The sequence below is a fragment of the Thalassotalea sp. ND16A genome, from assembly GCF_000764205.1.
In the GTDB taxonomy this organism is placed as follows: domain Bacteria; phylum Pseudomonadota; class Gammaproteobacteria; order Enterobacterales; family Alteromonadaceae; genus Thalassotalea_A.
In genome coordinates this window covers 1-57,671 of sequence record NZ_JQDZ01000085.1, presented here as the reverse complement: position 1 = coordinate 57,671, position 57,671 = coordinate 1, and the positions used below count along the sequence as shown (strand labels likewise).

Genomic DNA, 57,671 nt, shown 5'->3' with positions numbered 1-57,671 from the left:
CAAACAACACCTGTCGATTTTAACGGTAATAGGCCATAGCCATCACGCCCTTGGTGATTTAGATGGTGCAATTGCAACGTTTATGCAAGCGCAACAACTAGCCAGTGCTAATAACTTAAAGCAAGAGGAAGCCGATGCTTATAAGTTAATCGGCGTGTTTAACTATTTTAAAGGTGACTTTCCGCAAGCATTGAGGGCTTATCGTGCCTCCTTAAATTACTACCAAAACACTGACCAATACCTTAAGCAGGCACATCTTTATAACAATATTGGCCTGGCGCAAAATAATATGGGGGATATGGAACATGCGTTAACCACTTTTAAAAAAGCGGAACATATCTATCAGCAATACGGTGATGAAGATGATAAAGTGGATATCCGTTTTAATATATCAGGCTTGTATTTAACGTTAAAAATGTATGATAAAGCCATTGAAATACTGCCGCAGATTATCGCAAAAAGAATTGCATTAAATGATCAAGATGGTTTAGCCCAGGCAAAGAGTTACCTGGCAATTGCCTATAAAAATTCAGGCAAGTATCAATTAGCCGAGCAATATAACTTAGAAGTATTAAATTACTATAAACGCAGTGAGCAACCTTATCACCTGGCGTCAGAATTAAATAATATGGCCGGTTTGTACAGCCAGATGGGGCTTATAGAGAGTGCGATTGATTATTCGAGAAAATGTATTGCCTTGAGCGAACAACAAAAGCATCAGGGGGCTTTGGCCAACTGTTTGTACGAACTGGCTAAGGGACTGTTTCATCAGGGGGAAATTGAGCAAGCATTTGACTATGCCAAGCAGTCGAATGAATTGGCTATACGAACCAATTACAAAGCCTTGATGTTAGAAAATTTATCATTACTTGCCTTAATTCATGCCGCCAGACAAGAGCCAAAGCAAGCCATCGACATAAGCAAAGCATTTAGAAAAGAGGTTGATGATGGCTATAACAATAATTTTAATTTAAAGCTGGTTAAATTTGAATCGGATCAATTAGCACATCAGGTTAAAACATTACAACAAGACAAAGCCTTTCAGCAAATACAGAGCGAACAAACCGAGCAAAGTCGAAATTTTATGCTGGTGGCGCTAATATTTGTATCGATCATCGTCTTCTTAATTTACCGCCGTAAAAAAGAGCTAAGCACCCAATTGCGCTTGGCCAGCCAAGTAAAAGAAAGAACCCATGAGTTAGAGCAGAGAACTGAACAGTTAAAACAAGCCAATAACATAAAAAGCCAATTTCTGGCCAATATGAGTCATGAAATTCGAACCCCGCTTACCGCCATTATTGGTCAGTCAGAAGCGGTAATTAACGGTGAAGTCAGCAAGCAGGATGTTGCCGCAGAAGTTAACGTAATTCATGCTAATGGCATGCATTTATTGCAGTTGGTGAATGATATTCTCGATATCAGTAAAATTGAAGCGGATAAGCTTGAATTAGATATCCGTGGCCAAAATCTCGATGTGATGATGCAAGATCTTGCCAACATGTTTAGCGAGCAGGCAAAATCAAAACAGTTAGAGTTTGTCATCAAAAATACCCTGCCAGCAGCATTTACCTTTAATGCTGACGGTTTACGTTTAAGTCAAATATTAATCAACCTTTGCTCCAATGCGATCAAGTTTACCAATAACGGCAGGGTGAGCTTAACCATTTCAGAAGAACACAATCATTTAGTCTTTATTGTCAACGATACCGGCATTGGCATGAGTAAAGAGCAGCAAAAAAGCGTGTTTAACAGCTTTTCACAAGCTGATAGCAGTATCAGCAGACGTTTTGGCGGTACCGGCTTAGGGTTGTTTTTGTCAATGCAACTGGCCAAAATGATGGGCGGTGAAATCAACTTAAACAGTACCCTTAATGTGGGTAGCACCTTTACCTTTAGTTTTCCTTATATAAAAGCAAATGCTTTGATTGCAGCAAAGCAGCGAAAGACTGAACTGAACCTGCTTACTGAGAAAATAACTGGCACCATACTGCTGGCCGAAGATCATGACGACAATAGACGGTTAATTGCCCGCTTTCTTAGCCGTTTAGGCCTGGACGTGGTTAGCGCAAAAAATGGTAAGCAAGCGATAGAGCTCTACTTAAAACATGATCCGCAAGTATTGTTACTCGATATTCAAATGCCAGAAATGGATGGCATAGAAGCGTTAGTAAAGTTAAGAGAGTTAGGCTGCGCGAAACCTATAATCGCGTTAACCGCCAACGCCATGTCGCATGAAGTAAAACATTACCTGTCTTTAGGATTTAATGGTCACCTAAAAAAGCCAATTGAAAGAAGTGAATTTGTGACCACGCTATTTGAGCATTTTAGTAAAGCCAATCTGCAATTAAGCATTGATGATGCCTTTAAAGGTATCGATATATCAGATTTGGTAGAAAATTATAAAGCCGATTTAACCCTTGATAAGCAACATTTACTTAACTTTAGCACTAGCCAGGATTGGGCTGCATTGCAACAACAGGTGCACCGGCTTGCGGGGTCTGCCGCGATGTTCGGTTTTCCAAAGTTATCTGATATTGCAATCAAGCTGGAAGTGAATTTCAAAACGTCTCAACCATTACCCTCAAAAACATTGAGCAATGAATTGATCGCAGAATTGCTTGAAGAAATTGACCATATTCAGCAATCATAGTGGCAAAGCAGGATACAGGGTACGGGGTACAAGGTACAGGCAGTCACCGTAAGCGAATAGAACGTTTAGATTTAACAGATATGTTGCGGGCATCGGGCTACTGGCTGCGGGCAGATAGTGTAAATGGAAGGTACAGGGTACGGGCTACAAGGTACAGGCAGTCACCGTAAGCGAATAGAACGTTTAGATTTAACAGATAAGCTACGGGCTACTGGCTTTGGGCAGATAGTGTGAATGAAAGGTACAGGGTACGGGGTACAAGGTACAGGCAGTCACCGCAAGCGGATAGAGCGTTTAGATTTAACAGGTAAGCTGCGGGCTTCGGGCTACTGGCTTCGGGCCGCTTGCGTGAGCGATAAGTGAAGTTACTTTTTGAACATAGGTTTCAAATTAGGCTTAGTTATATTTGCAAACGATCAGCATCAACTAGGCTGCCTGTACCCTGTACCCTGTACCTCGTTGCATTAAGAAAAAAGCCAGCGTTAGCTGGCTTTTTGATTAAGGATAGTGAATGACTTACTTGCCGTTAGACACTAAACCACGACGCTCAAGTAAATGTTGTGGGTTTGGCTCTTTACCACGGAAGCGTTTGTACATGGTCATTGGATCTTCGGTACCACCACTTTGCAGCACGTTTACCCGATAGCCGTTAGCAGCGTCTTGATCGAAAATTCCTTTTTCTTTAAAGACTTCCCAGGTATCAGCATCAAAAATATTTGACCAGATGTAGCCGTAGTAACCTGAAGAGTAACCACCGGCAAAGATATGCGAGAAGTAGGTTGAACGATAGCGTGGCGCGATTTCGTTAATTAAACCTAATTCCGCCAGGGTATCGGCTTCAAACTTGTCAGCGTCTTGCAATTCAGCCGTCTCAAGGGTGTGCCATTTTAAATCAAGTAAAGCGGCAGCCATATACTCAGTAGTCGCAAAGCCCTGGTTAAATTTACCTGAAGCCTGAATTTTCTCTACCAGTTCGGCCGGGATCACTTCGCCGGTTTTGTAGTGCTTGGCAAAGTTGTTTAACACTTGTGGCTCGGTCATCCAGTTTTCCATCACTTGTGATGGGTATTCTACGTAATCACGTGGCAGAGATGTACCCGTTAACGAACGGTAGTGACCGTCAGATAATAAGCCCTGAATCGCGTGACCAAATTCGTGGAATAAAGTAGATGCTTGATCAAACGTCAATAATACCGGCTCACCGTTTACTGGCGCAGGGTAGTTTAAAACGTTATAAATAATTGGCTGAACGTCCTCACCGTACATTTTAAATTGCTTACGGAATGAGCTCATCCAGGCGCCGCCACGTTTCGATTCACGAACATAAAAATCTGTCATGTAAATACCGATTGAAGAGCCATCTTTATCAAACACTTCATAGGTAGTAACATCCGGGTGATACTTAGGTAGGTCATCACGTTGTTTAAACTCAACACCCCATAACTGGTTGGCGGTATAGAATACGCCTTGCATGGTGTTGTTTAATTCAAAGTACGGTTTAGTGATTGACTCGTCTAAAGCATATTTCATCTTTTTCACTTTTTCCGAGTAGTGCCACCAATCCCATGCTTCCAGCTTGAAGTCGGCGCCTTGCGACTCGGCAAACTCTTGCATATCAGCAACTTCTTGCTTCGCCCGTTTTAATGATGCCGGCCAAACTTTGTTTAATAAGCCGTAAGCGTTTTCAGGTGTTTTTGCCATGTTGTTTTCAAGTACGTAATGGGCGTGAGTTTTATAACCCAGTACTTGTGCACGCTGGTAACGAAGTGATGCCATTTCTGCAGCGATCGCTTTGTTATCGTTCGCGTTGTCGTTATCCCCTCGGTGAGTGTAAGCATAGAATAACTGCTCACGTAACTTACGGTTGGTTGAGTAAGTTACGAATGGGTAGAAACTTGGACGGTGAGTGGTGAATACCCACTTACCGTCATGGCCACGCGCCGTTGCGGTAGCTGCGGCTGCGGCAACAATGCTTTCAGGTAAACCGTCGAGTTGTTTTTCATTATCAATAACTAATTCAAAATCATTGGTTTCATTTAATAAATTTTCACCAAACTGAATGCTTAATGCAGAAATTTTCTGGTTTAAACCACGTAAGGTTTCTTTATCGGCTGCGTTTAAGTTAGCACCGGCACGAACAAAGCCTTTATAAGTTTTTTCTAATAAGGTTTTTTGTTCGGTGTTAAGAGTTAGTGACTCTTTTTGATCAAATACGGTTTTAACGCGTTGGAATAATTTGTCGTTTAAATTAATGTCATCGCTCATAGCAGAGAACTTAGGCGACATTTCTTTTGAAATCGCCTGCATCTCAGGCGTCGACATTGAGCCAATTAAGCCATAAAAGGTGTTCGTTACTTTATCCAGTAAATCGCCGCCTTTTTCCATTGCTTCAATGGTGTTCTCAAATGTAGGTGCTGCCGGGTTATCGGTAATTGCGGCTATTTCGGCTTTTATTTCGCCGATGCCCTTTTCCATTGCTGGCTGATAATGGCCAATGTTGATTTTTTCAAATGGTGGAATGCCAAACGGAGTATCATATTCCTGGTAAAATGGGTTGCTAGCTTCAACGTTGACTGTTTGTTGAGCGACTGTAGCGCTAGCGGCAGTTTCCGTTGTTGCTGAATTACAACCAGCAAGAGCAATTGCTAAGGCAATTGGCGTTAAAATACGTGCTTTCATTTCATTTCCTGTAGTAATGTTATTACTGTCTCATTATCTTTTTCAGTAAAAGTATCTATGCTGAGACTAAAAATTATTATTCGACAACGTTTTTATAACAAAGTTGGCGAGTTGTAAAATTTTTAGTTATATCGATAGTACTTAATTTGTAAGCAAATAAGTCAAAGTTGTTACGAAATGATTACAGCTGGAGTCGTGTCTAGTTGTTATTGCATGACAAAACCATTGGATATCGAGATCAGGACATGCCATTTAAACTTAGACCGAACGTTAAAATTAACCGTTAATGGCACGTATCCCAAGGCAGCTGGCTATTTATCGATAGTGCTTATGGTTTTTTGCTACGTTCAAAGGCTCTTTGTCAGCGATGAGCACTTTGCCTTGAGCTACCCTCAAGGTTGCCGCTATCCGAGTTAATGGCACATCGGAAGTTTTATCTAATGTTTGCGATTGTGACCAAACGGGGTAAGTACGGGGGGCACTTTGTGCAGATTCGGTTAGGGTAAACGCACTGAGGATGTCTAGCGGTGCACCTTTCATCTGTTCTATTAATTGTTGATCGGCGAGTACCAGCAATCCTAAACCATTATCAACGGCGCTAGCTAACCATTGCTGTTGTAGAGAGTTCATTGATAATAAACTTGCGCCATTAACAATGAGCAAATCTTGCTTTGCCAGCAGCTCAGGACTAAAAGATATATCGGCGTTAGCGTCAATATTATATCGTTGCGATAAATATTTATCTTTACTGATCTGGGTATGTACGATCACTTTTGCCCGCTGCTGACTAACCCAATTGGCCAATGCGCACGTCACAATAGCTGGCGCCAATTGATTTGGCGGCATTTAAAGCAATATCTGCCATTTTTTCTTGTAAGCAATGTCCATCGGGGTATCGAGCATTTCGGCTGCCGATACTATATTCCCGGTCATTGGTAAGGCAATAGCGCCCATGCCAATACCAGAAAATTTAATAAAATTACGTCTATCCACCTTCCAATCTATATCTGTTAAATATTAATAACGGCTCAATGACATATTTATCTATGTCATTGAGCAGAGGTAAGTTTTTTAATTTTAGTAAAATATAATTATCTGATTTAGTTAAGCGTTACTCGGGATAATGAGTGCTTGATCTTACTGTTAAATCGTTTATACCAATTTGGTATAAGTTAATTATTTTTATAGTACGAAGTTAGCACAGCAACTGACACAGATAAAAGTTGAAACGTAACAATTTGTGTATTGTGAATAGACAAATAGAACAGTGGTTCAAACATGACCGTTAAGAAAGAGCCATAAGCAGCTATACACTTTTCCAAACTTCAGGTGAACAGGGAAGTAACAGAAACAATTAACCACGTCATTGCGGCGAAGGCCGCAACCTCCATTCGGTTATAACGTGCTTATAAACAATACCTTATATGCTCTGTTTCTGTTCAGGAGGTCCCTGATGTCGCTTATGCTCCTCAGGGATGACGGCGCTCTTTTTAGCTGTTATGTCTGCATATCAGCTTTAATAATTTGAACAGTCACAATACATGATGTTATTGTAAAAACACAAGTTTTTGGTGATTTCCGGGGACTGCTAGCCGTTAAGGCCTTCTTCGAACGATCACTTTTCAACACAAAAAAAAGACACTGTTAAGCGCAAGTTAACAGGCATGGCGTTAAATGAACGTTGATTTAAAACATGCAATTTTGATATTAAAGGAATGAAATATGAAAAACGTATTTTTTATTGGATTGCTGGCGTTAACCGGCTGTTCGCAACCGTCTGACTCTGTTGTCGACAATAAGTATCAGGCGACTATCACTTACACTGAGTTTGGTATCCCTCATATTAGCGCGAAAGATTTTGCCAGCTTAGGCTACGGTGAAGGCTATGCCGCCGCCAAAGATCAAATATGCAACATTTCATGGTCGATGATCACAGCCCGTGGGGAAAAAGCCAAGTACCTTGGTGCTGGCAAAAGTAATCAATACGTGATGGAGGACACTGTGGTAAAAGCGTTAAAATTACCGCAAAGAACTGAATCCAACTACCCGAAATTGAGTGCTAATGTCAAAGATATGCTCACCGGGTATGCTGCCGGCTTTAACCGCTTTTTAACGGAAAACCCAAACTTTGAGTCTTGGTGCTCGGGTAGCAACTGGGTCAAGCCTATTTCGGCACAAGACATCTATTTACGTTCGTATCATGTCAGTCAAACCCTACCGAGAATAGCGGCAGCTATCTACTCGGCAACACCACCAGGCACAAACCATAGTGCCGCGGTTGATTTTATTTCGGATGAATTATTAGCCCAATCTGAATCACACACAAGCCTGGCGGGTATGGGCTCAAACGCCTGGGCGATAGGGAAGCAATTGTCGGCAACGGGCAAAGGCATGTTGATAGGTAACCCCCATTATCCTTGGTTTGGTACCAACCGCTTTTGGGAAAAGCATCTAACGATACCGGGACAATTTGATATTTATGGGGTGAGTATTACCGGCATCCCCAATGTATTGATAGGTTTCAATGACAATATTGCCTGGTCTCATACCGTTTCTAATAGCCAGCGCATAGCACTATACAAGTTACAACTCAAAGCAGGCAATGCCACTTCATATTTGTACGAAGGGCAATATAAAGCGCTTAGCAGTGACACCGTTACGGTTGAAGTTATTGATAAACAAAGCGGCGAAATAGAGTCTGTAGTTAAAGACGTTTGGTTTAGTCATCATGGCCCCATTGTGCAATTTCCGGGGTTAAAGTGGAGCGAAAACACCGCGTTTGCGGTAAGAGATGCCAACTTGGAAAATAGTGTGCTCATTGAGCAATGGTTCGCGATGGGCAAGGCGAACTCAATGCAGGAGTTTAAATATGCACATCAACAATACAATGCCATGCCTTGGGTGAATACCATTGCCACCAGTAAAGAAGGTGATGCCGTATATCTAGACAACTCTTCGGTTGGCCACTTATCTATTGAGGCAATCAAGAGCTGGCAACAAAGCTATGATAACAATGCAATGGTAAAAACCTTATATGATGATAGGAGGTTAACCCTATTAGATGGCAGCCGCGCTTTGTTTGACTGGGTGCAAGATGACTCGGTACCCGTACCCGCGACGGTTCCTTTTGCTCAGCGACCGCAAATAACGCGAGCAGATTATGTGTTTAATTCAAACGATAGTTACTGGCTAAGTAACCCGAATCAACCATTAAGCAATTATTCGCCATTATACGGTGCCGTAGATACTCCTCGCAGTTTACGTACCAGAATGAATATTGAACATTTAGAATCAGCCGCAGCAAAGGGCAGCGATGGTAAATTCTCACTGCAAGAATTACAGCAGAGCATTTTATCGAATCAGGCATTAAGTGCGCAGTTGTTACTGCCAGAATTGATTGCTGCATGTGCACAACCAATGGGCAGCAGTAGAGCATGTCAGGTGATAAAAACATTTAACGGACACTTTGATAAAGCGAGTAAAGGCGCACTGTTATTTAGAGAGTGGCTACAAGCCTATAAAACGCTAACCAAGTCGAATAAAAAGTCTCTATTTGCCCATAAGTTTGACCCACAAAACCCAGTAAAAACCCCCTATGGCTTAAGTGATAAGCCATTGGCGTTACAAGCACTCAAGCAAGCGGCGCAACTATTAGAGCGAGCCGGCTATACACTGGATGCGACGTTAGGAGATGCGCAAATTGCCTACCGGGGAGAGACACAAGTGCCGATACATGGCGGCTTTGGTGCTGAAGGCGTTGCTAACTTGCTCGCCATGGGCTGGAAAGATACCGAAGTACCAGTGGTGCAGGGTAAAGCTCTGAGTGACTGGTCGAAATTAACCGACAAAGGCTACCCTATTACTTATGGCACAAGCTTTATCTATTCTTTAGCTTACACCGAACGAGGCCCGCAAGCTCAGGCATTCTTAACCTATGGGCAAAAAGAAAATCCAAATAGTGCAGAGTACGCGAATCAGACACAACGCTTTGCCGATAAAAACTGGCGAGACATCTATTTTAAAGCAGAAGATGTAAAAGCGAATGCCAGACAAACGCTTGTCATCGCTGGGGAGTGATGTTTAAATCGCGGTAAATGCCCACCATGATTTCATTGTGGTGTAACTCTGGGGTGTTATCGGAGACCGAGTTAACGGTATTATTCATACCATTAACTCGGTCAAGCCAGAATTGAGTGCTTATTCGTAACGCAATGCGCTAATTGGGTTGGCTCTAGCCACCTTAAATGCGTGTAAAGCGATAACAACCCAGGCTAAGCCAACGGCGACGATCCCTGACATTAAAATGATCGGTATTTGCAAGTCGATGCGCTCGGCAAAAAATTGCAAATACATGTTTGAGGCAAAGTAGGCCAAAGGCAAGGCAAAGATAATCGCCCACATCACCGGTTTGGAGAACTGCCATAATAACAGTCGAACAATTTGTGGCAATGATGCGCCCATGACTTTGCGAATGCCTATCTCTTTAGTGCGTGAGCGCGCCATAAATGCCGCCAGGCCAAACAAACCGATCAGTGCCAGTAATAAGGCGATGCCCGCAAACCCGGCTAATACCCCATTCATGGTTTTATAAATTTGATAGAGTCGATTAAACAAACCATCCAAATATTTATGTTGGATCGGGTAGTCGGGTAATACTCGTTTCCACGCCTCTTCAATTTCTGCAATAATGTTTGCCGATGCGCCTTGTTTAATGCGGATGGCACCATAACGGTGTGGGTATGGGTTATTGATAAAAATCCAGGGTTTTATTTTATTATGCAGGCCTAACAGGTTTTGATCTTCCATTACGCCAACAATGTCGTATTGAAACGCTTCTTGCTCGCCGGCTTCCCCCCAAAACGTTTGACCAACGGCATCTGCCGGCGTGGCAAAACCGAGTTTATGAGTAAGTAACACGTTCACTATCACGTTGGCGCGGCGGTTTTCCAGATCGCGTCTTTCATCACCGAGCACCTCTCTTGAAAAGTCTCTGCCAGCGACTAAGGGGACATCGAAGGTTATTAAATAATCGTGATCGACTTCATTCAAATTCGCTTGCACATCGCTGTTTTCATCACCTTTTATCCGACTCACTTCACGCATGCTGTTGCTTTGCTCAAATGGCACTTGCGCGGTAAAGGTAACACTGCGAACATCGGAGAGTTGCAGTAACTCATTGCGTAGCGTATTTTCTCTTTTACGAATCGATTCTACCGCCATTTTCTCCAGCACTAACACTTCATCTTTTGGATATATGTCACTGCTTTGTTGTACTTTTTCATTTTGATAAAACACTATCATCACGATGGCGAGCATAAAGATAGACAGCATAAATTGAGTACCAATCATTAACGAACGGAAAAAGCTGCCTTTGGCGCCTTTGCCATTGGTATCTCTTAAGGCATCGATTGGCGTGGTTTTGGTGATCAAAAAACTGGGATATGCACCGGCGATGAGCCCGACAATCACCGTAGTGGTGAGTAGCCAGGGCATTAGGCCAACATAATCGAGCAGTACAACCTTATCGGTTGCCTGATTAAATTGTGGTACTGCCAATTCTAAAAATACGATTGCCAAGAGCATCGCAATAAAGGCAATGGTCATACTTTCGGTTAAAAACTGGGTCATTAACTGACCTCGACCAGCCCCCAGAGTTTTACGTAACCCCACTTCTTTGGCCCGGCCAATACTTTGCGCCGTAGCCAGGTTGGTGTAATTGACAATGGCAATAATCAGGACTAGCACGCCGAGAATTTGAATGCTTTCAATAACGGGCATGCCAACCATCTGCCAGAACGCGGCGTTGGTGTCTTTCAGGTGGTGCGCGTTTAATGAGGCCATGAATTTTTCTTTCATTTCCGGCTCAACGTGACGATCAAAAATCGCATTTAGCTTATTATTAAGCTCTTCAAGAGGCATCACCTCCTTGGTCATTACGTACACTTGGTTACCACCACTGATGTTATTCCAGTTACCAGCCAAATCCCAGTCATCGATACGGTTTAGCGCTGCTAATGGTGCAAACATGGTGACACCCGCACTAATGAATGAAGAATTGAAATGAGAGTTTTGCGCGATTTCTTCAATCACCGCAGTGACGTGTAAATCGAATTCATGGTTAAGTAACACGGTTTCACCAATCACATCAAGGCGACCAAAAAATTTCATTGCCGTATCCGCGGTTAGCACCAAGCCATTTGGGTCGGCCAGGGCGCTAGCGTTGCCTGCTATGTAGTTAAAATCGAAAATATCCAATAACTCTTTATCGGCAAACTTTACCGTTTCATGAAAATGGTTATCGCCTATGGTTAACAAGTAGCCGCGCCTTATGGTGCGGGCAAAGGCTTGCAGTTCTTCCAGTTCGGCACCAATCAATGGCCCCATTGCGGAATACGTATTGTCGAGTTGCTTAACCCCAATGTTGGCGGTAGGCGCCATAATGGAACCAACGGTGTAGATACGCTGATGGTTTTTATACATGGTGTCATGGTTTTTCTCATACTCGGCAATGATGCCACCGAATAAGTACACGGTAAGGCCAATGGCCAGGCCGATCACGTTGATCGCGGCATAGAGTTTATTTTTTGCCAATGCCCGTAGCGCTATTTTTATATAATTTTGAAACATGCTAGTTCCTTTAATCTATCTGTACTTATTTAAATGCTATTTATTATTCGTAATGTAATGCGTTAATTGGATTTGAACGGGCAACCTTGGCCGCATTACCACCAACCGTTAACCAGGCGATTAATAACGCGCCGCCGCCGGCAACCAGGCAAATAGGTAATAACCAAAAGGTATCGATTCGATAAGGAAACGCTTCTAACCATTGCAACATCAAGTACACTGACACTGGCCACGCCACCAGCATGGCGATGATCACCGGCTTGGAGAATTGCCAAATTAACAGCGACACTATGTCTCTCACCCTTGCGCCCATGACTTTACGGATGCCGATTTCTTTGGTTCTATGCTCTGCCGTAAAGGCGGCAAGGCCATATAAGCCAAGACAAGCAACAACAATAGCCAGTAACGAAAATGCGGCAAATAATCGTGCTTGCGCTAATTCCTGGGCATATTGCGCTTTCATCATTTCGCTTAAAAACTGCAGGTTAATTGGCTGCATTGGTACATTGGTTTTCCAGATGCTCTCAATTTTTGGCAACAACGAAGAGACATCGTTGGTTTTGAAGACTAAACTTGCCACGCGAAAACGTTCAGGGTTTAACAAATACACACTTGGGCGAACGCCAAACTTGATCGAACGAAAATATACGTCTGGCACCACAGCTATGATGGTTAACAGAAATTTCTGATCGCGAAACACTTCCGACTCCAGTGTTTGGCCAAGCGCTTGTTCCGGGCTGGTAAAACCGAATTTTTTAAGAGCAGACTGGTTTACTATGACGTTAGCATTACCCATGCTGTCATCACCTTCCGGCAAGCGGTTTATTTGGTCGGTGCCAAAAGATTCATTAAATAACCTGCCGGCAATTGGCGCAATGTCGTACGCTTCGAAGAAACCATAGCCCATGACATGATGATTTAATAATTCGCCACGATTGTTGCTACTGTCGTCTTGTTTGCCGACAAGCTTGTAGTAATTATTGTTTTCATTGTCTTGGGTCGGCGATTCCGAAGAAAAGACCACGTCTTCAATTTCGGTTAAGTTTAATAATTGTTGTTTTAAACTCTCCAGGTTATTACCGGCTCTTCTGATGTTTAACACCAGCTTGTTTTCGCTGACATAACCCACGTCGATAGAGTTGGCGAATATGGTCTGTCCGTAAACCACGGCGGTACTAATGACTAACGAAATTGACATGGTAAATTGAAATATCACCAACACACTGCGCAGTTTAGAGGAACTACTCGATTCTGCGCCTTTGCTTGATTGTAAAATATGGGCCGGTAAAAAACGCGATAAAAACATCGACGGATACAATCCCGCACCGATTCCAACGAATAGCGAAATCGCAATTAATGATAAAAATAAATCCGCATCGTCAAATAAGCGTAATTCAAGCTCTCGTCCCAACACAGAGTTATAAAGCGGCAAGGCAGCCTCTACCGCAACTAGGGCAAACAATAATGAAATCAGCACCAGGGCAATGGCTTCCCCTAAAAATTGAATTGCTACCTGACCACGACTCGCCCCCATCACTTTGCGCATTGCCACTTCACGCGCTCTCTGGCTGGCTCTGGCGGTTGCCAGATTCATGAAATTAATACAGGCAATCAGCAAAATTAAACCGGCGACAATGATAAAGATATAAATCATCTTTAAGTCACCCATCGGCGTTAAATCACCGATGTTACCGGCATGCTCTTTTGCCTTTAAATGCAAGTCGGCTACTAACATTGCGCGATGTTTTAAAATGTCAGTGAGTTGCACGCCGTCCGACATTTCCCCCATGCTTTCTTTAAACATTTTCGGGAAAGGGCTTTCATTGTTTACCCAATAATTGATGCGCTGCTGCAATTGAGCAACTGTCACGCCTTGACGCATTTTGAAATAGGTATAAACATTCACACTGGTCCAGGTTTCTAACGCACTCGGATCATCATCGAATAACGATGGCTGCAAATAGACAATCATGCCTGGGTCGAAATGCGAAGCACCAGGAAAGTTTTCAATAACCCCGGTGATCGGTAACGTTGTCGGCTCGTCAGCTACACAACAAATGGTCATGGTTTGGCCGATAACGTCGGTTTTGCCAAAATATTTTAGCGCCAGCTCCGCGGATATGACTAAATCGAACGGTTTTTTGAAGGACGATTCTTTGCTGCCGTGTTTAAAAGGCAAATCAAAAATATTGAAAAAACTGCCATCGACTAAGGTGAGTTGCTCGCGAAAGGCATCATTATTTTGCCTTACCGTGGTGCCGAAATTAAGCATACGAACGCCATCTTCAATTTCATTGCTGGCGTAATCACGCAATGCTGCCATCATCCTGCCTGCCGATCTGACCGTTAAAAATTCTGGCCGGTCGGGGATCATGTAAGCGGTGTGCAACCTAACTAAACGATCGCTATCTTTTAGCCATTGGTCAAAGCCGGTTTCTTCACGCACAAACAGCATGATCAAAATACAGCTCATTAAGCCGATGGCCAAACCAAAGATGTTAATGAAAGAAAACATGCCGTTTTTGACAATGTTGCGCCACGCTGTAATTAGGTAATTACGAAACATGATGATGTCCTTGTTTTACAATTTTATGTTAAGGCTGTTGTTACTGGTATAAGTACGGGGATTAGTACAATTAAGCCGCACGTACATTTTCAGTCACCACATGACCATCAAATAAATTGATAGTACGACGGGCATAATCCGCATGCGCCGGGCTATGCGTTACCATGACAATGGTGGTGCCTTCCTGGTTTAACTGTTGCAGCATTTCCATGACTTCCTGACCATGGGCGCTGTCTAAATTACCGGTTGGTTCATCGGCAAGGATCATCGCTTGATCGCCAACCACGGCTCGGGCAACCGCTACCCGTTGTTGTTGGCCACCTGACAATTGGCTGGGCATATGTTTCGCTCTATGGGCGATGCCGACTTTGTCCATCACTTTGGCGACACGCTCTTTGCGCTCACCCGCTGGAATGTTGTGATAAAGCAAAGCCAGTTCAATGTTCTCTTGCACTGAAAGCTCTTCAATCAAATTGAAGTTTTGAAAAATAAAACCGATGTTATGTTTACGAATCGCGGCAAGCTGAGCTTCACTGTAATCAGAAATATCTTCATCCATAAACAAGTATTGGCCATCGGACGGGTTATCCAACATGCCGACAATATTTAATAAGGTCGATTTGCCACAGCCGGAAGGGCCCATGATGGCAACAAACTCACCCTGTTCAATTTCAATGTTGACACTGTTTAATGCGGCGGTTTCAACTTCGTCGGTTTGGTATACTCTTGAAAGGTTGTGTAGCTTTAACATAATTAATTTTCCTGTTTATCGAACTGTTATTTAAATGTTGCTGTTTTTAATACTTTTATTAATGCATTTATTAATACGTTTTCATGACTGTTTTCGTTGTTGCTAAGCAAATTAGTGAAATTAATTCCCCAAATTCAATCGTTCCATATCCTGATAACTGCTGTATGGGCTGGTTACCACTTGCTCGCCTTGTTCTAAACCGTCGAGCACTTCAATAAATCGACTGTTTCTGCGTCCTAAGCGTACCGTACGCTTAACCGCCTGGCTTTTATCGCTTGTCACTACGAAAATCCAGTTACCGCCGGTATCTTGAAAAAATGCACCATTAGGAATTAACAGCGCTTTGGTTTCATCGCCCAGGGTAAGTTTGGTTTGAATGGTTTGGCCGCGACGAATGCCGGAAGGCTGTTCACCGACAAATTTAAAGTCGACTTCAAATTGGCCATTTTGAACTTGTGGATATATCTTTGAAATCACCAATTGGTAATCATCAAATTGCGCTTTCTGGCCAAGCGTGACCCGGCCCAGATAAAATTCATCAATATTGGCGGTAAGTTTGTAATCATTGGGGGTGTCAATTTGGCCAAGGCGTTCGCCGCGGCCAATACTTTGGCCCACCTCGACATTAAAGCCTGATAACTTGCCATTAACCGGTGCGCGCACGTTCATGTTTTCCAGGTTTTTACGGGAGATCGCTAAGTTACCTTCAAGCCGTTCGCTGGTATCTTTTAAAAAGCTTAACTGCTCGGTTTGCATGCGAGTATCCGATGCCTGACTTTCTAGCGTTAGGGTTAAACGATTTTTATACCAATCGAGGGTGTCGCGGGTATCTTCAAATTTGGTTTGCGCAACCGAACCAGAGCTTACCAGTTGTTGTTCACGTGCTAATTGACGGGTAAGCATTTTAATTTGGTAATTAATGTCGACCAAATTACGTTTGTGCTGCAAACGGTTTTGCTCAAGCGATAACTCAATGGAGCGCATATTATTTAATTGCTCGGCAACCCTGGCTTCGTTGCCTAGTACATTCAGTTGCAGTGATGCGTTCGATAACTCAACAATTAAGTCACCACGGCTTAAGTCGCTGCCATCTTCCACCAGGATGCGTTCCACCCGGCCACCTTCAATGGCATCCAAATACACGGTTTTTGCCGGCGTTACCCGGCCACGTACCGGGATAAAGTCTTCAAAAGTACCGAGAGTTACCGTTGAAACTACAATACGATTCTGATCGACGGTTAACGATCTGCCAGCCGTAGCTTCGATCATTTGATTGCCAAAATAACCAATAACCAAGACTAAAGCGGTGATGCCGGACCATTTCATTAATGGCTTTTGCTGGCGTGTGACTTTGCGGTCCATGCCCGCGCCTGATACCGCTTTCGAGGAATTGCTTGCTTTTTTGGCTGGCATTTTGATCTCTTTCTTGGCTTTCGTTGTTTGTTCCATTGGTGTAATTGTACCCATAACTTAATTGTCCTCTTTAAGCGAAACTGCTTTGCTTGAACGTCAACTTTAACGCTTATATAAACAAACTCGCTTTACTGTAAGTATGATGTGCAAATACTGTGCCACCACATAAATCTATGTTTTATTTGGTTATTTTTATTTGGTGTTCGATATCGAACATTCGTTACTGTACGCATGCGAACAGTTGGTGTACGATAATGAACAGTTGATGTTGTTTAACATTTTAGGGTTAATGTTGCGGAGTGATAGGGTGAAACAAGAGGGCGTAATTCTCATTGTTGATGACGATGAAGATATATTAGTAGCAGGTAAGTTGTTGTTAAAAAGGCACTTTTCCAGTGTGCAAATATGCAACCAGCCGGAGAGCATTCCGCGTTTGCTGAGTGAACAAAAGTTTGATGCGATTCTATTGGATATGAATTTTGGCCCCGGTGAAAGCAGTGGCGCGCAAGGTTACTTATGGCTTGAAAAGATCCTCGAGATTGACCCGCAAGCCGTGGTTATTATGATCACCGCCCATGGTGGTGTTGATGTCGCGGTCGATGCAATGAAATTGGGGGCGACCGATTTTATTGCCAAGCCCTGGCAAAATGAAAAAGTGGTGGCAACCTTGTCTTCCGCGGTGCAGCTGGGCCGAACCAGAACGGAGGCGAAAGACTTAAGAAATACCAATAAAGTACTGGCAGAGGTTAGCGGCGCTAAATCGGGACAAACCTTACTGGGCAATTCCGCGGCGATGAAGGTGGTATTTTCATTAATCGAACGCACCGCACCAACCGATGCTAATGTGTTGATACTGGGTGAAAATGGCACCGGTAAAGAGCTTATTGCAAGAGAAATTCACGCCCAAAGTTTGCGCTCGAATAAAGTGTTTATGTCGGTTGATTTAGGCGCATTGTCTGAAACCTTATTTGAAAGCGAATTGTTTGGCCATAAAAAGGGTGCCTTTACCGGCGCCAAAGAAGACCGGGTAGGGCGATTGCAAGCGGCCAATGGCGGCACCTTGTTTTTGGATGAAATAGGTAACGTGCCGTTGCACTTACAAGCGAAATTATTAACCGTACTTGAACAACGAATGGTGACACCTATTGGCGCGAACTTAGCCGTGCCGATAGATGTGAGAGTGATCACGGCAACCAACGTCAGCAAACAAGACTTGTCATTAGAGACAAAATTCAGACAGGATTTATTGTTTCGCTTAAACACCGTAGAAATTGAGCTGCCGCCGCTGAGAAAGCGTAGCGAAGACATCGAAGTCATCGCTGCTCATTACATTAACCTTTATGCGCGAAAATACGATAAAGCAGACAAAACCTTAGCTGCGAGTGCATTAGTCGCATTAGAGCATTACCCCTGGCCGGGCAATGTAAGAGCACTCAGACACGCGATTGAAAGAGCGATTATTTTATCGCAAGGGCCAGAACTTGAAGTGCTCGATTTTCAATTAGATGCACAACCTAATCAGGCTGGCGATATTGTTGCGCCGCCAACGTCAACATCGGCAAATACGGCTATTAGCGAAAGCGACGATCTGAACCTGGACAGATTAGAAAAAGCGGCAATTAAACAAGCGCTGCAAAAGCACCGTTATAACATTAGCCATGCCGCCAAAGAGTTGGGCTTAACCAGAGCAGCATTGTATAGAAGGATGGAAAAACATGGGTTTTAAAAAATTCTCATTAATGATTGCTGTGCGTACTGTGCTGGTGATGATGACGCTTATTTTGCTGACCTTTTTGATCACCACTCCCGGTTATCATGCGGCATCGTTATTAACGTCACTTTTTTTAGTGGTGCAGTGCATCCTGGTGTTTCGTTTTATTACCAAAACCAATGCCGAACTGGCCCGGTTTCTCGACGCCGCCCGTTATGCCGATTTTTCACAACGGTTTGAACTGAAAAGCCTGGGTGCTGGCTTTGGTGAACTGGGCAATGCCTTTACCGACATTTTAAAACGCTTTCAGGCGGTACGTACTAGCCAGGAAGAAGAGCTAAGGCATTTAAAAGCGATGATTGAGCATGTGCCGGTACCATTAATGAGTGTGCATAGTGATGGCATGTTAACGCTATGGAATAACAGTGCGCGCCGGTTATTTGGCTCAAACCATGTGACTAAGGTTGAAGATTTGGCGCAGTTTGGTGATGAATTTTCCAGCCATATCCAATCCGCTCGTGCTGGCGAACGGCGCTTGGTGACTTTTGCCGTGGATGGCATGGAGCTGCAACTGACTATTTTATCGACACAAATCATTACTGCCGGTAAACAAGAAAAACTGCTCAGTATGCAAGACATTCAGAGTGAGTTGGATGTGGTGCAACTGCAAGCCTGGCAAGACCTGGTACGGGTATTAACGCATGAAATCATGAACAGCATCACGCCGGTAGCCTCGTTGTCAAAAACTGCTGTCGATTTACTCGATGATGCGAAAAGTAAAATTACCGAACATCCAGAACTGGTTGAGGCCTTAGACGATGTGTCTGCTGCGGTGCACACCGTTGCCCGCAGGAGCGATGGTTTAACCAAATTTGTCGGCAGTTATCGCCGCTTAACTCGATTGCCACCACCGAATAAGAAAATGATAAAACTCAATGAGCTGTTTTCTCAGGTGAGCACCTTAGCCACCCAACAGTGGGGCGAAAAAGGCATCAGTTTTAGCTCCAGCATTGAACCTTCCGGTTTAGACATCAATGTCGATAAAGATATGATCGAACAATTGCTGATAAACCTGTTACAAAATGCAGAGCAAGCGCTAGCAACAATCACCAAGCCAATGGTTACCATGAATGCATGTTTAAATAAACGCGGCCATGTGGTGATTGATATCAGCGATAATGGCGTAGGTGTGGCGGATGATATTGCCAAGAAAATATTTGTGCCATTTTTTACTACCAAAAAACAGGGCTCTGGCGTTGGCTTAGCGCTAACCAGACAAGTCATGGTGGCTCATGGTGGTAATGTGAAACTTGAGAAAAGTGCTTTCGGCGGGGCGCTGTTTCGATTAACGTTCTAAATAAAATCTGATTGGCATCTAACTCAAACCGGATACCTGAGTCATATAAGGTTTAACATCCAGGTTGATGTCATAACATAACTATAAACCGGCGAAACAATGGGATACGTGATGGCAGCTTCCTTCGCTTAGAAAATCTATTGGAGCCGAAATTTTAACGCTCACTTTTGCCACTAAACGGACGGAGTTAAAGCACGCCGACACCCTAAAGTTTACACCCGTGGCGTTGGCGGGGTAATGTCTATAGAGCGATTAAGAGACCTCCACGATATAAGAAAAAAACACACCGTCATCCTGTGCGAGTTTAAGCGAGACACGGGACCTCCTTACGCATGCTGTGGTTTTAAAATTAAATAAAATCAAATTTTTACAAGCACACTATTACTGGAGGAGGTCCCCGATGTCGCTTGAGCTCCTCGAGGATGACGGCGTACTTTCTCTACTTCTGCAAGTGGCATTGAGCCGAGCCACGACGCGACACTCAAAAGAGTGGCAATCCCACTCTTTTTTCATATCGAGGACCGACGGCAAAGTCGCAAAAGTTGCCCTCATGCTAAAGCAGGCTTTTCTGTATTTGAATGGCTTCATTAAGTTTTTTTAAATCAGCTCGACACTTCTGTTTTTGTTTTTTTGACCCGGTATCGCAGGCAGGTGTTGTACTCTTGTTGGCACTGTCAAATTCATACTCAACGCCATAATAGACACAAGACGACAACAGAAAGGCACAGACCAAACAACAGATAATTTTCATAATGTTCTCCGGAACAGAAATTCGTAAATTGTTTCAACTAGGGAGTCGAACTCAGGCAAATTTAAACAATTAACCTGTCGACGACTCGATATAAAGTTAGCAGACGAAAAATTGATATAATCGCCTGCTATTTTAACCAGAGCTACGGTTAGTAAAGCTCGTTAGCGATCACCTTTTCAATCAAACTCTCCATAGTGTTCTCACAAACAGGTTTCGAACTACAGTTAATAAACGCGGTAATACTTAAGTCTTTTTCTTTGAAATAGATATTTTGCGTGTGATAACCATAGTCGAGCCCAGAATGACCATATAGTGTATTTTCACCAATAGTATCTACACGAAATAAAGCATCGTTACTTGAATGCACAGAGCCAAAAAAATCATCCCTTATATTGGCGTTGATAAAGCTCTGATCGGTAACTGCGCTTTTTAAGAATAATGCCATATCTTCAACACTTGACACCACCGGCGAACTTGCTTCACTAACATTTTCCAGGTACGACTTAGTCTCGTAGGTTGTGTCGTGGTCATCAAATTGATGATAGCCGGAAATAAAATCACCTTGATCTTTTTCTATACCAATATAATAAGTTGCATCCATGCCAAGAGGAACCAAGATGCGCTCTCTTAATGCGATTGAATGATGCATGCCTAGTACTTGATCCATAATTAAACCAGCCAAAAGGTAACCGGTGTTTGAATATTTACTACCTTCACCCGGTTTGAAATAAGCGGGTTGATTCAATGCAAAAACTAAGAAATCAATGTCGGTTTTAACTTTGTCCGGCTCGGCAATCAACAAATCAAGTACACCATAATTATCAGTGTAATTATAAATTCCACTGCTGTGATTTAACAATTGTCGTAAAGTCATTTCAGCACTATTGGGTATTTGATTAAGAATGTCATCGGACAACCAGGTACCAATCGTATCATCCAGGTTTAGCAAGTTATCATCTGCCAGCATCGCAGCGAGTAAGCCTATCATCGGTTTGCCAGCACTTGCCGTTGGCATGGTGTGATAGACCTGCATCGGATTTTGTGTTGCTATATTTTCAACCCCAGCACTACCGAGAAATTGTTGTTCCGGGGTTTCTACTAACAGCACGATGCCAGGAATGGTATCGGAAACCGTTTCATCAATTAGTTTTTGATAGTCTATCCTTGTCTCTTGCGGCGCTTCAGGGTCTGAATCACTGCCACAGGCGGTTAACAATAACACCATAGAGCTACATAATAGTGTCGATTTTAGGCGGGAGAGCGGGTGCATGTTTATTCCTTCAGTTTGTTATTAGAAATAAACTATAAGCAATAATGTCGTTGCAAGACGTATCAAGATCTATCAGCTGTAACAAAGTGTATCAACTGCTGACACACTTACTCACAGGATGAGTTAGCGGTTAAAGGTCAAACAGAATTCGGCACCGCCGATTTCAACCGAGTCGGTAATATCTAAGGTGGCATCGAGTAATTGCGCGACTCTTGCGACAATGGCCAGACCCATGCCGTAACCCGGCTTTTCATCGGTCTGCTCACCGCGCATAAATGGTTTTAACAATTCACTGCGTTTTTCTATTGCTATGCCGGGACCATCGTCGCTAATGATAAATTTTACCCTTGAACTGGTCTGTTCAACTCTTAGTTGGATCTCACTACGGGCATATTGTTGGGCATTGTTGAGCAGATTATTAATTAACATGCTCAGGTAATTTGCATCGCCGTTGATCAGCGCAACGCCATCCGCGTGCCAGTGAATGACCTTGTCGTCGTCAGTTACCGCTTCAACGCACTGACTGACCAGCGCATTAAGGTCGATATTTTGCTGTTCGACCGCAATCATCGATTGCTCTAGCCGTGCATAATTCAGCAATACCTTAACAAGTCGTTCCATTTCATCAATATCACGACACAGATGGCGTTGATACTTCTCCCTTTTTTGCGGATCTTCCGTTTCCTGCAACACCTCAATGCCAAAGCGTAATCTGGCCAAAGGAGTGCGTAAATCATGAGAAACGGCATCACTAAGCAGCTTATTATCACTGACTAGCGTTTCTATCCGCTGCGCCATGCGGTTAAATTCATTTTCAATATCGGCAATGTAAGAGGTTGAACTGCGGTTAATTCGCTGTTGTAGCTGGCCCTCGCCAAAGGCTTTTGTGGTGCGCCGCAATTGTCTCAGTTGTTTTATCAAAGGATAAAGCCAAATCAGTACCACCAGTAAAATGCCAAGATAAAAAACGCTGGTTAACAGCAATTGTAACGAGCTATTGCTATTTTTATTAACCACAGGCGGGATGATAAAAGTCAGGACTTTTTGCTGTGCTGGCAAAATAAAATGCATCGATATGTTGTCGTCGGTTTCTAATATCAATGGCTCTTTGGCATAAAACGATTGTTGTAACGACTGCGGTAACAGCAAATTATCTAATTGAGTTAAAGTAACCGAAAGTTCATGCAGTTGCGGCCAACCTGTAAGCCATTGTTGCGGGTTTTGTTGTGCATCTAAGGTGGAAGCCAGCGACTTACCCAATTGACGATACGGAGATAATTCATCGGATTCCGTGATTGGCTGCGCCTGATATTGGTTAAATAAGTTATCGAGTACCGCACCAATTCCTACAACGGCAACTACTATCACCAATAACAGCGACAAGGTTAGTTTCGGCATCGGTTACTCCCAGGCGTCTTTAACAAATAAATAGCCTTTACCCCACACGGTTTTAATCCGATACGGGTTGCTGGCATCATCGCCAAGTTTTTTCCGAATTCTTGAAATAAGAATATCGATTGACCGATCAAAGCCATCGTAATCAATGCCTCGGCGCTGGATCACCAGCTCTTTGCGGCTAACCAGGGTATCTGCCGCCTGGGCGAGTTGCCACAATACATCAAACTCGTTCGAAGAGATCGCCACTTTAGCGCCCGCCAGGGTGGTCGTTCGGGAATTGGCATCGATGCAGAGCTTACCAAAGCTTAGTTTATTTTTATTGGTTTCAGGCGCATCTTCCGGCGAAGACACTCGACGAAAAAGCGCTTTAATACGTGACAATAATACCCTGGGTTTGACCGGCTTAACCACATAATCATCGGCGCCTAACTCTAAGCCCAACACCTCGTCTGTTTCATGATCTCGTGCCGTCATCATTAAAATGGGCCCATGATAAAACGGGCGAATGGCCTGGCATACTTCAAAGCCATCTTTTACCGGTAACATGATGTCTAATATCACCAGATCAGGCCGGTCTGATCCAATCAGCTCAATGGCAACATCTCCGCGGTTAGCCAGCGTCACCAGGTACCCCTGTTCCGCAAGATAATCGCTAAACCATTCGGCCAGCGACATATCGTCTTCTACTAACATAATATGCTTGCCAGCTATGGTTTCGGACAAAGTGGTTTCGGACAAAGTGGTTTCCGTCAAAAGAGTCTCCAGGTTGATTTTGCCCGTTTAGACGATTTGTACACCCAGGCCACCGGTATTCGGGTGCGGGCTAAATTTATTGCTGAGTCCTTTTTACGTACAGCAAAGTCATTGCTTAACGTCGATTGAAAATCGATGTTAAGCTCACCTTTCGCCTGTTTTTGCCAGCACTTCATTATTGTGTTTGTGGTGATATTTACCAGACAATAATCGCCAACCTGCGCATGCGACCAGCTAAAGGTCACCTCAAGATAGCATTTTTGCCCTTTACGTAAGGCGACACAAGGCTTAGGGGTGACTTCCAGTTGTGCTAATTGGCTGGTATTACTTGGCGCGGTATTACTTTGTGTTGCCCCAGCATTCGCCGAGCCAGAGATAAACCAGCCGGCAATGCACAGGCAAATAAGTATGATCTGGTTAGACATTTTATTGGTTGTTATTGTTGTTTTTAAATTAGGCATCTTAATAATTCCACCTAAAATACGTAGCTAATGCTAGTGCGCAATGAGGTTAACACCGACTTTTTGTAGCCATAATAAGGGCTGTCGGAAATTTCATCGGGTACAGTGACGGCCCGGGCTGTCGCCCGAAAAACCCAGTCTTCTGAAATAGGGTAAGTCACGCCAAATTCGCTACTAAAGCCCACGCTGGCATCCGCTTCATAAGCATCGATGCGAGTCTCTGCCGATACTCTGGCATAATAGTCGTTTAGCGCTGCCGCATCCTCTGCCGATACTCCGACATAATAGTCGTTTAGCTTAGCGGAGACATATTCGGCACCGACGATGCCATGAAAATTCCAGTTTCTGTATTGCCAGCTTCGTCCGATCAATGCCGAAGCCGTAGTGCCGTTGTGATCGCCGGTCGCATCCTGGTTAAGTGCAAACTGCACAATATAATCACCGATATAGCCGGACAAGCGGCCGCCTGCCATTAACTTATCTTCATCAAAAAAATATCGACCGTCATGTTCGAAGCTAACTTCGCCCCAGTCTGTGGTTACCATAAAATCGAGTGACCACCGCTCATTATCAAAGGCGTTATAGCCAACGACCAGCCCATGACCACTTTCACTATAGGATTCAATAAATAAATTATTCCAGTTATAACTACCATTAACAATCAGGCTAGTGTTGGTATAACTGCCACCTTTACCGAGAAAAGTCGGCTCATCGCGCATTAAGTGCATAAGCCCTATTTCGAGGTAGTCTTCGGAGCTTCCTGCTTGTTGGGTACCACTCCTGACATTATGGCTAATATCGCTGGCAAAACTGCCACCAGAAACGCTCGCGCCAGCAAAAATCATGGCTGCCAGGGATAAGTGTGGGATACGTGATTTGTGTAAGTTTTTATTATTCATCGGTTTTTATCTGCTCTGTTGAAATCCACTTCATTATGTCGGCATACGAAGGGTATTGACGTAACAAGATCCATCACCTGTAACAAAATGTAGCAATTGATGTTATACCAAATCCGACAATTTATTGGTCAATTTAGAGCTTTGAAACTACAGCAGATATATTCCTTATTTTGATGCGGTAAGTATGTAATCAACAGCCATCCAAGGCCGTTAACACCGTTACAACGATATGTTTTATCGATTAATATATTGTTAATATAAAGGGCGGCTATTGAACCTTATTTGGTTTAAATTAGCAAGTAGCTTACCGCGCCATGCACAGCAACTGTTTAACCTTAATAATCGGTATTTTTGGGAGGGATTTAAATCATTTTGAACTAATTATTCCGCTGTCACAAAACTGTCATATAACTGTCTTATAATTGCCACAATCAAAATTAATAGTCGTTATTAAAAGGTTGTAAAGTGACATTTTCTGCAAAAACTTTTGATCCTCGGGATATAAAAAATACGCTGGCGAAATGGCTGATATCTGCCGGTGGTGTCAGTGTGTTATTTACCCTGGTATTGATATTTGCTTACCTGGTGTGGGTAGTTAAGCCGGTATTTGATTCTGCCAGTGTTGAGCCATCGGCTAAGCTTTCCATTCAAACTGCGAACAACTTAGCGGTAGGGGTAGATGAACTTCGTGAAATCTCGTTTACTATCGATAATCATGGTGTGATCAATTTTTATCAAATTGAGCCAACCGACGAGCGCCAAGCGGGTGAATTATTATTATCTAAACGGTTAATCGCTGATGATGAAATGCTGCAAAGCGTTTATGCGACTAACGTCAATCAATATGTACTAGTCTCTACAACCGGTAGCGTGTATTTAGTGCAACCGAGTTTTAAAGCGGAATTCATTGCCGATTTGCGCATACTGCATCCCGGTGTATATTTTCCGTTAGGTGAAGATGCTTTGGTTATCGATGAGGAGCAAGCGGTTATTAGCAAGCTTGCTTTTGCGATGACCGAAGAGAAAGCGATGTTTGTCGCCTTAACCGACGATAAACGTTTGCTTAAAACCTCATTAATTGCCGAAGACGATTTTAATTATGACTCTGAGTTTTCAGCCGAGTATCAATTGATCAAAGATGATATTGATAACATCGACCATTTAGCGGTTACCCCGGATTTAACCATGGCGGTTGCCGTGGTTGCAGACGAAGTAAGCATTTATGATCTCGAAGATGACTGGGATGTGCCGGTAAAAGCCGAATTTCAACCACTTGCCAACAGTACCGATAGCATAACCGCGATGACGTTGTTATCAGGTAGCAGTTCGATTTTATTTGGTACCAGTGCCGGTGAAGTGCTGCAGTACTTTGAAGTTGCTAAAGCAAACTCTCGTGAATTTCAGCAGATCCGTAAATTTAAGGTGAGTGATAATCTGGCCGTTAGTCAGATTTACCCTGAGCAATATCGCAAAAGCTTTTATACGGTGAGCCCTAATGGTGAGGTTGGTATTTTTTATACCACCAGTGAAGCCATGCTTTGGCAAGGTAAACTATTAACCAATGATCAACAATTATTCGCCATCGCTCCTCGTGCCAATGCCGTGGTGATTGGTGATAACAAAAATATTGAATTAGTCACCATTCACAATGAGCATCCGGAAGTCACCTGGTCTGCTCTTTGGCAGGAAGTCTGGTACGAAGGTTATCCTGAGCCGGCATACATCTGGCAGTCAACCTCTGGCTCGGATGATTTTGAATCGAAATTCTCTTTAATGCCAATCTCCTTCGGTACGATGAAAGCGGCACTATATGCCATGCTGTTTGCCGTGCCAATTGCCCTTGCCGCCGCGGTTTATACCGCCTACTTTATGCCACCTGCGCTGCGTAAAACAGTGAAGCCGACCATTGAGTTAATGGAAGCTTTGCCAACCGTTATTCTCGGTTTTCTGGCGGGTTTGTGGTTAGCACCATTAATTGAAGAGTATCTACCGGCAGTATTCCTGCTGTTGATATTGCTACCGCTTGCTACATTCGTTACCGCTTATGGTTGGCACAAGACGCCAAAAAACATCAAGTTACTGGTACCAGAAGCGTTTGCACCGATCATTTTAATCCCGTTTTTATTGCTGGCCGGCTACTTATCGTTTGAATTATCGCCATTACTCGAAGACAGCTTTTTTGGTGGTGACATGCGCCAGTTTATTACCAATGACTTAGGCATCAATTTTGACCAGCGTAATGCCTTAGTGGTAGGTATTGCCATGGGCTTTGCCGTTATCCCGACCATTTTCTCGATGGCGGAAGATGCCATATTCAGTGTGCCGAAACAATTAACCAGTGGTTCATTAGCCTTGGGCGCTACTCCTTGGCAAACGCTGATCAAAGTGGTGATTTTAACCGCCAGCCCCGGCATATTCTCAGCCGTGATGATGGGCTTAGGTCGTGCCGTTGGTGAAACCATGATCGTATTAATGGCCACCGGTAACACCCCGGTAATGGACTGGAGTATCTTCCAGGGTATGCGTACCTTGTCGGCCAATATTGCGGTGGAGATGCCAGAGTCCGAAGTGGGCAGCTCGCATTACCGAATTTTATTCTTAGCAGCCTTTGTGTTGTTTGTATTTACCTTTATTTTTAACACGTTAGCTGAGTTTATACGTCAGCGTTTACGTGAAAAATATAGTTCGCTGTAGGAAAATTAGCACAATGAATAATTGGTTTAAATCAGGATCTCCGTGGGTATGGCTAAGTGCTGCCGGGGTATCTATCAGTTTAATTTCGGTGGTGGGGCTATTATGGTTAATCGCATCCCGTGGTTTGTCATTTTTTTGGCCGGCGCAAATTCATCAGTTTGAGTTGGTTGACCCTAACGGCATCAAATCAACGGTTATTGGGGAAATTTACGATGTTGAAACCATTCCGGCTGCGCAGTTGTCACATACCGGTATTGATACTAAAGGTGCTGAAACCGTTGAACGTTACTTAATTAAAACCGGTAACCGTGAGTTGGTAAGTCTCGATTTTCGCTGGATTGTTGCACCGTTAATTGTTAATCGCTCAACGCCAAGTAAGGTTGCGGTTATCGAACGTCGTACCAATGGTAATTTTTACGGCTTCATTGAAGACGTTTATATGGATGGCAAAGCGGTAACTGTCGAGCAGTTGGATACATTTATTGATAGGGTAAACGATTTACAAGATGACATTATCGACTTGCAAAAAACCGATATTGGGGCGATTAACTATGAGCTCGAGCGCATTCGCCTGGCTCAGCGTAAAGCGGAACTGGATGGCAACTTAACAGCCGCGTTAAAAGCCGATTTCGCGAGTGAAGTAACAGCGTTGAACGCGAAGTATTTACTGCTTGAGCAGCGCTTAAACGACTTACGCCAGCAGGTCAGCCGCGATAAAATTACCGTCAAAGCGATGGGCGGAGAGCTGGTTGATATTAATCTTGAGCAAGTGATCAACATTCATTTTAACAATCAACTCACTGTGATTGAAAAAACCGGCATGTTTTTCAGCCAAATTGGCAGTTTTATCTACCAGGACCCACGCGAAGCCAATACTGAAGGCGGCGTGTTTCCGGCAATTTTCGGTACCGTATTAATGGTATTGTTGATGACAGTTATTGTTGCACCTTTAGGCGTGGTTGCCGCGGTATACTTGCATGAATATGCCGGCAATAACGGCTTTACCAAGCTGTTGCGCATCGCGGTGATTAACTTAGCCGGTGTGCCATCGATTGTTTACGGGGTATTTGGCTTGGGGTTCTTTGTTTACATGGTGGGTGGTTCACTCGATCAAATCTTCTACCCGGAATCATTGCCGAATCCAACGTTCGGCTCGCCTGGTGTGCTTTGGTCTGCGCTTACCTTGGCCATACTTACCTTGCCGGTAGTCATCGTTTCTACCGAAGAAGGCTTATCACGGATTCCGGCAAGCATGCGTCACGGCTCATTAGCGCTAGGGGCAACCAAAGCCGAAACGCTATGGCGTATCATTATTCCTTTGGCCAGTCCGGCAATTATGACCGGTATTATTTTGGCCATTGCCCGTGCCGCGGGTGAGGTAGCGCCGTTAATGCTGGTTGGTGTGGTGAAAATGGCGCCAACATTACCAATTGATGGTAACTTCCCGTTTTTGCATTTAGAACGCAAGTTTATGCATTTGGGTTTCCACATTTACGATGTTGGTTTCCAAAGTCCAAACGTAGAAGCGGCAAGACCATTGGTGTACGCCACCGCGCTATTACTAGTAACCATCATCGTGTCATTAAATATGACCGCGGTGTCGATACGTAACCGATTACGCGAAAAATATCGTTCATTAGAGCACTAATAGTTAAGTACTCGGGTTAACCGCTGGTTGCCCGAACTTAATAACGATATAACGAATAGAATTTAAAACTTAATGAGTTTGACAGTATGATTGATATAAAACCTGAAATATTTATGCCGAGCGAAGAAATTATTGATATTAATAATTTAACCAATGAGCAAGTGGCGCTGGAAATTAACAACTTAAACTTACACTACGGCAATAAACAAGCATTGAATAATATCTCAATGAAGATCCCGAAAGGGCAGGTAACGGCGTTTATCGGCCCAAGTGGTTGTGGTAAATCGACCTTGTTACGTTGTATCAACCGGATGAATGACCTTATCGATAACTGTAATATCGATGGTGAGATCAATCTGCACGGTGAGAATATCTATAACAAGCATATCAATGTTGCCCAATTAAGACGTAAAGTGGGTATGGTATTTCAGCGTCCGAACCCATTTCCAAAATCGATTTATGAAAATGTGGTTTATGGGTTGCGTTTAATTGGCCAAAAAAATCGCCGAATATTAGATGAAGCTTGCGAGCGAGCCTTAAAAGCCGCGGCGTTATGGGATGAAGTAAAAGATAGGATTCATGATAGTGCCTTAGGATTATCGGGTGGTCAGCAGCAACGTCTGGTCATTGCCCGTGCCATTGCAATTGAACCGGAAGTGCTATTATTAGATGAACCGACATCGGCACTGGATCCCATTTCTACCCTAGTGATTGAAGAATTGATCAACGACTTAAAAGAAAAATACACCGTGGTGATTGTTACCCACAATATGCAGCAGGCTGCCCGGGTTTCTGATCAAACCGCGTTTATGTACATGGGGGATTTGATTGAGTACAGTGATACCAACACCTTGTTTACCACGCCAGCCAAGAAAAAAACCGAAGATTACATTACCGGCCGATACGGTTAACTTATACCAATCTTATTATAGAGAACGATTATGGACACATTAGATACTGGCCGTCATATTTCAGGTCAATTCAATACTGAACTGGACACAGTGCGCAACCATGTGATGAATATGGGCGGCCTGGTTGAGCAGCAACTCAAAGATGCATTAACCTCGGTCAGTGACAACAATGAAGAACTGGCGAGAAAAGTACTGTCGAGTGATTATAAAATCAATCGCATGGAAGTTGCCATCGATGAAGAATGTACCCGCATTATTGCTAAACGCCAGCCCGCGGCAAGCGATTTGCGTTTGGTAATGGCCATTATCAAAACCATTGCCGATTTGGAGCGCATTGCCGATGAAGCGGAAAAAATATCACGTGTTGCCCTGGAACAGTTTTCGTCAAAACAGCAAGACATGTTGTTAAGCCTGGATAATTTAGGACGTTTGGTACTGTCTACTTTGCATGAAACTTTAGATGCATTTACCCGCATGGATTTTGATACGGCATTGAAGGTTCATCAAAATGATAACCGTATTGACCGGGAATACGAAGCGTTAATGCGTCAGTTAATGACGTATATGATGGAAGACCCACGTTCTATCCCCTCAATCATGTCGGTGATATGGTCGGCTAGGGCATTAGAGCGTATTGGTGACAGGTGTCAAAACATCTGTGAATACGTGATTTATTTTGTTAAAGGCAAAGTTATTCGTCACATTTCCGAAGAGGATGTGGCACGAGACTTTCTTGGTAAATAACGGAATTTCGCCGAAATTTTTTGGCAAAGTTCGACAAATAACTAGTAAGCTGTATTTTTTTTAAACGTATTGCGTTATGTTAAGAAATTACAGCTGTTTTTTGTGATATAAACTTTTTAATTCGGCGCGAAATGATGTATATTTTGCCTCGAATTTAACAAGCAACATTTAAGTTGCGGGATAAAAATATGAGTGGAAATACAATTCTTGGCGTATTTGCAAAATCGCCGTTAAAACCTCTGGAGCAACACATTCGCAAAGTAAATGAATGTGCGGCATTACTTCCTTCTTTCTTCAACGCTTGTACCAATAACAATTGGCTTGAAGCCGAAAAAATTCGGAAAGAAATCTCAAATATCGAAAGACAAGCCGATATCATGAAACGTGACATCCGTAGTGAACTGCCGGGTGGAATTTTTATGCCGGTGCAACGCACCGATGTGTTAGAACTGGTGAGCCAACAAGATAAAATTGCCAATAAAGCAAAAGATATTGGCGGTCGTATTTTAGGTCGTAAACTTGTCATCCCCGCTTCGCTTGCCGCCGATTTTAATAAATACCTTACTCGTTGTATTGATGCTATCAAACAAGCTGCTGATGCCATTAATGAACTGGATGATTTATTAGAAACCGGTTTTCGAGGTCGAGAAGTTGATCTGGTTGAAAAGATGATCAATGAATTAGCGGCGATTGAAGACGATACCGATGTTATGCAAATAACACTGCGCCGCGATCTTATGAGCATCGAAGCAGATATGAACCCGGTAGATGTGATGTTTTTATATCAAATCATTGAATGGGTTGGTGATTTAGCAGATCTGGCTGAGCGTGTCGGCGCTCGTCTAGAAATAATGTTAGCAAGATAAGGGTTTCTTACGAATGGAAATTTTAGCTAATTACGGAACCACACTGGTTCTATTCGCAGCCTTTGTTGGCTTTGTTATGGCTTGGGGTATTGGTGCAAACGATGTTGCTAATGCCATGGGCACGTCGGTAGGCTCAAAAGCGCTGACCATTAAACAGGCAATTATCATTGCCATGATCTTTGAATTTGCCGGTGCCTACCTTGCCGGTGGTGAGGTTACTTCCACCATACGCAAAGGCATCATCGATTCCAGTTACTTTATTGATATTCCAGAACAACTGGTGTTTGGTATGATCTCCGCGCTGTTGGCGGCGGGTACCTGGTTACTCATTGCCTCATACATGGGCTGGCCAGTCTCGACTACCCATTCAATCGTGGGCGCCATCGTTGGTTTCTCGGCGATTGGTGTTGGCATGGAAACCGTTAACTGGGCCGGTGTTGGTGGCATTGTTGGTAGCTGGATCATAACGCCGTTAATTGCCGGTGTTTTTGCTTTCGTTATTTTCAACAGTGCACAGAAACTGATATTTGATACCGATGATCCGTTAGGACAAGCGAAAAAGTGGGTGCCGCTTTACATGTTTTTGGCCGGTTTTGTTATCTCGTTAGTGACCATTAAAAAAGGCTTGAAGCACATTGGCTTAGATATCGGTTCTGGCGAAGGTTATATGTACGCCATTGCGGTAGCGATTATTGTCGCCATTATTGGTAAGGTATTCATTTCTCGCCTTAACTTTAGAGAAAGCAAGAATCGTCGAGCCAATTACATTAACGTTGAGAAAGTGTTTGCGGTATTAATGGTGATCACCGCTTGTGGTATGGCATTTGCGCATGGTTCAAACGATGTTGCTAACGCGATTGGCCCATTAGCCGCGGTTGTTTCCATTGTTGGTAATGACGGTGAAATTGCGGCGAAATCAACCATCGCCTGGTGGATTTTACCACTCGGTGGTTTTGGTATTGTTGCCGGTCTTGCTTTATTTGGTCATCGCGTAATGAAAACCATAGGTACTGGCATTACCCATTTAACCCCTAGCCGTGGTTTTGCCGCTGAGCTTGCCGCGGCCTGTACCGTGGTGGTTGCCTCAGGTACTGGCTTACCAATTTCAACGACGCAAACCTTAGTTGGTGCGGTATTAGGTGTTGGTATGGCGCGTGGTATTGCGGCAATCAATTTAGGCGTGGTTCGTAATATCGTAGTTTCCTGGGTAGTGACTTTACCCGTTGGTGCCGGTTTATCGATTATGTTCTTCTGGATGATTAAAGGCGCGTTTAGTTAAAGTTAAACCAGCTTAATCATCGCAAAAGCCAGGCACCTCGCCTGGCTTTTTTTGCTTTAAACAACAAGCTTCGGGCTACGAGCTACTAGCTATATATTTGATGAATTCACTTATCGTGTAACAATACTTAATCTGCCCGAAGCCCGAGGCTATTTGCAACAAGCTACTGGCTTATTAACTGGTTATTTGGATGAATTGGTTGGCGGGGTTTTTAACCTCGCGTATTTGGATGATCCACCTATGGTGAAATAATTCCAACTCTGCCCGTAGCCAGTAGCTCGTTGCTAGTAGCGATTAATATTCTGTAATTCAGAAAATTAATTAGTGAGGCAATTGGCATTATGCCCATTTTTAGATTAAGTTTATTATCTAATAATAAGTTTTTGATAGAAAATTACGATGAATACCCATCTGCCGAATTTAAAACATTTACAGTATTTGCTCGCCTTAAATGAACACCAACACTTTCATCGGGCTGCCGATGCCTGTTTTGTCAGTCAATCGACGTTAAGCAGTGCCATAATCAAGCTGGAACAATTACTCGATTGCCAGTTAATTGAACGAGATCATAAGAGTTTTGTCTTTACGGCGCATGGCAAGGCAGTAGTGAAAATGGCGGAGCAGCTGATTCATAATGCCACCGATTTAGTTGAATTTTCAATGTCACAAGGCTTGGCAAGCAAAGGTCACATCTATTTAGGTTGTATTCCCACCATAGCTCCTTTTTTATTAACTGATGTGATCAGTGCAAGTAGCCAACAGCTACCTGATATTGAATTATTTATCAAAGAAGCACCCACTGAAGTGTTATTAGAGCAATTGGCCAATGGGGATATTGATATTGCCATCTTAGCGCTGCCAATCGATAACAAATATAGCAACAATTTCAAGCAAACGTATCTCGGCCAAGATCAACTTTATTTAGTCGGCGATGAGGTGTTAACTGAGCAAGTAAGTAAAGATGGCGGCTATAAAAATATTCCAGCCGAAAGTGTGTTTTTACTTTCCGATGAACATTGTTTAACCGAACATGCATTATCGGCATGCAAGTTGGTTGAACAAAGTAAAATCAATCCGTTTTCAGCCACCTCTATCGCCACTTTACTACAAATGACTATTCATCATCAGGGACTGACTTTTTTACCTGAAATGGCCATAAACAAAGGCGTGGCAGGTCACGCCTATCTTAGGGTTGCGGCGATGAAAGGGAAACCCTATCGGGATATAGCCATGTTGGAGCGTAAAGGCAGTTTACGCTCTGAGACGTTTAAGTTGCTGGCCTCGCTGATCAGTGAGTTATTTAATTAATATTACATAAGCAGGAGCCCGGAGAAATTGCCTAGTTCAACGCTTTACTCACATTTTTTATAAAAGCTTGAAAATAAATCAATTATTTTCAAACTTTTTTTCTGCTTGTCTCGTCATTAACATTAACAACACCTATAACAACAAATTAAAGAAACGTAACTATGAATTCTCTAGGAATAAATTTTGTTTGAACGCAGTGATGATGTCTTGGTTAAACAAGCATTGAAAGGCAGGAAATCTGCTTGGCTTGAGCTGTTAAAACGATACGAAAAACCCGTGTATAACTACGCCTTGCGCATGGTCAGTAACCCGGATGATGCACTGGATTTATTGCAAGATATTTTTATTGCGGTATTTCGCAATTTGGCATCATTTAGAGGCGATAGTAAGTTTAAAAGTTGGTTATTTCGCATTGCCCACTATCGCTGTATCGAACATTACCGGCGCAAAAAACCGCATCAATCGCTTGATGATGAACCTGAATTAAGCGCGAACGAAGTGCATAGTTGCCCGGAGCAAAGTATGAAGCAATCGCAGCAATCTGAGGCGTTAACTAGCGCAATGCAAATATTACCGGTGAATCAACGTACGGTCGTAGAGTTAAAGTTTTTTCAGCACTTTACCTTTGACGAGATAGCCGGACAGTTAGGTATCTCGAGTAATACGGTGAAATCGCGACTATACAGCGCATTGGATAAATTAAAAGGCGTTTTGGAGGTCGATTATGTCTAATTCAGAAACCAATCAACAAATCAGCAATGAGCAACAATTTCAGCTTTGGCTCGATGGTAAATTATCAGCAGAGCAAAGTATGCAATTTGAACAAAGCATCAGCGACGATGATGTGCTGCGCCAGCACTTGGCCACGGCTCGTTTTATCGAACAACAAGTGCATTGCCATGAAGAGCATGAAGTGCCGTCATGGGATCGCTCAGCAACGTTTACCAGCAACAAACAACCTTGGTGGCAATGGTCTGGGATGCCGGCATTGTCGATGGCATTTTCCATCTTTGCCATTTGTTTGGTGGTATTTAAGGTAGAACTGGTGATGCAAGATAATGGCTTATTAGTAAATTTTGGCGGCCAATCAGCGAAGCAGTTACCAGGCAATGTTGATGCTCTGGTGAACCAACGTTTAAAAGAGTTTGCCAGCGAGCAACAAACGGTGATGGCCGAATACGTCAAGGATATTAAAGATGATCAACAAGACGGTAATTTAAAACTTGCCACTTACTTGTTAACTGCCACCCGACAGGAACGCCAGGAAGACATGTCAGGGTTTATAAAGTATGTAAACGAGCAACGTGATGAAGATGCCATTGATCAAAAACTTCGTTTTCAAAAGCTGGAATATACGTTGCAGTCACAATCGATTGAGAATCGCTTTGCTCAGCCGCAAATGCCATTAACCAAACAAAATATCAATTTCGAACAACCCGCTGTTCAGGAGAAATAATAATGAACAACTTTAAAAAACTCACTTTACCTTTAGCGTTATTAACCGCACTTGTTAGCCAAAATGCAATCGCCATGGATTATAACCAACTACATCAACAACTTGATATTATGACTGATATTATTAAATCGTCGATTAAAAAACAGAGCGATAGAAAAGGTCCGCAACTTACTCGTATGGAAAGTAATTACTTAGCCAGCCAGGGGGTGGTCTTTACCTTGAATGTCAGTAGAAGCAGTAATTATGGTTTTGATTTTACCATGCCTGTTATGCCAACAGTCCCTGTGGCTCCAAGAGCACCGACAGCGCCAGAAGGGGTTGATAGTGCGGATTTATTTGGCGAAAACTATGAAATTGTGATCGAAGCAGCGATGGAAGAAGCGGCGATAGCGATGGAGTTAGCCAGTGAACATATGCGCTCAAATTCAGAAGAGCAAAGAGAGATAAGAGAGCAAGAGCGCGAATTGGCTTATGAATTGCGGGACATTGCTCGGGAAGAACGTGATTTAAAATACCAGGAATATTCTTTAGAGAAAGAAGATCAAGCCGAGCACAAACAGGAAAAGGCTAAGCTCGAACAGAAAAAAGCAAAAATTGTCAAAGCGAAAGCGGAAATTAGCAAACGCGCAGAACAGTACCAAAAGCAGGTAAAACAGGCCCAAGCGGAAAAGGCTAAGCAGCAGCAAAAATTTTATCAGCAATTGGAAAACACAGTTTCACAGGTATTATGCAATTACGGCGGTGGCTTGAAGGCGCTTCCAGATGATGAATATGTATCAATGATCATCAAAGGCGCAGGCAGCAAGGAGGGCAATCGTATTAAAGATAAAGTGTTGGTGTTTAACAAACTGGATGTGAAAAACTGTGTGTTGGAGCGCATTGACGCAAATACGTTATTAAGCAAAGCCAATGGTTACCAGTTTTAATTAACAAATTTATTACTCTCTAAAGGCATCCTGCCTGCCGGGTATAAGTACATCCCTGTACAAAAAAGCCCGACATGTAAAACAATGTCGGGCTTTTTAATTCAAGGATGAATTAACTTAGAATTACCATGGAAGGTTTAAATTCTGTTAATTTGTTAATAACTGTTTTTATTGAATTGGCGTATAGAAGCCCTCTGAAATTTTAAAATCACCTTCCGCTTTCGTCAGTTTGTCGGCTTCAAAACTCAAAACTAATTTTTTACGCTTATTAAATGCTTCATCTTTGCCAGAAATAAATTCGTAAACGTAATACCAGGTATTACTGTTAAAACTGTCTTTGACAACTGGGTTACCCAACACAAATTTAACTTGTTCTTTGCTCATACCAATTTGTAGTTTATCAATTTGTTTTTGTTCAAGGTAGTTACCTTGTGGGATGTCTATTTTATAAACACATCCAGTTGCCAGGCATAATGCCAAGCCTAAAATTATTGCGCGAGATAACATCTAATTATTTTTTCCTATTTATCCTGAGCAAGGATAATAACCAAGGCTTGCCAGAGATTAAAGTTTTTTGTCAACTTTTTAACAAATAACTCGCTCAGGCATATTATTTAATTTAACTATTCAATGGAGTCATTAGCTGGCCAAAAGTTCCCGGGCATTTGCTAAACTGCTGTCTGTTACTTCATCACCGGCCAATAAACGAGCAATTTCACGCTCCCGGCCTGGCTGGTTAAGTTCTGTTACCTTGGTTTGGGTATGTTTGCCATCGGTGAGTTTAGCCACAAATAGTTGTTGATGGCCTTTACTCGCCACCTGTGGCAAATGAGTAACACAAATCACTTGGGTTGAATGGCCAAGTTTATGCAATTGTTGTCCGACTTTGGCGGCGGTTGGCCCACTGATACCGACATCGACTTCATCAAAAATCAGCGTTGGTGTCACGATACGTTCGGCCAAAATTACCTGTATTGCTAAACTGATCCTCGATAATTCACCGCCTGAGGCGACTTTAGCCAGTGCTTCAACGGGTTGTCCGGGATTCATACTGACCAGAAATTCAATCTCATCGATACCATGGTTTGCCGGTTCATTGAGCTGCTTTTCGGTTATCGCCAGCTTAAATACGGCGTCAGGCATATTTAATTGTCGCATTGAGTTGGTAATTTGTTGCTCTAGTTGTTGAGCCGCGGTGGTACGGCTTTTGTGCAGGCTATTGGCAATCTCGAGATATTGGCTAAAGCATTGCTCCAGTTCGTCGTTGATCACATCGAGACGAGAGTCATCATTGGCGATTGCGTTTAACTGCTTTTTAATATTGCTATGAAAACTCACTAATTCTTCCGGTGCCACTTTATGCTTGCGGGCAAGCTGGATTGCAAATGAGTAGCGCTCTTCAATTAAGGCAAATTTTTGCGGGTCAATATCGATACTTTGCTGGTAATCATTTAAATCTTTGCTGGCTTCTTCCAGCTGAATTCTGGCTTCATTGACTAAACTGGCAATGGCGGCTGCGGCGGAGTCTAATTCGGCCAACTGGCTTAATTGTTCGCTGCTTTTTTGCAGTTGTGTTAACGCACTGCTTTGTTCGGTAATGTTATTACTCTCACTGAGTTGCTCGATGCATTGTTGTGACAGCAGCAACAGTTGCTGGGCATTACTGTTACGTTTGTAGTCGGTTTCTAATTGGGTAAACTCATTATCTTGCAACGCAAATTGATCGAGTTCTTTTACCTGATATTGCAGTAACTGCAGTTGTGCCTGACGCTGTTGCGAGTTTTGCTGCAATAACGTTAATTCGTTATTTAATTTACGCCATTTACTTTGGTAAAATTTCAGGCTAGACAATAACTCCTGATGATCAGCATATTCATCGAGCAAGCGGCGTTGCTCCTGGCTTTTCATCAATAACTGATGATCGTGCTGACCATGAATATTAATTAACAGTTGACCGAGTTCTTTTAATTGCGCAAGCGGCACCGGGCTGCCGTTTATATACGCTTTTGAGCGGCCCTCAATACTAATGATCCTGCGGATAATGCATTCATCGTCTTGCTGTAAGTCATGTTTCGCCAGCCATTTTGTCGCCTTGCTAATATTGCTACTATCAAACGTTGCCGTTAACTCTGCCTTGGCACAACCTGGCCGAACCGTATTGGCTAAGGCACGAGAGCCAAGACATAGACTAAGTGCATCAATGGCGATAGATTTACCGGCGCCTGTTTCCCCGGTTATAGTCGTCATTCCCTGTTGCCAGTCAATTTCGACAAAGCTAACAATGGCAAAGTTTTTAATGGCCAGATTCAATAACATTACGACGCACCCTAATAGTAGATTTTAGACAGTGAGTTTTAATGATTACTGCACACAATAAAAAGCACTGTTAATTTATACAGTAAAATTAACAGTGTTCTTTTTTGAATGCAAGTTTATTTTTTAAACGATAGGGCGAATGACGCAGTAAACTTAATAAACTTAATAAACTTTATTGCCCCAACTGAGCTTGGTACGCAATACATTAAAGTAATCGTGATCGGTTGGGTGGACCAAACGTAAGGTATATTTACTTTTCTTGATGATTATTTCATCGCCAGGCATTACCGCTAAAATTACGTGACCATCACAACTTACCTGTAACTCTTCGTGGTTATTGGCGGCGACTACCAGCTTAATTTCACTGTCGCCATCCACCACAATAGGCCGGGACGTTAAGGTGTGGGGAAACATTGGCACTAAAGATAACGCATTTAAGTTTGGTGTCATTATTGGCCCGCCAGCAGACATCGAATATGCGGTAGACCCGGTGGGCGTTGACACAATAATGCCATCCGACCGTTGCGAGAACATAAAGACATCATCGATATATACGGCAAACTCCATCATACTGGCGACTTTTCCTGGATGCAGCACCGCCTCATTCATCGCACTGTTCGCGCTTTTTAGCTGGCCGTGTCGAAACACTTCGGCATAAATTAAAAAACGCTGTTCGGTTTTTGACTGACCGGCAAGAATATTTTCCAGGGGGTCAATTAAGTTATCCGGCGAAAGATCAGTTAAAAACCCTAAATTTCCACGGTTAACCCCGAGTACGGCAATGTCATAATTTGCTAATACCCTGGCGGCGCCAAGCATGTAGCCATCACCACCAACAACGATTGCCAAATCAGCTTGTTTGCCAATATCAACAATACCAAAACTCAGAGACTGATCTTTATTCAGCTTAGTTGCCACGGTAGATTCGATCATTACCTGATAACCCTTATCTTCCAGATAGTGATGCAAGGCAGCAATTGTGGCTAATGCTCCGTCATGATCGGGCTTACCAAGAAGACCAATAGTTTTATACATTTGCGTCATTTATTCAGTACTAATTTATTGTTTATTATGGCAGTTTTACCGACATTTTGCTTATTGTAAAGGGGCCGAATATTAAATAGTTAAAAATTCTGCTTGAATCCTTTGATAAAGCCCCCATAATTATCTGCAATTGAGAGTTATAACTGCCCTGAGCCCAACGCTAAAGGCAAAACGATATTTTGGAGTTATCAATGACGACCGAGTCAACCAACACTGATAAAGATGCAGTTTCTGCAAATGAAGAGTCTGTAATTAATGGCGAAGAGCAAGTAGTGAATGCAGAGCAAGAGCCGGCAAGCGATGGCGAAACCGTTGCCGAAGTGGTAAGCCTAAGCCCTGAGCAAGAAAAAATTGCCGAACTTGAGCAAGCATTGGCCGTAGCACAAGCAACCGTTGCCGATCAAAAAGATTCTGTTATTCGTGCCAAAGCTGAAGTCGACAATATGCGTCGTCGTAGTGCACAGGAAGTGGATAAAGCGAGAAAATTTGCTCTGGAAAAATTTGCTGCTGAAATGGTTAACGTAGTGGATAACCTGGAACGCGGCTTAGCCACCATAGATGCTGAGTCTGAACAGCAGAAATCAACCTTTGAAGGGGTAAATCTTACTTTGCAGGGGCTAACGTCTGGCTTAGAAAAATTTGGCGTTAAGGCTGTTGATCCACAAGATCAGGCGTTTAACCCGGAATTACATCAGGCTATGTCGATGCAAGAAGTTGAAGGTGTTGAGCCTAATACCGTAATTGCCGTAATGCAAAAAGGTTACGAGCTAAATGGACGTTTAATTCGTCCTGCCATGGTTATGGTATCAAAAGCGAAAGCGTAACTTTAAAGCCGCGAGCTGCGAGCTACTGGCCACGAGCTGTGTATTTGATTAATTCACCAATAGTGTGACAATACCCAGTCTGCCAGAGGCCCGTAGCTGCGAGCAACGAGCTACAGGCTTCTTGCGGTGTATTTGAGCAATTCACCTATCATCTGCCAATACCAAATCTGCCCAAAACCCGAGAGCAGAAGCTCTTTCCCCAAGCTCCAAAGCAATCAACATAACGCATGATTAGTTAAAATTCACCTTGTTGCTATGGACACTATGCTAAGTGAAATCGATACTGCCCCAGTTCCCAGTTCCCAGTTCCCAGTTCCCAGTTCCCAGTTATTGTGAACGTATACTTGAGCATTTTACCTCTAATTTAACAATACCAAATCTGCCCGCAGCAGAAGCCCGTTGCTCCCGATCTTATCCCGCCATTTAAAAACTGTTTGCTAAAGATAAATAAGGTAATGGAGCGATATTCTGATGCAAAAGAAGCGGTAACCTTTGGTAATTTTTAATTAATTCGGCTTTTTTCAGTTTTTTTTCAACTTTTTCAGCTTTTTCTATTGAAAAATAATCCACACCACCCCACTTACTGATTATCAAAGAATTAACTGAACAACTTTATCGGAGATCCTAACAATGGGCAAAATAATTGGTATTGACCTTGGGACAACAAACTCATGTGTTGCTGTATTAGATGGCGACACAGTACGTGTTATTGAAAATGCTGAAGGCGATCGTACTACTCCTTCTATCATCGCATACACAGCGGAAGGCGAAACCTTAGTTGGCCAACCCGCTAAGCGTCAAGCGGTGACTAACCCAGAAAACACCTTATACGCGATTAAGCGTTTAATTGGCCGTCGTTTTGAAGATAAAGAAGTTCAACGTGACATCGACATTATGCCATTTGGTATCAAAAAAGCTGATAACGGCGATGCATGGGTACAAGCAAAAGGCGAAACCATTGCTCCACCACAAGTTTCTGCTGAAGTACTTGCTAAAATGAAGAAAACGGCAGAAGACTTCTTAGGTGAAGAAGTCACTGAAGCGGTAATCACAGTACCGGCCTATTTCAACGATTCACAACGTCAGGCAACCAAAGATGCTGGACGTATTGCTGGTCTTGATGTTAAACGTATCATCAATGAGCCAACGGCTGCTGCCCTTGCTTACGGCATGGACAAAAAAGAAGGCGACCGTGTTGTTGCTGTATACGACTTAGGTGGTGGTACTTTTGATATCTCTATTATCGAAATTGATGAATTAGAAGGCGAGCATACGTTTGAAGTACTTGCCACTAACGGTGACACGCACTTAGGTGGTGAAGATTTCGATAACCGTTTAATCAACTACCTTGTGGCAGAATTCAAGAAAGATGCCGGTATGGACTTAACTACCGACCCATTAGCGATGCAACGTTTGAAAGAAGCGGCAGAAAAAGCTAAGTGTGAGTTATCTTCAGCCCAACAAACGGATGTTAACTTACCATACATCACTGCTGATGCATCTGGTCCTAAGCACATGAACATCAAAGTGACTCGTGCCAAATTAGAATCATTAGTTGAAGATATGGTTAAAGCAACGCTAGAGCCACTTAAAACGGCTTTATCTGATGCTGATTTATCAACGAGTGACATCACTGATGTTATCTTGGTTGGTGGTCAAACTCGTATGCCACTGGTACAAAGCACGGTAACTGATTTCTTCGGTAAAGAGCCACGCAAAGACGTAAACCCTGATGAAGCTGTAGCTTCTGGTGCCGCGGTACAAGCCGGTGTTTTATCTGGTGATGTTACCGACGTATTACTGCTTGACGTTACGCCACTATCTCTTGGTATTGAAACCATGGGTGGGGTGATGACAAAAGTTATCGACAAAAATACCACTATCCCAACCAAGCAATCACAAACGTTCTCAACGGCTGAAGATAATCAAGCCGCAGTAACGGTACACGTGGTTCAAGGTGAGCGTAAGCAAGCGTCACTAAACAAATCTTTAGGTCAATTTAACCTGGAAGGTATTGATGCCGCACCACGTGGTATGCCACAAATCGAAGTAACGTTTGATATCGATGCCGATGGTATCTTGCATGTAACTGCTAAAGATAAGAACACAGGTAAAGAACAGAAGATCACCATTAAGGCATCTTCAGGTTTATCTGATGAAGAAGTAGAACAAATGGTACGTGATGCAGAAGCCAATGCCGATGCTGATGTGAAATTTGAAGAGTTAGTTACAGCCCGTAACCAGGCTGATGGTATGGCTCATGCTACTCGTACACAAATTACTGAAGCTGGTGATGACTTACCAAGCGAAGACAAAGAGAAAATTGAAGCGGCATTAACTGCACTTGATGAAGTCATTAAAGGCGACGACAAAGAAGCGATTGAAGCTGCATCGCAAGCGGTAATTGAAGCGTCTGCCAAATTGATGGAAATTGCTCAGGCCAAAGCGCAAGCTGAAGGCGCTGCAGCTCCTGAAGGTCAAGCTGGTGAACCACAAGCACAACCTGCTGAAGACGTAGTGGATGCTGAGTTTGAAGAAGTGAAAGACGACAAAAAATAATAGCTGTTAACTACTGCTGTTAAAACTAATAAAGCGCTGTTTGCCACTTATGCCTTATGGGTATTGGGTAAAGTCAGCGCTTTATTGTTTATAAAATTCGACTGATTAAGTACACATATTTATGTCAAAACGTGATTATTATGAAGTTCTTGGGGTGGCGAAAAGTGCCACAGACCGAGAGATAAAAAAAGCCTATAAACGTCTGGCGATGAAATTTCACCCGGATAGAACTAAGGGTGATAAAAGTAAAGAAGAGCAGTTTAAAGAAGTAAAAGAAGCTTACGAGATCTTAAACGATGATCAAAAGCGTGCGGCTTATGATCAATACGGCCATGCAGCCTTTGAACAAGGCGGCCACGGTGGTGGCGGTTTTGGTGGCGGTGGCGCTGACTTTGGCGATATCTTTGGTGATGTTTTTGGTGATATCTTTGGCGGCGGTGGCCGTGGTGGCCGTGGCGGTCAATCAAGAGCGCGCCGTGGCAGTGACTTACGTTACAACCTGGATATGAGCCTTGAAGATGCGGTGAAAGGCAAAACCGTCGAACTGAAAGTACCAACTTACGTGAATTGCGATCCTTGTGCTGGCAGTGGCGCGAAAAAAGGCACTTCGGCAAGTACTTGTCAAACTTGCCATGGCCATGGCCAGGTACAAATGCGTCAAGGCTTATTTGCGGTTCAGCAAACTTGTCCAACGTGTTCTGGTCGCGGCAAGGTGATTAAAGAACCGTGTACGTCATGTCGTGGTCAAGGGCGAGTTGAGAAAACCAAAACCCTGTCAGCAAAAGTTCCTGCTGGTGTAGATACGGGTGACAGAATTCGCTTGTCAGGTGAAGGTGAAGCCGGTGAAATGGGTGCGCCAGCAGGCGATTTGTACGTACAAGTGAATGTACGTGACCATGATATTTTTGTTCGTGAAGAAAACAACTTGTACTGTGAAGTACCAATCAGTTTCACCGTATCAGCTTTAGGCGGTGAAATTGAAGTGCCAACCTTAGGCGGCAAAGTAAAACTGAAGATCCCAAGTGAAACGCAAACCGGGAAAATGTTCCGTATGCGTGGCAAAGGGGTTAAATCGGTACGCAGTTCAATCACTGGCGACTTAATGTGTAAGGTGGTAGTCGAAACCCCGGTAAACCTTAAGGCTGAGCAAAAAGAACTGCTTGAGCAATTTCAGGCAAGTATGGGCGAGGGCAAAGATGCTGCTCGTTTCCGTCCCAAAGAACAAGGGTTCTTTGACGGGGTGAAGAAGTTTTTTGATTCACTGAAGTAAGATTAAATAATATTTAATATTGACCAAAAAAGGCTGCTCTGCAGCCTTTTTTTTGTTTCAAGCAGCGAGAAACGAAAAGCCACTGATTCTATGCACGTTTTGAATTTAGGAGGTCCCGTTCAAAAGCATAACGGGATGACGTGGTTTAAATAAACAAACACCGTTAAAACTCCAATATTCTTAGAAAAAGTTCACCGTCATTCCGACGAAGGTCGGAACCCCCTTGCTTGACAGTGAGCCATTGCAGTGGGATAACGCGGTGTAAGTTGTCGATATTGGTTAAAACCCGGTTGGCGGGGCTTCAGCCTCACGAATTGAACGCAGGCTGCCAGAAGCTAGTAGCCCGTAGCTCGAGGCCCGAAGCTATCATTGAAACAATACCAAATCTGCCAGTAGCCAGAAGCTCGAAGCTCGAAGCTATTTTTTTTAAATTATAGATAAAGGCTTTGTTATCCATGGTGTTTTAATGCAAAAAAGGTCTATAATTAAATTACTATTTGTATGTGGAGAATGAGTGATGGCGGTACAAAAAAAATTATTAATATTGTTACTCTCTTTTGGCTTTATTGCCCCGGCAAGCGCAGGCTATGAAGAGGCGATTGAAATGATCAACCGCGGTGATTTTACGCTGGCGATAGAAGAGTTAAAACCACTGGTTGAGTTGGGTTACCCGCAAGCTTTATACCAACAGGGCATGTTGCATGAAAATGGTTTTGGCACCGAGCAAGATTATCAAAAAGCATTTGCACTGTACCAAAGAGCGGCAGGGCGAGGTATAGCCGAAGCACAATTTTCTCTTGCGCAAATGTATTTAGTTGGTAAAGGCACCACGAAAGACCGTAAACAGGGCTTTGAGTATACTAAACGGGCGGCTGAAAAAGGCTTAGCCGCTGCACAATATAACCTGGCCATTATGTACCAGGAAGGGGTGGTAACGACCCAAAGTTACAACAAAGCCGCGATTTGGTATGAAGATGCAGCCATGCAAAATTATGCCTATGCACAGTTTAATCTGGCCTTGCTATATTTTGATGGTTTAGGGGTAACTAAAGATCTCGAAATGTCTTATATCTGGAATCGGGTAGCGGCCTTTAATGGTTATTCTCCGGCAGAAAAAAGTATGAATATAGATTCTAAAAAACTCTCCCGCGAGCAAATTAAACGTTGTCGTGAACGCGCTGACGAATTGTATTTAAAAATTGTGCCTAAGATTGAAGAGTATGTACCTTTTGAATTGCAGTCACCTTAAGAAAACGTGAGCCAGTAAAACTAGGGTCAGAGTCGATTTATTGCTGAGTAAAATCGACTCTGACCCTAGCTTTTTGTTATCAGTTATTGGTATTAGCTATTCTTCAGAAAAATTTGGGATCGCAGAACTGCGACTGTGCTCAAACACCAAAGCCGTTTCGACATTAGTCACTTCATCTCTGGAAGTAATTGCTGAAAACACAAAGCGACGCAAATGCTCAGTGTCTGTCACTGACATATGTATATAGAAGTCAAAAGCACCGCCCATATGAAACATGCTAATGATTTCTGGCAACGGCAACAACTGATCTCGTAACGCGTTTACAATTTCTTCCGAGTAAGGTTGCAATTGAATCGCGGCCATGGCTTGAATGTTGCCGCCAATGGTATTGTAATTCACATCTATGAATGAGCCTTTGATCACTCCTGCGGTTTTTAATCGTTTCACTCGCTCTAAACATGTTGATGGCGCAGTGCCAATGGCTGCGGCAAGATCTTTATTGGTGATATCTGCATCTTGAAATAACAAAGTTAAAATTTGTAAATCAATATCATCAAGCTTTTTCATTGGAGTCTCTGTTTTATTATTTAACCTGAGTTCAGGTTATACCAATTTGATTAAGATCTGCTCATTGTTAATCAACTTGCTATTAATTATTATCTGCGCCTACTATACCCGTGCTACCTCAAAGTGCAAGATTTCAGTGGGAGTTAAAAGCAATTTAGGCAAGGCATTAAATTTAGAGAATGGTTGTTCCATTGTTAAAATTAATAACGCGGCATAAATTGCTTTTAAACCCACCGGAACGGAGTGTCTGAGCAATCCCACTTCTTCGTTGCACCTATTTGAAAGGGGAACGCCATTCCTGCATAGCTGCGCCTTGAATTGAGCTTGCTCAGTCACTCAAAACGTATTTTGAACATGCATCTTGAGGCAGCACGGGTATAGACCCAATTAAGTTGTTCAGCATAAGCGATTTAAATGAATTTTTAATCAATTTAAATAATCGTCATTAAGGTATTAATTTTCTTCCCTGTTTTGGTTAAAATGGAGCAAGTATATAAATAAATTCCTTTGCCATGACTCATAACTATCAAGATCTTATCAATATCTTTGCCGAACTGTTCTTTACTAGTGAGAATACTCGTCTGGTGAAAGGTGATGATGAACCCGTGTACCTGCCAGCGGACAGTGGCTGTGACTTTCATCGAGTGATTTTTGCGCATGGATTTTATGCCAGCGCTTTTCATGAAGTTTCCCATTGGTGTATTGCCGGCGCCAACAGGCGGCTGATAGAAGATTTTGGTTACTGGTACGCACCAGATGGCCGAGATGCCCAACAACAACAACAATTTGAGCAAGTTGAAATTAAACCACAAGCGATCGAATGGGCTTTTTGCGTTGCCAGTGGCTTTAACTTTAATGTCTCTGCAGATAATCTCTCGGGTATCGAAGTTGACCGCTTTGGCTTTCAGCATAAAGTTTACTTACAGGTACAGCACTATTTAGCGCATGGCTTCCCAGCACGAGCGCAGCAGTTTATTGATGCCTTAATCGCGTTTTATCAACCTGAGCTGATATTGACCGCCGAAATGTTTGCATTTTCAAAGCCGTTAAGCGAAAACGAGCTGCATATACCAATACCGGTATCCGTCTTAGATGATAGAGCAATAAATGAAACATTTTAAATTAGGTTTTTTAGTGAACCCACTCGCCGGTATTGGTGGCAGCGTTGCTTTAAAAGGCAGTGATGGCGCTAACACTGCCGCAAAAGCATTGGCCTTAGGGGCGAAGCCGAAAGCAAACCTACGCGCCAAGCTCGCTTTAGAAGTGTTATTACCCTACAAAGATAAAATCACCATTTATACCGCCAATGGCGATATGGGCGAAGACAGTGCCAGGGACTTGGGTTTTAATGTGGAAGTAGTTTATCAATATAAAGGCGTCAGCGAGGGCAGGAGCTCTACTGCACAAGACAGTGAACAGTTGGTGCAGGCACTGCAACAACAGGGCGTCGATTTATTGCTGTTTGCCGGTGGTGATGGTACCGCACGCAATGTCAGCCATCAGGTTGATGGTTACTTTCCGGTGTTAGGTATTCCGGCAGGTTGTAAGATCCACTCCGGTGTCTATGCCTTAACGCCAACATCGGCAGGGCGGGTAGTAGAATTAATGGTAAATAATGAACTCGTTTCATTTCATCAGGCTGATGTTATGGATATTGATGAAGCGGCATTTCGCTCAGGCGTGGTTAAAGCGAGACGTTATGGAGAAATGCAAATACCCAGTGAGTTGCAATATATACAGGCAGTAAAATCAGGCGGCAAAGAAACCGATGAAATGGTGCTAATGGATATTGCCGCCCATGTCATTGAACTTATGGATGAAGAGTTATTTGTTATCGGCTCGGGCTCAACGGTTGCTGCCGTCATGGAAGAACTGACGCTAACCAATACTTTGCTTGGCGTTGATTTGGTCAAAGAACAAGATTTAGTGGCTACCGATGTTATTGAGGCCGATTTATATCAAGCTATTAGTGACAGTCAAAATCAAAATCCAAATCAGGCAAAACTGGTCATTACCGTGATCGGTGGTCAGGGCCATATTTTTGGTCGCGGCAATCAACAACTAAGTCCAAGGGTTATCCGCGCGATTGGTAAAGACAATATCATTGTGATTGCCAGCAAAACAAAATTACAAGCATTAAACCAACGGCCATTAATTGTCGATACCGGTGATAAGCATTTGGATCTCGAATTATCAGGCTTTATTCCGGTGGTCACCGGATTCCATGATCAAGTGCTTTATCCTGTTGCCAGTCCCGGCCTGAGCTAATGTCACTATCCTATATACCCGTGCTACCTCAAGATGCATGTTTCAGAGTGACTGAGCAATCTCAATTCAAGGCGCAGCTATACAGGAATGGCGCTCCCCTTACAAATAGGTTCAACGAAGAAGTGGGATTGCTCAGACACTCCGTTCCGGTGGGTTTAAAAGCAATTTATGCCGCGTTATTAATTTTAACAATGGAACAACCATTCTCTAAATTTAATGCCTTGCCTATATTGCTTTTAACTCCCACTGAAATCTTGCACTTTGAGGTAGCACGGGTATATATAAATTTAACCATTAACCGATGACAATTATGATGCCAACATCCTCCCCTGAACACTTACAAACTATCAATTCTTTGGCGCTGCTGTGCCAATATTTTGATAGCATTATTGACCTGGATAATGATGATCTGCTGTTTGCCAGCAGTTATTTACGTGGCTTTATTGAAGTCGCGGCAGTAGAATTTGGTGATGATCAGCAATTACTTTGCCGAGACTTAGCCGCCATTATCAGCCAACAATTAGCGGCTGCGAGTGCGGAGCTTAATGTGGAGGATAAAACTCATGTGGATGAATTTTGGCAGAGTATTAGCCCTCTGTTTTGTTATTAACCACGGCGTTGTCGTTAACATGGTTGAGTGGCTTTTGATAAGTCGTAACTTAAATGCAAGAGCTATGCGCTACGGTTTGTTCTTTATCAAATCACGGATCACAAAGCGGTTTGGCGACAAGTTAAACAGCATTTCTTCATCGACCGGGTAATCGTCATTGCAAATCTCTGCGGCCAAAATTTCGGCCAATAATGGTGCAGAGCACAGACCTCTGGCACCCAACCCGGTTAATACATATAAACCATTTTTCAGTGGCGCCGATTGCTTATAATGCCAATTTTTATCTTTGCTTAAATGTTGATAATACTCTTGGTGTTTTTCAATATTGGGCACTCGTCCCACCATAGGTAAATGATCGGGCGTGCAGCAACGCAACCTGGCTTTACTCGCCGTTACATCTGCCATGCTCCAGTTGCCAATATCGCCTAAACAACTGGCCAACATATCAATATTGTATTGGTTATCCTCATCGCGTAAGCGAGTGTCGTTATCATCCTTGTCAAACGTAGCGCCGATACAATGTACGCCATTATTTTTTGGTGTCAGATAGCCTTTATGGCAAAGAACGGTTTTTAAATTTTTAATGCTGTCATTGCTCTGCATTTGGCTTACCTGACCGCGCACCACAGACAAGGGTAGCTGTGCTAATGACTCAACATCGACACTGTCAGCGCCAGTACAGAAAATTAAATTTTGTATTTGTTTTTGGCCTTTATTGGTGGTCAATAACCATCTATCATTGGCCAGAGGTTTTACCGCCAACACTTTTCGTTTGGTTTTTACTTTTACCTTGCCTGTTGCTATGGCGGCCTGCATTATGGCTTGTACTAATTCTGGCGGACAGACCCAACCGGCTCTCGGCATGTACAAACCGGGATGATCAACGCCGATACCACTTATGTCGTTTACTTGCTGTTTGCTAATGCCATGAATAAGGTCTTCTGGCCAAACACCTTTCTGAGAGAATATTTGTTGGCGTTGCACTAATGCGTCTTTGTAGGAGACATCGATTAAGCCGTCGAAACCGTGACTAAATTGATAGCCTTGGGCAATTAACTGTTTGAATAACGCCAGTGAGTGCTCAAAGCCTTGTTGATAAAACAGGCTCAAACTGTCTTTATCTTGATGCAAAATCGGGTACACTGCGCCGATGGCATTACTGGATGCGCCCTGGGCGATTTGCTCATCTTTACACAATAAAGTGACATTAATGCCTTTATTGGCTAACGCTAATGCGGCACAGGCACTGGCAAGCCCGCCCCCGACAATCGTCGCGTGCTGCGAACTTTCGACTTTCTCTCTTATTTTAAACCCGGTTAACGGTTTGCCTTGCCTTAGGCCGACGAATCTGGCTTGCGTCGATTCCGTTTTCTCGGCGTCATTTATGTCGTTGCCGTAGAAGATCTTGCTTACTTTGAAGCCAACTTCACTCAAGCCGCGGCGAACAAAGCCTGCCACCGTGAATGTGCCTAAACTGGCGCCTTTTTTTGCTAACCGCGCGAGCTGTAAAAATAACGCTTTGCTCCACATCTCTGGATTTCGACTCGGGGCAAATCCATCAAGATAGAATGCATCAACCAGGCCTTGCTCGGGAACATCAATAGCAGTAAATGCCTCACTGGCATCCCGAAAGTGTATGGTTAATGATACGTCACCGTTGGCAAATGTATAAGTTTGTCGGGCGTTTTCAGTGATGTCATACTGGCCGAGTAATTGCTCACTGACATCGTCAAACTGCGGCCAAAGCTTGAGCGTTTTGCTCATATCCTGCATGGTTAACGGGTATTTTTCTGTACTGATAAAGTGCAATTTTAAGGAACTATTGCTACGTCGTTTAAAGGCAATAAATTTTTCCAGAGTCAAAAAGAAGTTCAAACCGCTGCCAAAACCGGTTTCGGCAATGACAAATACACTCGCGCTGAAATTTAGCCAGGTTTGCTCAATATTGTTGGCTTTAATGAACACTTGTTCACTTTGTTGGCAACCTAAGGTGTTATCGAAATAGATATCGTCAAAATCGGCTGAAAATGGAGCTCCACTTTTATCAAATTTTACGTTTGCTGTTTTTATTGGTGACACAGGAGGCGATCCTTGTTTTCAGTTTTGATCAAAATATCGTGCGTTAAGGCGCTAATTTTGCTAAATTTTAACCCGTCAACGCGATATTATCTAGTAGAGTCGATGGAAAATCAGCGTACAGCTGTACACTGGACAGACCAGATCGACAAATAAACGTAGTATGATACGCACAGTTCAATCAATAAATGATGGTTATATATATAATGAAACGTGTAGTTATTACAGGTCTTGGTATTGTTTCTTCAATCGGTAACAACGCCCAAGAAGTTCTAGAGTCTTTAAAAACTGGTAAGTCAGGCATTTCTCGTTCAGAGAGCTTTGCCGAAAACGGATTACGTAGTCAAGTTTGGGGTAAACCAGACATTGAGCCAAGCGAGCACATAGACAGAAAAGTATGGCGCTTTATGGGTGATGCCGCAGGTTATGCCTACATCGCGATGGAAGAAGCGATTAGCGACGCCAAATTAACGCCTGAGCAAGTATCGAATTTCCGTACCGGTTTAATTGCTGGTTCTGGCGGTGCATCATCGTTAAACGTAGTAAATTCAGCAGACACATTACGTAACCGTGGTGTTAAGCGTGTTGGTCCTTATGCGGTACCAAAAACCATGTCATCGACATGTTCAGCTTGTCTTGCCACTCCGTTTAAAATTTTAGGTAATAATTACTCAATCAGTTCAGCTTGTGCTACTTCGGCACACTGTATTGGTCATGCCGCAGAGCTTATTCAACTGGGTAAACAAGATGTTGTTTTCGCCGGTGGTGGTGAAGAAGTCGATTGGTCATTGGCGATGATGTTTGACGGCATGGGGGCGTTATCAACTAAGTATAATGACACTCCAGAGCATGCTTCTCGCACTTACGATGCAAACCGTGACGGTTTCGTTATCTCTGGTGGTGGCGGTATGGTTGTGGTTGAAGAATTGGAACACGCATTAGCTCGTGGCGCCCATATTTATGCGGAAATCGTAGGTTACGGTGCAACGTCTGATGGCTACGATATGGTAGCACCAAGCGGCGAAGGTGCCGTTCGTTGTATGCAACAAGCGATGGAAGGCGTTGACGGTAAAGTTGATTACTTAAACACTCACGGCACATCAACACCGGTTGGTGATGTGAAAGAGCTTGGCGCCATTCAAGAAGTATTTGGTAAAGACTCACCAGCAATTTCTGCAACCAAAGCGATGACTGGCCATGCGTTAGGCGCCGCTGGTGTACACGAAGCCATCTATACTATGTTAATGATGGAACATAACTTTGTTGCCCCATCAGTAAATATTTCTGACTTGGATGAAAAAGCCATCGGCCTTGATATCGTATCTGAAGCACGTGAAGAAAACATTGATTTAGCAATGTCAAACAGCTTCGGTTTTGGCGGTACCAACTCAACGCTGGTAATGAAGAAATATAAATAAGCGTAAGCGAATTTAATATCCCCAAAAAACCAGGTATGTCCTGGTTTTTTTATGCCTGGAATTGGGTACCGGGAGCAGGATATAAGGGGAAAAGGTATCAGGTTAAAGTTTTGAGGGCTTCGAACTGCTTTAAGCCGTAGACTTTAAGCCGTAGACGCCTAGATTCAATCTGGCATTTTAGTTCGCAAATCAGAATAATACCTGACAGTCTATATAGAGCCGTACAATACACCACTCAATCTAGAAAAAACACGCCGTCATCCTGTGCGAGTTTAAGCGAGACACGGGACCTCCTTACGCATGCTGTGGTTTTAAAATTAAATAAAATCAAATTTTTACAAGCACACTATTACTGGAGGAGGTCCCCGATGTCGCTTGAGCTCCTCGAGGATGACGGCGTACTTTCTCTACTTCTGCAAGTGGCACGGAGAGGTCTGTCAGGCTAGGTTAAAACTTATAACTAAACCTGTCAGATTACATCTTAACTTTACAATTACGTATACTCTTCTATTTGTATCACCTTCGCTTGACCCTTCTCTAAACTGATTATGCCTTCCATCCACACATATTTATTCAGTTTTTTAGAGCGATAGCGCAAAATAATTTTTGCTTCTCTATTACCTAATAATTCCGAAGAAATGAAAGCGACATCAGTGCCAATGCGCGAGCGACTTTTATGGCCTTGCCGCAAGTAATCAATGTATTCAGATTTAGAATATTTAAGGACGAAGCCATAGCCGTTCGAACCTTGGGTGACGATAACGGTTAATTCTGGGGATAGCACCGTCTGCAGCAGGCCTTTCGCTTCTGTTTTGTGAAAATCGATAAATTGTTGTGCAATATGGTTTATCGCCGCTTCAGACAGCACTTCTTCAGCTAGCGCTGCAGTACTCATGTGAAACCAAACCAAAAGCAACAAAAGTAATTTCTTCATACCCTGCTTATCAACGCATCCGTTAGCACGAAGCGATTTTTTGCCAGCATGAATAAATCCGTTTTTTACCGCAAGGCTGAAACCACTTCCCAAGTCACAATATGGCGTGTGCTATATTAAAGGGACGTATATTTTTGTTATTTAAGTTTACTTACCTTTTCTAAAGATAGCGCACTTTTGCTGAAATAGGGTAATCAATTTTGCAAAAAACGACCTTTTCTTATCAAATTAGCCAAATTTGCACTGGTCCGGTTTTTTTTTAGTCGAAATAGTGATACTAATAATTTCAACCAGTTAACAAAATTCAACCGCTGGTTCTTATATGATTGACTGATGCTGTACATTGCTTATAATATACAGCCTAACTATGACGATAATTTATTAAGGTAAATTCTATGCAAATCGGAATACCTAAAGAAACACTTTCCGGTGAAAATCGTGTTTCAGCCTCGCCGACATCCATTCAAGCACTGATAAAGCTTGGCTTCGACGTTGTTGTTGAGCAAGGTGCTGGCGATAACGCCAGTTTTAATGATGACGTTTATCAGCAAGCAGGAGCAGGCATTGTAAAAACTGCCGATGCCTTGAACGCCGATATCGTGCTAAAGGTAAATCAACCAACAGATAGTGAAGTAGACCTGTTAAAAGAAGGGTCTACCTTGGTGAGTTTTATTGCACCTGCGCAAAATAATGAGCTGCTTGAACAGCTTAAGTCTAAAAAAGTGAACACTCTGGCCATGGAAATGGTGCCAAGGATGACCCGTTCACAATCTATGGATGCGTTAAGCTCGATGGCAAACATTGCCGGTTATCGAGCCGTGATCGAAGCAACCAATCATTTTGGTCGCTTTTTGACCGGGCAAATCACTGCCGCCGGAAAAATTCCTCCGGCGAAGGTTATGATCATCGGTGCCGGTGTTGCCGGTCTTGCTGCCATAGGTACTGCCGGTAGCTTAGGGGCAATTGTTCGTGCTTTTGATACACGTCCAGAAGTAAAAGAGCAAATTGAAAGCATGGGTGCTGAATTCCTTGAGTTAGATTATGAGGAAGAAGAAGACACCGGTAGTGGTGACGGTTACGCCAAAGAAATGAGCCAGGCCTTTATTGACGCTGAAATGGCATTGTTTTTAGAACAGGCAAAAGACGTCGATATTATCATTACCACGGCGATGATACCTGGGCGTCCTGCACCTAAACTTATCACCGAAGAAATGGTACTGGCAATGAAGCCGGGTTCGATTGTGGTAGATCTAGCGGCCCCTGGTGGTGGTAACTGTGAACTTACTGTTCCGGGTGAAATTAACGAAGTAAATCAGGTGAAAATAATCGGCTATACCGATTTCGTCTCACGTCTGCCGAACCAGTCTAGTCAGCTTTATGCCAATAACTTAGTTAATTTAATGAAGTTATTGTGTAAAGAAAAAGACGGCAACATCAATATCGATTTTAATGATGAAGTGCAACGTAACATGACCGTGGTTAAAGATGGTGACATTACTTTCCCACCTCCGCCAATTCAAGTGTCAGCAGCACCCGCGGCAAAACCGGTTGAAGCTGCTGTAGTGGTAGCAGACGAAGAACCAAAATCAAGTATTCCTAAATACATCGCAATGGCGGTGGCTGCACTTGGCTTTACCTGGGTTGCAAGTGTCGCCCCAGCAGATTTCTTATCACACTTTACCGTGTTTGTATTGGCATGTGTTGTCGGCTACCACCTGGTGTGGAACGTAAGTCACGCCTTACATACGCCCTTAATGAGTGTTACCAATGCCATATCCGGTATTATCGTGGTCGGTGCCTTGCTGCAAGTCGGCAGTGATTCACTGATAGTGCAGGTTCTTGCCGGGATTGCCATATTAATCGCCACCATCAATATTGCTGGTGGTTTCTTTGTTACTAAGCGCATGCTTAAAATGTTTAGAAAGTAGGGGAGTAGTAACAATGAATGAAGGAATTATTACTGCAGCATATATTATTGCTGGATTATTATTCATTATGAGTCTTGCTGGTCTCAGTAAGCAAGATAGTGCCGAAGCGGGTAACTGGTACGGCATTATTGGTATGACCGTTGCCTTAATCGCAACCATTGCCAACCCGAGTGTAACCGGAGTGCCACTAATCATCGCTTGTATGGCGATTGGTGGCTTTATTGGTATCCGTTTAGCCAAAAAAGTGGAAATGACGGAAATGCCCGAGCTGGTTGCTATTTTGCATAGCTTTGTTGGTTTGGCCGCGGTATTTGTTGGTTTTAATAGCTATTTTGATCATAGCGCTTTAATGATGGGCGCGGCGTTAACGATACATAATGTTGAAGTGTTTTTAGGCGTATTTATCGGTGCGGTAACCTTTACTGGTTCTGTCGTCGCCTTTGCTAAATTGCGCGGTATCATCAATACTTCTGCACTTATGTTACCGCAGCGGCATAAATTAAACTTGATTGCCATCATCGCCTGTGTGTATTTAATGGTGCAGTTTGTAGAAGCCGGTGGCGCAACCACACCATTATTGATCATGACTTTTATTGCCTTTGTCTTTGGTTGGCATTTAGTGGCTTCCATTGGTGGTGCCGATATGCCGGTAGTTGTGTCTATGCTTAACTCATATTCGGGTTGGGCTGCAGCTTCCGCAGGTTTCATGTTAGGCAATGATTTATTAATTATTACCGGTGCTTTGGTGGGCTCTTCGGGGGCAATATTGTCTTACATCATGTGTAAAGCAATGAATCGCTCGTTCTTTAGTGTTATTGCCGGTGGTTTTGGTACCGACGTACACGTTGCCAGCGATGTCGATTACGGTGACCATATTGAGATCACCGCTGAGGCAACGGCGGATTTACTAACCGAAGCGAAAACGGTAGTGATTACCCCTGGTTATGGTATGGCCGTAGCACAAGCGCAATACCCTGTGTATGAAATTACTCGTGCCCTACAAGAAAAGGGCATTGAAGTACGTTTTGCCATTCACCCGGTAGCGGGTCGCTTGCCAGGTCATATGAATGTACTGTTAGCGGAAGCGAAAGTCCCTTACGATATCGTTCTTGGGATGGAAGAAATCAATGATGACTTCCCGGAAACTGACGTAGTACTGGTCATTGGTGCCAACGATACGGTGAACCCTGCAGCCGCAGAAGATCCAACCAGCCCAATTGCCGGCATGCCGGTATGTGAGGTGTGGAATGCGAAACAAGTGATTGTGTTTAAGCGTTCAATGAATACGGGTTATGCGGGTGTGCAAAATCCATTATTCTTTAAAGACAACACCGCGATGTTATTCGGCGATGCGAAAGACTCCGTTGAGAAGATTTTTAAAGCTCTATAAGGTAGCATTTTAAAGACAACACTCAAGATGGTTATTCGGCGATGCGAAAGACTCGGTTGAGAAGATTTTTAAAGCTCTATAAGGTAGCATTTTAAAGACA

General features: G+C 43.2%; 44 protein-coding genes (1 of these 44 running past the window's edge). 24 read left to right on the top strand and 20 right to left on the bottom strand.

All coding sequences use genetic code 11. From position 1 onward, the window contains the following. On the top strand, window positions 1–2,650 hold the 3' portion of the coding sequence (locus ND16A_RS06495) for an ATP-binding protein (RefSeq protein WP_033078188.1). Its footprint begins 179 nt before the window's first position; 2,650 of the gene's 2,829 nt are visible here — the last part of the coding sequence; its start codon lies off the left edge, out of view; the stop codon is at window positions 2,648–2,650. Window positions 2,651–3,166: 516 nt separating this feature from the next. On the opposite strand, the gene ND16A_RS06500 is transcribed toward ND16A_RS06495, so the two are convergent. The 3 genes from ND16A_RS06500 to ND16A_RS20695 all read right to left on the bottom strand — a co-directional run bounded on the left by ND16A_RS06500 (window position 3,167) and on the right by ND16A_RS20695 (window position 6,322). Then, window positions 3,167–5,329 (bottom strand): M3 family metallopeptidase, encoded by a 2,163-nt coding sequence (locus ND16A_RS06500; RefSeq protein ID WP_033078187.1) that lies wholly within the window; start codon window positions 5,327–5,329, stop codon window positions 3,167–3,169. 315 nt (window positions 5,330–5,644) lie between these two features. Then, the gene (locus ND16A_RS06505; protein WP_033078186.1) at window positions 5,645–6,175 is read right to left on the bottom strand and encodes a hypothetical protein; all 531 of its coding nucleotides are present in this window, start codon (window positions 6,173–6,175) and stop codon (window positions 5,645–5,647) included. Then, a complete protein-coding gene (locus ND16A_RS20695) occupies window positions 6,176–6,322 on the bottom strand; it encodes a twin-arginine translocation signal domain-containing protein (RefSeq protein ID WP_235282140.1) in 147 nt (48 codons plus the stop codon). A gap of 729 nt (window positions 6,323–7,051) precedes the next feature. On the opposite strand from ND16A_RS20695, the gene ND16A_RS06510 reads away from it, so the two are divergent. After that, entirely contained in the window at window positions 7,052–9,406 is a 2,355-nt protein-coding gene (locus tag ND16A_RS06510) for a penicillin acylase family protein (RefSeq protein WP_052073162.1), read from the top strand. 120 nt (window positions 9,407–9,526) lie between these two features. Here ND16A_RS06510 and ND16A_RS06515 read toward each other — a convergent pair whose 3' ends face one another. From ND16A_RS06515 to ND16A_RS06530, 4 genes are all read right to left on the bottom strand, one after another. Continuing rightward, a complete protein-coding gene (locus ND16A_RS06515; protein ID WP_033078185.1) occupies window positions 9,527–11,956 on the bottom strand; it encodes an ABC transporter permease in 2,430 nt (809 codons plus the stop codon). A 43-nt stretch (window positions 11,957–11,999) separates the two neighbouring features. Then, window positions 12,000–14,522, bottom strand: a complete 2,523-nt coding sequence (locus tag ND16A_RS06520; RefSeq protein WP_033078184.1) for an ABC transporter permease — start codon at window positions 14,520–14,522, stop codon at window positions 12,000–12,002. A 70-nt stretch (window positions 14,523–14,592) separates the two neighbouring features. Further along, complete coding sequence (locus ND16A_RS06525; protein ID WP_033078183.1) at window positions 14,593–15,273, bottom strand: ABC transporter ATP-binding protein; 681 nt, start codon at window positions 15,271–15,273, stop codon at window positions 14,593–14,595. 120 nt (window positions 15,274–15,393) lie between these two features. Next, entirely contained in the window at window positions 15,394–16,740 is a 1,347-nt protein-coding gene (locus tag ND16A_RS06530; protein ID WP_081945608.1) for an efflux RND transporter periplasmic adaptor subunit, read from the bottom strand. A 211-nt stretch (window positions 16,741–16,951) separates the two neighbouring features. Between ND16A_RS06530 and ND16A_RS06535 the strand changes: the two genes are divergently transcribed. Together ND16A_RS06535 and ND16A_RS06540 are read left to right on the top strand one after the other, a co-directional pair. Next, window positions 16,952–18,412, top strand: coding sequence for a sigma-54-dependent transcriptional regulator (locus ND16A_RS06535; protein WP_235282138.1), 1,461 nt, complete (start codon window positions 16,952–16,954; stop codon window positions 18,410–18,412). After that, entirely contained in the window at window positions 18,402–19,754 is a 1,353-nt protein-coding gene (locus ND16A_RS06540) for a sensor histidine kinase (protein ID WP_033078182.1), read from the top strand. Before ND16A_RS06535 ends, ND16A_RS06540 begins: the two co-directional genes overlap by 11 nt. 553 nt (window positions 19,755–20,307) lie before the next feature. Here ND16A_RS06540 and ND16A_RS20690 read toward each other — a convergent pair. The 6 genes from ND16A_RS20690 to ND16A_RS06570 form a co-directional block, all read right to left on the bottom strand. Then, a complete protein-coding gene (locus ND16A_RS20690) occupies window positions 20,308–20,505 on the bottom strand; it encodes a hypothetical protein (RefSeq protein WP_081945607.1) in 198 nt (65 codons plus the stop codon). Window positions 20,506–20,653: 148 nt separating this feature from the next. Continuing rightward, window positions 20,654–21,775: a serine hydrolase domain-containing protein gene (locus tag ND16A_RS06550; RefSeq protein ID WP_033078180.1), complete on the bottom strand. Its 1,122-nt coding sequence runs from the start codon at window positions 21,773–21,775 to the stop codon at window positions 20,654–20,656. A gap of 123 nt (window positions 21,776–21,898) precedes the next feature. Then, on the bottom strand, window positions 21,899–23,173 hold the full coding sequence (locus tag ND16A_RS06555) for an ATP-binding protein (protein WP_033078179.1): 1,275 nt from the start codon (window positions 23,171–23,173) through the stop codon (window positions 21,899–21,901). A gap of 3 nt (window positions 23,174–23,176) precedes the next feature. Continuing rightward, window positions 23,177–23,866 (bottom strand): response regulator, encoded by a 690-nt coding sequence (locus tag ND16A_RS06560; protein ID WP_033078230.1) that lies wholly within the window; start codon window positions 23,864–23,866, stop codon window positions 23,177–23,179. Window positions 23,867–23,922: 56 nt separating this feature from the next. Continuing rightward, window positions 23,923–24,387 (bottom strand): DUF3019 domain-containing protein, encoded by a 465-nt coding sequence (locus ND16A_RS06565; protein WP_052073161.1) that lies wholly within the window; start codon window positions 24,385–24,387, stop codon window positions 23,923–23,925. Between the two features lie 14 nt (window positions 24,388–24,401). Then, window positions 24,402–25,286: a MipA/OmpV family protein gene (locus ND16A_RS06570; protein ID WP_033078178.1), complete on the bottom strand. Its 885-nt coding sequence runs from the start codon at window positions 25,284–25,286 to the stop codon at window positions 24,402–24,404. A 465-nt stretch (window positions 25,287–25,751) separates the two neighbouring features. Between ND16A_RS06570 and ND16A_RS06575 the strand changes: the two genes are divergently transcribed. The 10 genes from ND16A_RS06575 to ND16A_RS06620 all read left to right on the top strand — a co-directional run bounded on the left by ND16A_RS06575 (window position 25,752) and on the right by ND16A_RS06620 (window position 37,118). Next, window positions 25,752–27,980, top strand: a complete 2,229-nt coding sequence (locus ND16A_RS06575) for an ABC transporter permease subunit (protein WP_033078177.1) — start codon at window positions 25,752–25,754, stop codon at window positions 27,978–27,980. A 13-nt stretch (window positions 27,981–27,993) separates the two neighbouring features. Continuing rightward, window positions 27,994–29,628, top strand: coding sequence for a phosphate ABC transporter permease PstA (gene pstA, locus ND16A_RS06580; RefSeq protein WP_033078176.1), 1,635 nt, complete (start codon window positions 27,994–27,996; stop codon window positions 29,626–29,628). Window positions 29,629–29,714: 86 nt separating this feature from the next. Further along, a complete protein-coding gene (gene pstB / locus ND16A_RS06585; RefSeq protein WP_033078175.1) occupies window positions 29,715–30,539 on the top strand; it encodes a phosphate ABC transporter ATP-binding protein PstB in 825 nt (274 codons plus the stop codon). Between the two features lie 30 nt (window positions 30,540–30,569). Continuing rightward, window positions 30,570–31,283, top strand: coding sequence for a phosphate signaling complex protein PhoU (gene phoU / locus ND16A_RS06590; protein ID WP_033078174.1), 714 nt, complete (start codon window positions 30,570–30,572; stop codon window positions 31,281–31,283). Window positions 31,284–31,471: 188 nt separating this feature from the next. Continuing rightward, window positions 31,472–32,149, top strand: a complete 678-nt coding sequence (locus ND16A_RS06595; protein WP_033078173.1) for a TIGR00153 family protein — start codon at window positions 31,472–31,474, stop codon at window positions 32,147–32,149. Between the two features lie 13 nt (window positions 32,150–32,162). Beyond that, entirely contained in the window at window positions 32,163–33,428 is a 1,266-nt protein-coding gene (locus ND16A_RS06600) for an inorganic phosphate transporter (protein WP_033078172.1), read from the top strand. A 399-nt stretch (window positions 33,429–33,827) separates the two neighbouring features. Continuing rightward, window positions 33,828–34,736 carry a LysR substrate-binding domain-containing protein gene (locus ND16A_RS06605; RefSeq protein ID WP_033078171.1) on the top strand — a complete coding sequence of 303 codons (909 nt, stop codon included), beginning with the start codon at window positions 33,828–33,830 and terminating at the stop codon, window positions 34,734–34,736. Window positions 34,737–34,919: 183 nt separating this feature from the next. Then, a complete protein-coding gene (locus ND16A_RS06610; protein ID WP_033078170.1) occupies window positions 34,920–35,468 on the top strand; it encodes an RNA polymerase sigma factor in 549 nt (182 codons plus the stop codon). Further along, the gene (locus tag ND16A_RS06615; RefSeq protein ID WP_033078169.1) at window positions 35,461–36,192 is read left to right on the top strand and encodes a hypothetical protein; all 732 of its coding nucleotides are present in this window, start codon (window positions 35,461–35,463) and stop codon (window positions 36,190–36,192) included. The genes ND16A_RS06610 and ND16A_RS06615 overlap by 8 nt, the downstream gene beginning before the upstream one ends. A gap of 2 nt (window positions 36,193–36,194) precedes the next feature. Continuing rightward, window positions 36,195–37,118 (top strand): hypothetical protein, encoded by a 924-nt coding sequence (locus ND16A_RS06620; protein ID WP_033078168.1) that lies wholly within the window; start codon window positions 36,195–36,197, stop codon window positions 37,116–37,118. 168 nt (window positions 37,119–37,286) lie between these two features. Here ND16A_RS06620 and ND16A_RS06625 read toward each other — a convergent pair whose 3' ends face one another. From ND16A_RS06625 to nadK, 3 genes are all read right to left on the bottom strand, one after another. Then, entirely contained in the window at window positions 37,287–37,625 is a 339-nt protein-coding gene (locus ND16A_RS06625; RefSeq protein ID WP_052073160.1) for an outer membrane protein assembly factor BamE, read from the bottom strand. A 132-nt stretch (window positions 37,626–37,757) separates the two neighbouring features. Beyond that, window positions 37,758–39,434: a DNA repair protein RecN gene (gene recN / locus ND16A_RS06630; RefSeq protein ID WP_033078167.1), complete on the bottom strand. Its 1,677-nt coding sequence runs from the start codon at window positions 39,432–39,434 to the stop codon at window positions 37,758–37,760. A gap of 162 nt (window positions 39,435–39,596) precedes the next feature. Further along, complete coding sequence (gene nadK / locus ND16A_RS06635) at window positions 39,597–40,478, bottom strand: NAD(+) kinase (RefSeq protein ID WP_033078166.1); 882 nt, start codon at window positions 40,476–40,478, stop codon at window positions 39,597–39,599. Window positions 40,479–40,669: 191 nt separating this feature from the next. Between nadK and grpE the strand changes: the two genes are divergently transcribed. Next, window positions 40,670–41,302, top strand: coding sequence for a nucleotide exchange factor GrpE (grpE, locus tag ND16A_RS06640; RefSeq protein WP_033078165.1), 633 nt, complete (start codon window positions 40,670–40,672; stop codon window positions 41,300–41,302). Window positions 41,303–41,725: 423 nt separating this feature from the next. On the opposite strand, the gene ND16A_RS21340 is transcribed toward grpE, so the two are convergent. Then, complete coding sequence (locus ND16A_RS21340) at window positions 41,726–41,872, bottom strand: hypothetical protein (protein WP_160173523.1); 147 nt, start codon at window positions 41,870–41,872, stop codon at window positions 41,726–41,728. Between the two features lie 60 nt (window positions 41,873–41,932). On the opposite strand from ND16A_RS21340, the gene dnaK reads away from it, so the two are divergent. The 3 genes from dnaK (at window position 41,933) to ND16A_RS06655 (ending at window position 46,380) form a co-directional block, all read left to right on the top strand. Next, the gene (dnaK, locus tag ND16A_RS06645; RefSeq protein ID WP_033078164.1) at window positions 41,933–43,861 is read left to right on the top strand and encodes a molecular chaperone DnaK; all 1,929 of its coding nucleotides are present in this window, start codon (window positions 41,933–41,935) and stop codon (window positions 43,859–43,861) included. Between the two features lie 121 nt (window positions 43,862–43,982). Continuing rightward, the gene (gene dnaJ, locus ND16A_RS06650; protein WP_033078163.1) at window positions 43,983–45,131 is read left to right on the top strand and encodes a molecular chaperone DnaJ; all 1,149 of its coding nucleotides are present in this window, start codon (window positions 43,983–43,985) and stop codon (window positions 45,129–45,131) included. A 517-nt stretch (window positions 45,132–45,648) separates the two neighbouring features. Further along, a complete protein-coding gene (locus tag ND16A_RS06655) occupies window positions 45,649–46,380 on the top strand; it encodes a tetratricopeptide repeat protein (RefSeq protein ID WP_052073159.1) in 732 nt (243 codons plus the stop codon). A 96-nt stretch (window positions 46,381–46,476) separates the two neighbouring features. On the opposite strand, the gene ND16A_RS06660 is transcribed toward ND16A_RS06655, so the two are convergent. Then, window positions 46,477–46,947 (bottom strand): Lrp/AsnC family transcriptional regulator, encoded by a 471-nt coding sequence (locus ND16A_RS06660; RefSeq protein WP_033078162.1) that lies wholly within the window; start codon window positions 46,945–46,947, stop codon window positions 46,477–46,479. 512 nt (window positions 46,948–47,459) lie between these two features. On the opposite strand from ND16A_RS06660, the gene ND16A_RS06665 reads away from it, so the two are divergent. The 3 genes from ND16A_RS06665 (at window position 47,460) to ND16A_RS0119420 (ending at window position 49,825) form a co-directional block, all read left to right on the top strand. Next, on the top strand, window positions 47,460–48,068 hold the full coding sequence (locus tag ND16A_RS06665; protein ID WP_081945606.1) for an elongation factor P hydroxylase: 609 nt from the start codon (window positions 47,460–47,462) through the stop codon (window positions 48,066–48,068). Next, the gene (locus tag ND16A_RS06670) at window positions 48,055–49,215 is read left to right on the top strand and encodes an ATP-NAD kinase family protein (RefSeq protein ID WP_033078160.1); all 1,161 of its coding nucleotides are present in this window, start codon (window positions 48,055–48,057) and stop codon (window positions 49,213–49,215) included. Before ND16A_RS06665 ends, ND16A_RS06670 begins: the two co-directional genes overlap by 14 nt. A 310-nt stretch (window positions 49,216–49,525) precedes the next feature. Next, a complete protein-coding gene (locus ND16A_RS0119420) occupies window positions 49,526–49,825 on the top strand; it encodes a YfcL family protein (protein ID WP_160173522.1) in 300 nt (99 codons plus the stop codon). 69 nt (window positions 49,826–49,894) lie between these two features. On the opposite strand, the gene mnmC is transcribed toward ND16A_RS0119420, so the two are convergent. Continuing rightward, window positions 49,895–51,904, bottom strand: a complete 2,010-nt coding sequence (gene mnmC, locus ND16A_RS06675) for a bifunctional tRNA (5-methylaminomethyl-2-thiouridine)(34)-methyltransferase MnmD/FAD-dependent 5-carboxymethylaminomethyl-2-thiouridine(34) oxidoreductase MnmC (protein ID WP_033078159.1) — start codon at window positions 51,902–51,904, stop codon at window positions 49,895–49,897. Between the two features lie 203 nt (window positions 51,905–52,107). Here mnmC and fabB point away from each other — a divergent pair, with 203 nt between their 5' ends. Next, window positions 52,108–53,319: a beta-ketoacyl-ACP synthase I gene (fabB, locus tag ND16A_RS06680; RefSeq protein WP_033078158.1), complete on the top strand. Its 1,212-nt coding sequence runs from the start codon at window positions 52,108–52,110 to the stop codon at window positions 53,317–53,319. A 493-nt stretch (window positions 53,320–53,812) separates the two neighbouring features. Here the strand turns inward: fabB and ND16A_RS06685 are convergent, their stop codons facing one another. Beyond that, entirely contained in the window at window positions 53,813–54,214 is a 402-nt protein-coding gene (locus ND16A_RS06685; RefSeq protein ID WP_152593886.1) for a hypothetical protein, read from the bottom strand. Window positions 54,215–54,648: 434 nt separating this feature from the next. Here ND16A_RS06685 and ND16A_RS06690 point away from each other — a divergent pair, with 434 nt between their 5' ends. Both ND16A_RS06690 and pntB read left to right on the top strand, forming a co-directional pair. After that, on the top strand, window positions 54,649–56,181 hold the full coding sequence (locus ND16A_RS06690; RefSeq protein WP_033078156.1) for a Re/Si-specific NAD(P)(+) transhydrogenase subunit alpha: 1,533 nt from the start codon (window positions 54,649–54,651) through the stop codon (window positions 56,179–56,181). A 13-nt stretch (window positions 56,182–56,194) separates the two neighbouring features. Continuing rightward, window positions 56,195–57,571: a Re/Si-specific NAD(P)(+) transhydrogenase subunit beta gene (gene pntB / locus ND16A_RS06695; protein ID WP_033078155.1), complete on the top strand. Its 1,377-nt coding sequence runs from the start codon at window positions 56,195–56,197 to the stop codon at window positions 57,569–57,571. Window positions 57,572–57,671 lie beyond the last annotated feature (100 nt).

What these genes read in the sequence shown, in the direction of transcription:
- pntB (WP_033078155.1), top strand. Translation starts at nt 56,195, where the DNA reads ATGAATGAAGGAATTATTACTGCAGCATATATTATTGCTGGATTATTA.
- ND16A_RS06520 (WP_033078184.1), bottom strand. Translation starts at nt 14,522, where the DNA reads ATGTTTCGTAATTACCTAATTACAGCGTGGCGCAACATTGTCAAAAAC.
- ND16A_RS06595 (WP_033078173.1), top strand. Translation starts at nt 31,472, where the DNA reads ATGAGTGGAAATACAATTCTTGGCGTATTTGCAAAATCGCCGTTAAAA.
- ND16A_RS06560 (WP_033078230.1), bottom strand. Translation starts at nt 23,866, where the DNA reads ATGTTAGTAGAAGACGATATGTCGCTGGCCGAATGGTTTAGCGATTAT.
- ND16A_RS06515 (WP_033078185.1), bottom strand. Translation starts at nt 11,956, where the DNA reads ATGTTTCAAAATTATATAAAAATAGCGCTACGGGCATTGGCAAAAAAT.
- phoU (WP_033078174.1), top strand. Translation starts at nt 30,570, where the DNA reads ATGGACACATTAGATACTGGCCGTCATATTTCAGGTCAATTCAATACT.
- ND16A_RS06570 (WP_033078178.1), bottom strand. Translation starts at nt 25,286, where the DNA reads ATGAATAATAAAAACTTACACAAATCACGTATCCCACACTTATCCCTG.
- ND16A_RS06615 (WP_033078169.1), top strand. Translation starts at nt 35,461, where the DNA reads ATGTCTAATTCAGAAACCAATCAACAAATCAGCAATGAGCAACAATTT.
- recN (WP_033078167.1), bottom strand. Translation starts at nt 39,434, where the DNA reads ATGTTATTGAATCTGGCCATTAAAAACTTTGCCATTGTTAGCTTTGTC.
- nadK (WP_033078166.1), bottom strand. Translation starts at nt 40,478, where the DNA reads ATGACGCAAATGTATAAAACTATTGGTCTTCTTGGTAAGCCCGATCAT.
- pstA (WP_033078176.1), top strand. Translation starts at nt 27,994, where the DNA reads ATGAATAATTGGTTTAAATCAGGATCTCCGTGGGTATGGCTAAGTGCT.
- ND16A_RS06620 (WP_033078168.1), top strand. Translation starts at nt 36,195, where the DNA reads ATGAACAACTTTAAAAAACTCACTTTACCTTTAGCGTTATTAACCGCA.
- ND16A_RS20690 (WP_081945607.1), bottom strand. Translation starts at nt 20,505, where the DNA reads ATGAAAATTATCTGTTGTTTGGTCTGTGCCTTTCTGTTGTCGTCTTGT.
- ND16A_RS06690 (WP_033078156.1), top strand. Translation starts at nt 54,649, where the DNA reads ATGCAAATCGGAATACCTAAAGAAACACTTTCCGGTGAAAATCGTGTT.
- ND16A_RS06500 (WP_033078187.1), bottom strand. Translation starts at nt 5,329, where the DNA reads ATGAAAGCACGTATTTTAACGCCAATTGCCTTAGCAATTGCTCTTGCT.
- grpE (WP_033078165.1), top strand. Translation starts at nt 40,670, where the DNA reads ATGACGACCGAGTCAACCAACACTGATAAAGATGCAGTTTCTGCAAAT.
- ND16A_RS06525 (WP_033078183.1), bottom strand. Translation starts at nt 15,273, where the DNA reads ATGTTAAAGCTACACAACCTTTCAAGAGTATACCAAACCGACGAAGTT.
- ND16A_RS06555 (WP_033078179.1), bottom strand. Translation starts at nt 23,173, where the DNA reads ATGCCGAAACTAACCTTGTCGCTGTTATTGGTGATAGTAGTTGCCGTT.
- ND16A_RS06665 (WP_081945606.1), top strand. Translation starts at nt 47,460, where the DNA reads ATGACTCATAACTATCAAGATCTTATCAATATCTTTGCCGAACTGTTC.
- ND16A_RS06510 (WP_052073162.1), top strand. Translation starts at nt 7,052, where the DNA reads ATGAAAAACGTATTTTTTATTGGATTGCTGGCGTTAACCGGCTGTTCG.
- ND16A_RS0119420 (WP_160173522.1), top strand. Translation starts at nt 49,526, where the DNA reads ATGATGCCAACATCCTCCCCTGAACACTTACAAACTATCAATTCTTTG.
- pstB (WP_033078175.1), top strand. Translation starts at nt 29,715, where the DNA reads ATGATTGATATAAAACCTGAAATATTTATGCCGAGCGAAGAAATTATT.
- ND16A_RS06540 (WP_033078182.1), top strand. Translation starts at nt 18,402, where the DNA reads ATGGGTTTTAAAAAATTCTCATTAATGATTGCTGTGCGTACTGTGCTG.
- ND16A_RS06600 (WP_033078172.1), top strand. Translation starts at nt 32,163, where the DNA reads ATGGAAATTTTAGCTAATTACGGAACCACACTGGTTCTATTCGCAGCC.
- ND16A_RS06670 (WP_033078160.1), top strand. Translation starts at nt 48,055, where the DNA reads ATGAAACATTTTAAATTAGGTTTTTTAGTGAACCCACTCGCCGGTATT.
- ND16A_RS06605 (WP_033078171.1), top strand. Translation starts at nt 33,828, where the DNA reads ATGAATACCCATCTGCCGAATTTAAAACATTTACAGTATTTGCTCGCC.
- ND16A_RS06530 (WP_081945608.1), bottom strand. Translation starts at nt 16,740, where the DNA reads ATGGGTACAATTACACCAATGGAACAAACAACGAAAGCCAAGAAAGAG.
- ND16A_RS06655 (WP_052073159.1), top strand. Translation starts at nt 45,649, where the DNA reads ATGGCGGTACAAAAAAAATTATTAATATTGTTACTCTCTTTTGGCTTT.
- dnaJ (WP_033078163.1), top strand. Translation starts at nt 43,983, where the DNA reads ATGTCAAAACGTGATTATTATGAAGTTCTTGGGGTGGCGAAAAGTGCC.
- ND16A_RS06550 (WP_033078180.1), bottom strand. Translation starts at nt 21,775, where the DNA reads ATGCACCCGCTCTCCCGCCTAAAATCGACACTATTATGTAGCTCTATG.
- dnaK (WP_033078164.1), top strand. Translation starts at nt 41,933, where the DNA reads ATGGGCAAAATAATTGGTATTGACCTTGGGACAACAAACTCATGTGTT.
- ND16A_RS06660 (WP_033078162.1), bottom strand. Translation starts at nt 46,947, where the DNA reads ATGAAAAAGCTTGATGATATTGATTTACAAATTTTAACTTTGTTATTT.
- fabB (WP_033078158.1), top strand. Translation starts at nt 52,108, where the DNA reads ATGAAACGTGTAGTTATTACAGGTCTTGGTATTGTTTCTTCAATCGGT.
- ND16A_RS06625 (WP_052073160.1), bottom strand. Translation starts at nt 37,625, where the DNA reads ATGTTATCTCGCGCAATAATTTTAGGCTTGGCATTATGCCTGGCAACT.
- ND16A_RS06505 (WP_033078186.1), bottom strand. Translation starts at nt 6,175, where the DNA reads ATGCCGCCAAATCAATTGGCGCCAGCTATTGTGACGTGCGCATTGGCC.
- ND16A_RS06565 (WP_052073161.1), bottom strand. Translation starts at nt 24,387, where the DNA reads ATGCCTAATTTAAAAACAACAATAACAACCAATAAAATGTCTAACCAG.
- ND16A_RS06535 (WP_235282138.1), top strand. Translation starts at nt 16,952, where the DNA reads ATGTTGTTTAACATTTTAGGGTTAATGTTGCGGAGTGATAGGGTGAAA.
- ND16A_RS06685 (WP_152593886.1), bottom strand. Translation starts at nt 54,214, where the DNA reads ATGAGTACTGCAGCGCTAGCTGAAGAAGTGCTGTCTGAAGCGGCGATA.